Here is a 57671-nt window from a genome sequence, read left to right on the forward strand (position 1 = left end):
CACGATCAGCCAGAATCCATGTTCACGCCTGGCCAGAATTCGTGTTCACGCTTTGCCAGAATGAGCGTTCACGATTAGCCAGAATATGCACCAAATGCTGAAACATCTTCAGCATGGTCAAAAGTACTTGGCGATGCAGAGGCTTTTTTACCTGACCATTAATCCAGTCCATTTCATCGGGTTTAGGCTCCCAGATCGAACCATCCAGATCGTCAAAAGTGGTACGAGACCGCAGCCTTGGATAAGCCGTTTCATGAACTGCAACCATTGATACTTCGTCTTATTATTAATGCTCGGACTGAAAAAGCTCCATTCAGTCAACTTTTCCGCTTATAGGTACACCCCTGTACCGCAAATAGGAATAAAGTGTCGATTTGCAAATACCCAGATGAGAGGCGATCTCATCAACGGTTAATTGCCCTTCTTTATATAGAGTCTCTGCAGCACAAGCGATCTTCTGCGCTCGCTCGGGTAGCCCCTTAGGCCGACCACCTCTGCGACCGCGCAGCCGTGCAGACTCCAGTCCGATGCGGGTGCGTTCCCTGATAATCTCACGTTCAAATTCAGCCAGTGCCGCAAATAGATTAAAGCTTAACCTTCCCTGTGGCGTTGAAGTATCCACGGGGTCATTGAGGCTAATCAGGCCGATGTGCTGATCGATCAGCTCGCTGGCCAGAGAGACAAGATGTTGGAGTGATCGTCCCAGTCGATCCAGTTTATAAATGACCAGCATGTCACCAGGCCGGATTGCTTTCATAAGATCTTCAAGACCAGGACGGTCTGATTTTGCTCCGCTGGCAACATCCTGAAAAATTTTCTGGCAACCAGCTTTTCGCAGCGCATCAATTTGTGAATTCAGATTCTGGTCTGAAGTGCTGATACGGGCGTACCCAATTTTCATGTTGTCGGTCAAAGTCGTCTGCTGTTCTCAACACTACAGAAGAAAAGTAGACGATAAAAAGTTAGACGGCAAAACTACACGGTTTGGCGGGAGATACAGAGTGTGATCGAACCTCCGTGCCACAGTCTGAAAAAACGATCGTTTTATTAAACTTCTACCTGACTGCTTGGTAAAGAAGTCACTTTTTCTTTACAGAATTATGGAGTTTTCGAGTTTTTATGAAGATTTCACCCACTTACAGGCCACGTGCGTACCAAATCCATAATGAAGCCACTCCTCGGAGCAACCGCCGAGGTATCAGGCAACACCTTAGGTTGAAGTTCGCTCGCAGCAAGCCTCGGGCGAGTGAGACCCGAAGTGATTTATTGTGAACATAGCCTCACTGTTCTGTCGGATAGAGAGATGGATTGTTGTGCCTTAATAGATATTCTCACGGGAAGTGCAACTGTACTGAACCACAGCCATAACAGTTTGTTAGGCATCGAACAGATAGGGTCGGTTAAAAGAATCGCCAGCCTAATCTTTCTTTCTCTCTGCCTCAATTCCCCTAAGTGTTTGTGGTAGCCTGACTGACTTGGCAGGCCAGGCTCCCCATCGGGATTTCTGAGGCGAAAAAACATGCCTTGTGGGATTTTTCGTCCATCAACTTTGCTCATTACTACCTCAAAACAGCTCGAGAAAGAATACATTGCGACATGGTCGCCTAAATAGAAGGCAAATTAAGACACTAAGCCACAATATCGAATATTCGAGATGCGATAGCAGGCGCTAGCTTAAAGCCACAACCAGACCATCCTACCGCCCATATAAGATTTTTCTTAAAATCTGATTTTTTTATATACCCTTGGTTCGTTTGAGTATAACCATCAAATCCTCTTCGCCCTCCGCACAAAGGTGCATCTACCAGTGAAGATAATCTTTGAGTGGCAATAGATCGTGTATTTTCTGCACAAGAAATGCTTCTTTTTAAATCTGGATCAATATCCCACTCTAAAAGGGGGACTCCAACCAAACTACTACCATTAATGCAAGGCCTAGCGTAGAGCCCACCAAGTGTTTCGTCTATTAAAATAGGGTGAACTTTCGAGTTCTGAAAAAAGTGGATCTGTATTTCCCGGCTACGTACAGACTCAGGACAGTCAAGCGAAGCGGCCCAAGCTCCGTTGGCAATAACAAAGTGTTTAGCAGTCAAGCTACCGATATTTGTTTTAACTGCCTCAATCTTGCCTGATTTACTTACAAAACCGGATACTTCCGTACCTTCTAATATGTCACTTCCTAGATACTCAATCTTATCAACAAGAGATAAAGATATTTTTAATGGATCGGCATATCCTGCATTTGGTTCATGAACCACAATTACAGATTCAGAATCTTGCCAAGATATATTGGGGTAGAGTTCTGTACACTGATCTTTATTCAGTAGTTCTGAATAGTAAGAATACTTCTGATTTAATATCTGAATAATATGTTCTGTTTCACTTCGAGTTGAGGCATCTCTTACATATAAAGCTCCTGTTTTTACAAAACTATCTTTATATGGAATATTCTTGTTCGTATTAAAAAGGTTATAACTTTCTGCAGCAAACTCTGCCAACTCTATTTCTGGATCAAATACTCGAATTAATCCCCCAGACAGCCCCGTTGCACCTGCACCTGGACGTTTTTTTTCCAGTACTGCAACTTTTTTTCCATTAGTCGCTAGTTTATGAGCGGCTGAGAGACCTATTATTCCGCCGCCTACAATGATTGCATCATAATCCATTATATTCAGTGCTCATACTCAATTACAGAACTCAATTCTTCCCGCTCCCATTTAAGAACTTTGCGATAGTCATCCATCATTTTTTCTCTATCGCTTGCAACTAGAAACAGAGCACCAGCAGAGCTGCCAACCGAAAATGTTGGTCTGACATTTTGCCCTACTTTTGTACGCTTACGTAGTGAATGAAATGAAGTTAGAGATTCAAGCGTTTTCCATGAAGGTTCTTGACTAAGGGTGCCTTCATCATGAAAACGAAGTGAAACTTTCATACAATTGGTGGCTGTAGGCAATTGCCTTGCACTTATGCAAGCTTTTGATTCTTCTGATATAAAATTTAAACATGTCTCAATCACATGATTAGTTCCCTGTACCTGTAGAGGAGCAGATGGATCCATATCTCCATGCATACGTGCATTTACCTCAATTAACTCTGGTCCCTTTTCAGTTAAGATAACCTCCATATGGCATGGACCATTATGTAAACCGAGACAATCAAGTACATTGAAAGCATAAGAAATTATTGGTTCATGATGAGCATTTGATGAAAGAAGTTCCATGCACCGGAGTATAGGGGAACCATTTGTCTCTCGCTCTACCCGCCACAATTCTATCATACGGTGTTTTCCCAAATAACTGACTGTGTTTATTACGTATTCTTCACCTTTGGCACAGGTTTGTATAAGAACTTTTGGCTCATTGACCCCATAGACTGTCGAAGCATGTCGCGCGGAACGGAATGCAGTTTCTAATGCTTCGATGGAATGACACAACACTACACCGTTGACGCCAGTACTGATACGTGGTTTTACAACAAAAGGCATTGAATGATGAGAAGCCCAGCGTCGAAGCTCCTCTAAAGAATCAGTATAAATTTGCTTTAAATTACTCAATTTTGCAGCAGATAAGCAGCGAATCATTTCATACTTATCTTGTCTTGCTTCTGACAATAAAGGATCATTAAAAGCAGGCAAGCCTAAGTGATATGATAGATCGTTTGCTAGATGAACACCGGGGTCAGAACCTGGAATCACACCAACTATATCAAATGGTTGTAGCATCAGTAGGGTATTATCAATGGATTCATGTACTAAACATTGGATATAATTTTCCGGGATATGGCTCTTTAAAAAATATGGGGGGAGATTGATACGACTTTGAATGTGCAAAGAACATATCCCCATTTCTTCAAAACAAGGTGCTAGATAAGCACCTGTTGAATAAGCATCTACTAGCACTACAACTTTTTTTTTAGATACCATCGATAAGTTTTCCTAAAAGTATTTCGACAGATAAAACACCCCAGAATCAGGGAAGAGAGTCGCAACACGTCCACGTTTTATTTTTGGCAACAGAAGGTCAATACCTGCAGCAATACTGCCACTTGAGCCACCGGCTAGTATGCCTTCTTCTCGTGCTAAACGGTGACAAAACTCTAATGACTTGTTATCTGGCACTTGAATCACATCGTCTACGAAAGTACTGTCGAAACTCTCAGCTGGTTTTTTTTTGCCAAGGCCTTCAATGTTTGTACTGAAAGTATCAATAGCAACACTTTGATCGACTACAGATTTATAAATTGAGCCTGATGGCTCCACACCGATAATTTGAATATTTGGATTTCGTTCTTTCAAGAATCTTCCAATACCTGAGATCGTTCCTCCAGAACCAATACCACATATGAAATAATCGATTTTACCAGCAGTTTGTTCCCAGAGTTCGGGAGCAGTATCCATGTAATGAGCTTCACGATTCAACTCAGAACAATATTGATCAAGGTGGAAAGCGTTTGACTCTTCGGCTCTCGTACGAGCGAGAGAATAGTAGCTTTCGAGATTATCTTCAGATACATCCGAGCGACAAGATTGAACATCTGCTCCGTATGCTTGAATCCGATTGATTTTCTCACTGCTGGTAGTATCAGGTACGAATATTTCACAGTCTAGCTGTAAAACTGCACTGGCCATGGCAAGTGCAGCACCAGTATTACCAGATGAGTTTTCAACAATTCTTTGATTCTTCAACTTTTGTTTACTTTCAGCATATCTCAGCATATATCGCACCATCCTATCCTTGATGCTACCGCTGGGGTTCATAAACTCCAGCTTGGCCAAGACCTCAACATCCAAATGATCACTATATAGTCGTGATAGGGCGACAATAGGCGTATTACCTACAGCGTCCATAACTGACTCATATACTTTATTCTTCTCTATGGCTGTTTTTAAACGAGACTGCATGAAATAACTTCCTTAGTATCTTGGTGTTTTTTTGCTAATTCTATTGAAACATCCGCTACCAATTTGAGACCTTTTTGGAATTCTTCGGATTTAATTGTCAAAGGAGGCATTAGCTTGAGTATTTCATTTTGTGCTCCACATGTTTCTGCAATGAGATTATGCTTGAACAATTCCTTTGACGCTTTCTCAGCCAAACCATGTATTCCAAAATGTAGCCCCATCATCATACCTCGCCCAACAACTTTAATATTGTGCTGCTGTGCACTTTCAATACATGATGCAAGTTGCACTCGAGCCTGCTTTTCCCTAATCAGTGTCGTAGAAGTTAGGGAATCATTACTCCAGTACTTTTGAAGAGCTACCGTTGCAGAAACCATTGCTAAATTATTGCCACGGAATGTTCCTATATGCTCTCCAGCAGACCAGCAGTCTTGGGATCTAGAAACTAAATTGACTGAAAACGGAAGACCTAACCCACTTAATGATTTCGACAAGCAAACAATATCTGGCTTAATCCCTAGTGATTCAAATGAGAAAAAGTTTCCAGTTCTGCCACAACCAGCCTGGATATCATCCACTATCAATAGCGCACCAATTTCTTTAGCAAGTTGGGCAACACCTTGTGCCCACTGCTTGCTAATCGCATTCAGTCCACCCTCTCCCTGTACACATTCAATGATAAATGCAGCTGGTAAATCGGAGCCTGCGCCGGGCTTTGTGAGCATCGACTCAATTACATTTAACTGCTCTAATGTTGATAGTTCAAGAAAGTTTTCATAAGGCAAACGCATGATACCCGGTATTGATATACCTGCTAGGCCACGCTTTTCTGGATTAGCGGTCAGAGACAAGGCTCCAAGTGACATGCCATGATAACCTCCAGTGAAACAGGCAATAGTACTTCTTCCTGTGGATTTTCGTGCTAGTTTTATTGCTGCTTCAACGGCATCTGAACCAGTTGGGGCTGTGAATTGAACTTTGTAATCTAGCTGTCTTGGCTGCAGAATTAGAGTTTCGAACGTATGAAGAAAATTTGCTTTGGTTGTACTGTGTAAATCCAGAGAGTGCAATAATCCATCATTCTTCAGATATTTTATAACAGCAGCAATCATATCTGGATCGTTATGGCCGTAGTTCAAAGCTCCTGCTCCAGCGAAAAAATCTAGATATTGTGATCCCTCTGTATCCTCAAGCCAGGCCCCATTTGCAGCAGAGAAAATCACGGGAAAAGAACGACAGTAGCTACGAACTTCAGATTCAAGATTATTAAATATCTTCACAGCTTTCCCTCTTATGAATAGAGTGTAAAATAATTAGGCTTGAAATTATTAATAGAAAACCATTTATTAAGAATGGGCCTTCAATCCATTTTGATCCGGAAAATAATAAAATCACACTGAGTACAAGAGCTTCAGAAAGCTTATTAAGAGATACAAGCTTTGCTAACAACGCCCCCTCTTGCCCCTTTTTTGCATTTCTGTGTGTCAATGAAATTGTCAAAGGAAGACTCCAGCCGAGGCCAATACCGAGCAATATCGAAGAGCAGTAAAAAGCTAGAATTTGCACAGCGATTGCTAAGCTGAAAAATCCAACAGCAGCAATTAAAAAGCTAAGCCCAAGTAGATGCTTTTCAGGAATATAATGTATCAGTTTTGCAGTAAACAATCTTGATATGATTGCCGCTGCACCATATATACCAATAACTATCCCTATTTCATCTGCACCAAGCCCTCGATGGATTGCAAGTATTGGGGTCGCAAGAATAAAACTTGTCACACAGGCAAAGAGAACACCACTGCATAACGAAATGGGAAATTGATTTAAGGTGATTAAATCTAGCCAACTTGAACGAGCTTGGATACCCCTTATCTCAGGAGTTGTTTCGTCCATGTTGAAACGCCAACAAGACCAGAGCAACACCGCAGGTAATGGAATAGTAGTCATAAACGAAATAATAAGGAGCAAAGAGTAGGCTTCTGACTGTCCAAAACTAGCAATCACGACACCAACAGAAATAGGCCCCACCACATTGGTTAGTGCGACTAATTGCGACAACCAAGAGAAGTAGCGAGTTCTCTGATCCTTCCTTACTACTTCACCAACACCTTTTTGAGCAGCAACATTTATAAACAAAGAGCCGATACTTAAAAGGGCAGTATATGCTCCTAACATGATCCAACTTGAAGACATCCAAATACCAATAGTGCTAGCTAAAACCATTGTCCCAGCACCAATGAATAACCCATTCATTGACCCCACGTGATCGATAAATCGACCAACCGTAGAGCCTATAGCTACTTGGATAAGGGCAATGAAAATTCCAAACAGAGCCACTCCATTGAAACCATGCGACTGAATATGGGAATTTAATCCAATTAACACACGCGCAGCGTTATAGCAGACGAATCCAAATGAAAAACACCAAAATAAAGCAAACAGGTATAACCGATCGCCGCGTTGATTATCTTGAATTAAAAGCATTTTTAACCTTCAATAGCTAAACGATAATGAAGCCAGCTAGATTTTTTAATCTTAGGAATACCGTTATACAGCTGTTGGGCTACCTCATTATCAAAGGCTGTAGTCCATTGAATAGCAGGGTAGCCTTCACGACAAGCATGGTCATAGCAGGCTGTGATTAGCTGTCTACCTAAGCCTTTGCCCCGGCTTTCCTTTCTGACATATAAATCATTCATTACCAAGACATCTGCCGCTTGCGTACTAGAATAAAACTGGTAAAGGGTTGCAAAACCAAGACCTCGCCCATTTGAATCAATGATAATGAACTGTTTAGCTGTTGAAGAATTCAATATTGTTTTTTCAAAAAACAATCGGTTTTTTTTTATATCTGGCGTTGCACCGTAAAAACGTTGATACTCTTCTATCAGGGGTAATACAAGGTCAAAATTAGATTTATCAACATAAACCACATCTTTGCAATTATTCATATTAAAACTTCCTTTTTTATTAGGCGTATGGCAATTTTTTACACTTTGGTATTCCAGCACTTGTTTAGAAGTTACAGTACTTTAGGGTTAGGCATTACGCTATTGACTGATAATGTTCCGTAACAGACTCGGGAAAGTCAGACATACGTTTACTTATACTCCTAGCTATTTCTTGTGCCCGGAGAGAGACTAAACTGAATGAGCCAGCATCTCCTAAGCCATGAGATGATTCACAGAGTCCATTGAGATAAAGGTCAGGATATATGTGTTTATTAGAGTATCTAACTCGGTAGTCACGCTTAACTTCCAAGTAATGGTCTGTCCAGCTAAATAAAGGGGCGAGAGGCTCTATAATTTTAGGTAGTCCAGCACGTCCATTTCGACCGATATCCAAAAAACCAGTAGCTAGTATTAGTAGATCAACGTCCAGCTCTTCATCTACACTAGTGTAAAGATCGCGAATATGTAAATTAAGAGAATCGTTCTCTTTGGCTTCTATTATTTCATGATTCCTGATAATTTTCAGTCTACAATTTCCATCAAGGTTATCTTCATACATTCTGATATTAAGATTATTAATCACATCAATATCGGCTGATGAGTAGTTTGTCTGTCTGACCTGATGATCTAGTCTTTCACGCTTCTCCACAGAAAGAGCATGATAGTAATTTATAAACTCCGGAAAATAAACTTCATCACTAAACGGACTAGTGTCTTTTTGCCTATACGAAAAGCTTCGATGAATTGACACTATATTATCAAAGCCTTTGTTCAGTAGGTCTAAAAGGATCTCCACCGCACTTTGTGATGCTCCTAGAACTGCAATTTTTGAGCTTTTATCCAATTCAGAAATGGCTGGAAGATAATTAGTTAAATGTATTGCTTTTGTCGTATCAGCCAGACCTGAAATATTCGGGATATTTAACTTCCTACCAGTCCCCATAACCAGTCGTCGTCCTCGATATACATGGCCAGAAGAAGTTTCGACAACCCATATAGAGCCCTCATCAAGTTCTTCTATATGTATATGACTTGCTTCGATTCCGTAATCAACGTTATTAAATTGATTTGCAACCCAACATACGTAGTCATAGAAGTCTTTTCTAAGAGGATAATGTAAACCTGTATTAAGAAATAAGAAGAACTTCTTATTTACATGCAAATAATTAACGAATGTATATTGGCTACGTGGATTTACTGGCGTTATTAGATCCCGAAGCGGGTTATTTTGTATATCAGCCCCATTCAAAAGCATATTTTCGTGCCATGATGGACCTGTATTTTTTTCGATAAACTTAACTGTTTCATTGTTCCCATTCTCTTCTAGAGCTATTGCAAGCGCTATGTTTGATGGACCAAAACCAATTCCTAAAACATCATAAATCATTCTGAAAATACCTTTAATTCTGGTAGGTCTGATTCACGATGACAAAGTGGAAATTGTTTCCATGCAGCATCACATAAATTATAAATATCTCGAAGAGAGTGGCAATATTTTGGACAAAATGGCTCTAGTAACCAGATAATTATCGAAGGTATATATGGAATCATTTCTAAATTCCCCTCAGAAAGCTGATTATCTAAATACCGTAATATTATTAGAGAAGACCTCGCCATTGCTGATGCACTATAATTTTTCAATGTTATTTCATGAGAAATTAGATTTCTTATATCACTAGGTACTTTAAAAGCAAATGATTTTGAATCACATCTGTGTTTATTAAATGATTGAATTAAACCATTTATTGTTTTAGCTAGAGAACCCAAGCCTTCTTTAAATACAGATTTTACAAAATCAGCTTCCTGATGTTCTGGTCCATATATTGCTAAGTAAAGTCTTATGAGATCAGAATTATATCTCTAGCCAAGTTCCTAGCCCAAATTAGATGCCCTTTGCTAGTTGAGAACTTATTGGCTTCAAGATTGTAAAATTGATTAGTAATAAAAGCTGATGGTAATGGCCAGTCATACCCTGATTCTCTTGCCGCAATAGCTAATGATAGATGTACAAGGGTATAGAAATATGAATTGTCAAAGCCTAGAAACTGAACATAATGATTATCTGGTGAAATATATCCCTTTTCTTTACCGAAAAAATACATGTGACCAGGGTACATCTCACCCCATACATTAATTTGTTGATCTTTCAGATCTATAAATTCTGCATCTATACCTGTCCCTATTTTATAGGACAAAATAAATGGATCCAGTGATTTTGAGAGTAAACTGTCTAAGAGTTTTTCTAAGGCTGGACGGTGATGGGAATTTATTTTTTGAAGATGATCACTAATTTTTTGATGCATTGACTCAATATCGAGTACTAAGCGCTGTTCTTTTCGTATTTCGTATCTGCGGCGATCGATACCTAGAAGATCAACCCCTGAGTTAGGGTGTCCACATGTCTCGCATATGCCACCACAAGTCACATCAAAACAATGAGGACAGTAACCTGTAACAAAAGCTTCTACCGGATAGCTTTTCTCAATTCGGTCATAGAGGACATCAACTTCACAAATAGATATTTGTTTGAATTTGTAAAGGTCAGAAAAAAAATTTTTTACGAACTCTTCATAGCTGCTTTCTTGTTTGCCAAAGCAATCAACATCTATTGAATAAACTTCCAACGTCTTCGCAATTTTGGCTCTTGAGTCACGCAGTAGATCACCTGCATCTACAGAAAGCTTTATTGCTGTCTTTTCAACATAGGACTGATTATCATCAGTACTAACAGAGTAGTAAGTATTAATTCCTCTCTGCTTAAGTAAACGCTTAAAAATGTCAGCACCTAGATATGGTCCTGATAAGTGTCCTAAATGGAGATCTCCGTTTGGAGTCGGGGGTGGTGCGGCTATTAGATACGTCATAATCTTTATTTATTATATTCAAAAAGACAGAAAACAAGTTCTTTCCCCACTAAGAACTGTCAATAGAGACCTCTTAGACAGGCTTGTTAACCACTATGGAAAATAATTTTTTGCTGAACAGGACCTTGATACGCTTGATCGATTGGTTTCTTATGTTGAAACTTAGCATTTCTAGGTGATTTTTTTCAGCATTCCCCTGAAAACAGGATTATATTTTTTCCTCAATAGAATAAGAGGTTTCTTTTGAGTGAATAATAGACTTCATCTTCTCTAGAGATTCAGGCGAATCCCAATAGATAGTAAGAAAAACCAATTCATCTATAGCTGATATATTTTGAAATGAGTGTGTTTCATTACGAGGTATATAAACTACATCACCTTGCCCTAACTCTGCCTTTTCCGATCCAACTAACATTACACCTTGTCCAGAAATAACGATAAATGTTTCTAGTTCATCATGTCTATGAGGATCGGTAGATTCACCGGGTCTGACGGATGCAATTGCAGCACCCCATAATGGATCTACTACCTTATCCCAAGGATATAAACGGCGCAGGTCACAACCATATTCATACTTGGTATTAGCTTTTGTTTTTCTCTGAATATACATCAGTGTTCCATTGCGCATATTATAAAATTTAGTTGCGCAGATCCGATAAATCCTTATATAGAAAGCGACAGTGAACAGCTTCCAATAACCCTAAAGTTCCTTGTAATACATTATAATATATACGTCGATGGTTATGCAACAAAATCTCCCGATTATCTTGGATTTTTAGTGATATTTACTTTTTTATCGCACATTGAGAGATGTATGTAGTGCAGCCAAGCTCTACTATCCATACAGCATCACACTTGTAATGGCCGATCTTTGTAAGTCCACTCAAAGGGTTTTGCCATTTTCTCGTTGAAGAAGCCAACAAACCTGCAATTTTCAAGAAAAGTGTCGCTCAGTTTACGCAGCGAAATCATATTACCGTTGATTATCTGACCGCTCAGAGTTAAGCAACACTTCAGCTGGCAGCTACCAGTTTCTGGTTTCACGACTTCCCCAGTCGTTCAGAGTGTTGCTCTTTCTCCTGACAGTAAACATCGCCAGGTTTCCGTTTCAGAACTTCTCTGATCTTGCTCGGTATGCCTGACTTAAGGCGTCTGGAACTTAATGTTATATGTTTATGGTCCAGGTTGTACCAGTGCACATACTCTCTGGCCGATTTCAGACTGGAGAACTGATTCAGGTACTCTGGATGATATTTCATTGTTCTGAAGCCTGCTCAGAATTCTGCGTACGTGACAGTGAAATATTTTCCCCGCTTCCTATGTCCAGTTTGGCTATTCTGAAGTATCTGGTCAATCAGCGCTTCAACCAATAAAAGTGAGCATTTCAACAAGTTTCCTGACTGGATTTTCTTCTATAACAAGGGTGTGATTCGGGAAAATGACCGTCACGAACAGGACAAAATCATTAAGTGGAATCACCTTGCCACTAACATGCTCATTTTTTATAACGTCGAGGTGATGACCAGAGTATTGAAGAAACTGAAAGAAGAAGGGCACAAGATTACTGAAGATGATTTGAAGCACCTGTCTCCTTACATAGAGAGTGCAAACCGGCTGGGAGATTACCGTCTTGAGTTAGCCAAGCAGGTACGGCTTCTGGATTTTTCTATTTCGGTACTGTGAGCACCCCTTTCAGAATGTCACTGAAATCACTTATTATTTGGCATAATAGTTCTGAAGGCTATGTTCCCCTAAATGGTTGAACTCGCAAACTTCCCAGTATTCGGTTGCATAATCGATCATATGTTAAGGAATCTCTATCCGTAAGTGCTCTACGCCAGCCCAGATAATGTGCCAGATATTTTGTTGCAACCCCATGAAAAATCCCTGAAATCCACCCTTTTAAATGACTGTGATATGAATTCACATGCTGTAAGTGAAAAATACCTTCAACGACTCGTTGACCGGCAGATGTCACTATTTCTTTGAAGATGAAACCCAATTTTCGAGCCAGCTTTTCATGCGCTAGTGTTGCATCAGCACAGACAACGGTTTCTATATCTATTCGCCCATTGACATGAGAACACAGTTCGTCTGCTGTCTCATTTTTCAAAACGCCGTCAACAGTGTGGCACTCCCTGTCTCTGGCAACTACGACTGGAATTTTTCGGCAATCCACTTTTTTATCGTTACCCCGTTTTCGAGCAGGCCTTGGAAGGTTTTTCCTCTGGCCTTTGAATGACTCACGAAAAAAAGTTTCATCAATCTCTGCAATGCCACGGAGTACAGGAGCTTGGTCATACTCAATAGCTTGTAAGAAGCGATGTCGCCAACGAAATGATGTTCTCAATGTGATCCCGCACTCCTTAGCAGCAGGGCGAAGAGTCAACGAATGCGTCATACCTTCAAGATATTGAGACCATTTTTCCGGGTGTCTCAGGCGTGCCAGAGGCGTATTGGAAAAGGAATTGAACATTTTCCAGCAAGACTTGCATCGATAACGTTGTCTTTGGTTACGAATACCCCAGCGCTGTAGCTCTTCAGAATCACAATGAGGGCATTTGGGTGCTTGTGCAAAGCTCTCTTCGATAGAGGTGGCTATATCACAAGAGTAATGCGGTTCTGATAACGCATTAAGAAGAGTATATTTCTGTTGCTTTGTTAATGTCGGTAAGGCATTAAGAACATCTTGAAACTGTTGAGACTGCATAACAGAGCCTCCAGTAAAGGAGATTATGACAGTTTAGGTCCATCAACCACTATGAGCAACTTAGCCAGTTCTGAACATTAAAGGCGGCGAAATGCCTGGATACTATCAATACCGTTTTAATCTTGATCTTCGTGCCAGCGACAAAATCATCAAGAAGACAGCTAAGCTTAACCGCCTGAAATCGTGGACGTTCGAGGACCATATCCATCACTATACCAACTACATCGAACCAGACTTTATTAATACATTAGATTTCGGAATTTGTTGTGAAGAGTATTACTGGCGTATTGGTCAGCGCCGTATGATATTTCCCAAGGATGCAGACGTTCTGAACATGCTGTTACAGGCGAAGTTTTCCCTATCAGCGGTTGAAGGTTTTCGGTTGCCCTATGATCAGTTTATTTTAGCGATCCCGAAGGAATATAAGTTTGCCGGATTGTCTATAACGGGAGTTCTGGTGACGATGTGCCGGAATACTGATGAGATGAATGAGAAAATTGATCCATTCATCAAGGTATGCAGCAAAGGCACCGAGTCGGCACAAACGCCTCCTGATCGCAAGGGAATGCTGACGTTTAATTTTCAGTTTACTCATGATCCGGCAACAACATATTCTCGCATATCTGTGAACTTAGAAGATTTGCCACGTATTCTGTCAGCAAACAGATATCAGGATCTTGCCGACATTCTCCCAGGGTTTGCTTCAAGAGGATATCTTCACACGGAGCGTTGTGATAATGCGGAATTGCAGGCTCATTATGAGTTGCTGAAACTGGTGGTGTCTATGTCAGTGTATGTTATGTACGCACGAAGCAATGATCGCCATGATATTTTGCAGGATGGACTGCCAGGAAAGTTCAGCAATCACCAGTTTGCATCTCTGGGTCATCGTCGTAGCAAACACATGACTTTAGGCAGTATGTCTGGTGTTAGGGAAAATAGAACATCCCCGAACAGTCACTACAGGTCATGGCATTTTCGTCAGCTGGTACATGACAAGTATTATCAGAATGAATATCAGGGCATGGAAAAGGGGAGCCGGATCGTTTTTGTTTCTGATACTTTGGTTTCCAGCAAGGCCAAGCCAGCAACACTGATGGAGTAATTTAGCGGTTTGTGTATCCGAGCAACTGAATCGGCAATTTCTTCATGAAGAACAATGGCTTACCAGAATTTTCTGACGTAAAAGCAATTTTGCAGGCCGAGCCCCGCTTACCAGCTTGTACATTTAGGAATACACCTACGTTATAAGCCAGTAACTTGCGGGCCATTCTTGCTGTCATGCGCCACATATTACGGCAGCCACTGTGCTCAATATCGAAATAATGTGCCAACTGTCCAATGACGGTTTCGATTCTGCGCCTGACCCGCATAATCAGTTTGACGAATTTTTTTGGCCGGTTATCTTTCATGTTTTTTTTCAATGGCGTTTGCAGGTCGATACCAACCGCTTCGCAATCCTCTTTGAAAATCGGCTTAATGTAGCCTTTGTCTCCCAACAACAACCCGGCTATCGTTTCTATCAAATCGTAAGCTGCATCTCTCTCGTCAACGTTCGCAGGTGTCAGGCTCAGTGAAACTGGAATGCCCGTCATTGAAATTAACAGATGCCCCTGAAAACCAAAAAACTTCCTGTCTTTTGAAGCACAGTAGCCATAAGCCACTTCGTCATTAAATATTTTCCGACGTTTTGCCCGAACCCGCTTGCAAACCTCTATGGGGAAACCATCAATCAGGTGAACATTATCCCTGTCAGCGCCCAATATTTGCACCAGATGCTCTGTGATTTTTTGCTTCACAGCCCAGAGGTTCGCCCCCTGTGATGCCAGCTTGGTTCTGGCGGGAATGTTTGGAAAAAAGTGTAGCCAGTGTCGTCGAAAATATTTCCAGATATTTTTGTCCTTGTGATGTCCAAGCCATTCACCCACTATTTCAATGGTAATAACCTCGCTATCACTGAGCTTGGGCTCATAGCCACGAGTACGTATAGGTGTGGGAAAAAGCTTTTGGAATAAATCATCAATCAGACAAAAGACATTAATGATAAACTCTTCTTCAGGCATGACTGTCACCGGCTATTAAGCAATCTGTTTTAGAGGGCAGGTTGGTTAAGGTGTAGTCATGCCTTATGTGATGTCAAAAGTCGGCCTTCGCGTAACTCTTTCAGAGCCTTGGCGCAGGTATCTAGATCCATGGTAGAAAACTTAGGCGGCAAATAGTTCGATGATAGTGGAAATATGGTGGGCTTGTACAGGGACTGCTTCCGGTTTGTTGATTGTTTTCAGGAAGCAGTCAGTAAGTATTTACTATGCCGAATAGTGAGCAATACCATCCATAAACATCTGCACCGAGAGCATCACCAGGATCATCCCCATCAGCCGCTCAATGGCAAATATGCCCCGACTACCCAGTAATTTCATAATTTTACCCGACATCATCAGAATGGCAGCGCTCAATGCCCAGGAGATAAAAACGGCCATGGCCAGTGGCCACTGATTTCCCGGATGCTGGCTGGAGACCAGCATCAGCGTTGCCAGAATGGATGGGCCGGCAATCAGGGGAATCGCCAGGGGAACAATAAATGGTTCACCGTCTGGGGTACTGCCCATGATGCCACCACCCCGGCTGGATGGGAAAATCATGCGAATGGCGATAATAAACAGGATAATTGCACCGGCAATACTCACCGATTCCTGCTTCAAATGCAGTGATAGCAGCAGGTATTTTCCGGCAAAAAGGAAGATCAGAAGAATAACCAGGGCAATCAGCAGCTCTCTGATAAGCACCTTGCTACGCCTCTGTTTAGGAACTCCTTTCAGAACTGAGATAAAGACAGGCATATTGCCCAAAGGATCCATGATCAGGAAAAGCAGTATAACGGTTGAGTAAATGTCCATGTTTGAAAAAGCCAGCTGTGTTTATCAGGGAGCGCTTATAACATATTCACCAGAGGCATAGAAAGGCCTCCGGTGGGATATTCAGTGCATTAAATCAGCCTAAGACTCTTTGGCGGGCAAGGATAGACAGCAAGCGGGAATCGTTGCTCCTGCCATCACCATTGCCGTCAAGATCAATGGTATCTTCCAACTGGAGCCTGGTGTGGTACTCCAGGGCTGCTTCCCTGGATTTTTCTATATCAGCTCTGTCTTTGGCCGCATCGGCTAACTCGGCTTGTCTATAGATAGGGTTGTTTTCCTGGTTCACATTGTAAAGTTGACTCATATTAAATTCCTTGTCTCAGTGCTTGAAAACAGTCATAGCTTGTATTGATAAATTCAGATTAGTTATGACCAGTCTGTGAGTCATTACTACTTAAGTCACAAGGATGATTAAAAAATGCAGGGGGAGTAATTAACGTTATGATTTTTAAGTGGTACTAAGGACTTGATCAAGGGCTGGATGCAGCCCTTCTACTATTTATCAAGAGCCTGACTATCAAGAGCCTGATTTTCAAGATAGTTATCTTTCAGTTTGACATAGTTTCCAGCGGTGTATTGGAAGAAACTACGCTCTGTTTCCGATAGTTCCCGTGTTTTTTTGGCCGGGTTTCCCTTGTAGACAAAACCACTCTCAAGATGCTTGCCCGGGGGAACCAGACAACCGGCTGCGACAATCACCTCTTCTTCCACCACGGCACCATCCAGAATAATGGCACCAATACCAATCAGACACCGGTTATGGATAGTACAACCATGCAAAACCGCTTTATGCCCTACCGTTACATCATCACCAATGGTCAACGGATGGCCAGCGGGGTTGTAATCACTGGCATGGGTAATGTGCAGAACTGAACCATCCTGTATGCTGGTTCTGTCGCCAATACGGATGGAATGCATATCGCCACGAATAACCGCCGTTGGCCATACCGAGCTATCGTTCCCGATCGTGACATCGCCAAGCACAACCGCACTGTCGTCGATATAGACCCTTTCGCCAAGAACTGGCATTTTATGATTGAAGCTTCGGATGGCTTGACTCATTGAGCGGGGCTCCTGTGGTGTTTCTGCCTCAGTGGATGCAAATAATGTCTAGGAGGCTGTCCGAGAATAGACTGCCCTACTGCGGTGGCAGCAAATTGGTCTAAGAAGTCGGAATTTTTTAGTAAATAGAACCACTATTGACTAAAAAATTCCGACTTTTTATCCTCAATTTTCTGCCATCCTCGCTACGGGCGCTATTCTCGGACAGCCTCCTGGTGCATTGACCGGATTCTGCTTGAATTCACCGGATGACGCACCCATCTATTACCAATAATTACCATGAAATTTAAAAAGTATAGAGAGCTGTCTTATGATTAACCCGCTACTGGAATCCAGTGAACTTCCCCCATTTTCCAAAATTCTGCCGGAACATGTAAAACCCGCCATTGAATCCATTATTGCTGATAATGAAAAGGCGCTTGCCGCGTTACTGGCTTCCGGTGCCGCTCTTGGAGGTGCCGCTTTCGGATGGCACTCTTTGCAGGAGCCCCTGGATCAGCTGGATGACCGGTTGGGGCAAGCATGGTCACCGGTTGGTCATATGAACGCGGTCGTCAACAGTGAAGCACTGCGGGAAGCGTACAATGGCTGTTTGCCGCTGCTATCTGAATACTCTACCCGTCTTGGCCAGAACCGTCAGTTGTTTGAGGCTTACCAGTCTCTGGCAGATTCTGAAGCGTTTAAGCAGCTGGACAGCGCTCAGCAGAAAGTGATTAACGATAACCTCAGGGATTTCCGTTTAGCCGGTGTTGCCCTGGAAGATGAGCAGAAATCCCGTTACGGCGAGATCAAAAAACAGCTGTCGGAACTGACCAGCAAATTCTCTGACAATGTTCTGGACGCCACCATGGCCTGGAGCAAGCTGATTACCGATGAATCGGAGCTGGCCGGATTACCCGAGTCTGCCCTGGCCGGGGCAAGGCAGCTGGCCGAGTCAAAAGAGAAGGCGGGCTGGTTGTTGAATCTGGATTTTCCAAGCTACTTTCCGGTGATGACCTATTGCGATAACCGGGAGCTCAGGAAAGAGGTTTACACCGCCTTCTCTACCCGCGCGTCTGACCAGGGGCCAAATGCCGGGGAGTTTGATAACACGGACAACATGAGGCAGATCCTGCAGCTTCGCCATGAACTGGCCCGGTTACTGGGTTTTGAGAACTACGCTGAATACTCCCTGGCCACCAAGATGGCGGAGTCCCCGGATAAAGTCATTGAATTTCTGCAAGACCTGGCCGCCAAAAGCAAGCCTCAGGCGGAGCAGGAGCTGGCGGAACTGAAAGCGTTTGCCAAAGCAGAGTACGGCGTTGAAGATCTTGCAGCCTGGGATGTTGGCTATTATGGCGAGAAACTCCGGCAGCAGCGGTACGCCATTTCCCAGGAAGAACTGCGCCCATGGTTCCCGGCGGAAAAAGCCATTGCCGGAATGTTTGACGTGGTCAATCGACTCTATGGCGTTGAGTTTGCCACCGTGGATAACGTGGATACCTGGCATAAAGATGTGCGCTTTTTCAACATCACCAGAGAAGGAGAGGTGATCGGTCGCTTTTACCTGGACCTTTATGCCAGGGAACATAAGCGTGGTGGTGCCTGGATGGATGTCTGCCGTTCCCGCTGGCAACAGGATGGCAAGTTACAACTGCCGGTGGCCTACCTGACCTGTAACTTCACACCGCCGGTGGGCGATAAACCGGCGCTGTTAACCCACGACGAAGTGGTAACCCTGTTCCATGAGTTTGGTCACGGTCTGCACCACATGCTGACCAAAGTGGATTATGCGGCGATTTCTGGCATCAGTGGCGTTGCCTGGGATGCTGTCGAACTGCCCAGTCAGTTTATGGAGAACTGGTGCTGGGAGAAGGAAGGGCTGGCCATTATCTCCGGTCATTTTGAAACCGGCGAGCCGCTGCCGGAAGCGATGCTGAATAAATTGCTGGCGGCAAAAAACTTCCAGTCTGCCATGATGATGGTCCGGCAGTTGGAGTTTTCACTTTTTGACTTCAAACTGCACAAGGAATATCGCGATAACATTGATGTTCAGTCCGTGCTGGATCAGGTGCGCCAGCAAGTGGCAGTGGTGATGCCGCCATCTTTCAACCGTTTTCAGAACAGTTTCAGCCATATCTTTGCCGGGGGTTATGCTGCGGGCTATTACAGCTATAAATGGGCTGAGGTGTTATCCGCTGACGCGTTTTCACGCTTTGAGGAAGAAGGGATTTTTAACCGGGAAACCGGTGAGTCCTTCCTCCATGAGGTGCTTGAAAAAGGCGGTTCTGCTGAACCTATGGAGCTGTTTGTCAACTTCCGCGGCCGAGCGCCAGAGATTGATGCGTTGCTGCGACACAGCGGTATTCAAACGGCTTAATGGCTTGGGCTTTGCAGTTTTTTGCCCCAACCATGATAAGTTTTGCCGTTAAATGACGGCTATTTGAAATAAATACGCAGCAGAGCGCTTGAGGTGCTTTCTGTTGCGTATAACTGTCACATCAGTCAGGGATTAAGAGCCATGAAAACCAAGCGCTTTATTGCAGGAGCGGTATGCCCTTCCTGCGGCACAATGGATTCAGTTCGAATGTTCCGCAGTGAGACTGAGCGGGATTACCGGGAATGCGTGGAATGCGGCTTCAGCGATGAGATGGAAGTCAATCCGAGGCTGGAGGGGAATTTGCCAGAGGCCCGTATTGCCCGGGAAGAGAGTATTCTGGATGATCATACCGACATTATTCGATTTGTTGATGATCCACCTGTAAAAAAGCCGTGAGGGTGCATTGATGATGGTCTACCTTACTGCGTGAAATAATTGGATTTTGACAACCAACCAGAGCTGCCCGGCAACAACCGGGGGCAAGTTCAGTTTGTATGTTACCACCAGCACCGGTATCCGTGACTCCTGAAGAAGCGCTGTGTTTACAGGCCTCCCGGCAGTGTTTCAATCTTGAGAAGCAATGTTGCACGTTTAGAGGACTTCAGGTCACAAGGTTAGATGTGTTCAGAAGCTTGATGCTGGTATTAGAAGATGCCTCAGTGGGTGCGACTGTAGGAGGAGCTATAGGCTGTGTTACTGGTGGTATTGCCGGGGCTATAGCAGGTGGTATGGCAGGAGCTGTAGTAGGCGGTATGGCTGGTGGTGCAACAAGTGCAGTGGTTGTTCATCCGGGTAATGGAAATACTGCATTAATGCGTGCCATTAACGGTGTTCTGGGAGGTGGCATCGGAGGTGGCGTGGGTTTTTTCCTGGAAAATGACCTGGGAACAGAGCTAGCTGCAAAAGGTGCGATAGATGGTGCCATAGTCGGAGGTCTGGTTGGTTCAACCTTAGGCTTAACTACAGGCGTCATAATTGTAAAAAACAATTTTTTTATCAGGAATAGAGTCGTAGAGAGATCAGACCCTGTAGTTCGGCTATCCAGCACTGAAGAGCTTGATCAAATACAGGCGCCTTACGGAGTTAAAACCCCCATTCACGGTGAATCAGTCCGATCGACAATGATTGTTATGGAGAACGAGGAAATCACTGGAAAAAAGGTATAACGAAAAATACAGATCACATCGCAGAAGTGGTTGCTCAGTTTGTTGATGAACAGTTTCACCATCCCCTATTCTTACCGCTTGTTAGTACTGCGATTACGGATCACCTCTATTATCTTTTATCAAATGTTGTCAGGGTACCGGAACCGTAGACTGGTTATCATTAAGACACTGAAATAAAATTAAAGTTCATCAGGCTGGCTGGTTCAGGCCGAGGCTGTAAATTTAAGCTCAATACCCAGGTTGTTGGAAAGGCAGTTCCAGCGTGACCAGATCCTGATCCACTCCTCAGCACTGCGATCATGGATAAACTCCCTGAATTTCTCTTCATGATAAATCGCTTGCGTGCGCATCATCTGATCCACCGTTTTATCCACAATCACATCCAGGGCATTGGCAAACTTTTCCCCCAATATTGAATGAACAATCAGGTTCGCCCAGGTCATATTCATGGGGATGAGCGTTGATCCGGTTTTTACAAGATATTGGTCGTTTACTTCTTCAATAAGCCGATGGGCAAAATAGGCTTTATCAAGCAATAAATCGAGCCCGGAAACGGGTTGATCCCGGGTTATGGCCGCCATAAAGTTTTCTTCAGCAATATCCAGAAATGGTGAGATAAACCGATGAATACCCACTTGCCGGGAGGCTTCATTAAGCGCTTCCAGAAAATCCGGCACATGGTCAATATAATCCATCGTAAAGATCAGCAATGTCTCACAGGCATTATCATCAGGCAGCTCAATTGTGCGATGTAATTGTTCAATCCGATCACTGATAAGCGTTTGCAGATGTCTGCTTTGCGCTTCCAACTCTTTGACCTTAAGGATTAACTGTCGGATTGCCTGTACATCCATATTGACCCCCTGTGTTCATCCATTCGTGCCAGCAGGAATGACTGGCAATGGCTGTCTGGTAGATGTTTAAAAAACCATAGTACCAACTATAAAACAAGAGACGGTAAATATTCATTTTTCATATATTTCAATATTTTTATAAATAAAAAATAATATAAAAAACACTGCAAAATAAGGGTTTTTCTAAATTTTGGAATCTGTTGTGCAGTCAAAAAAATGGCACACAATATATGCTATGCCAGCTTTTTCCAGAGGCATCTCAGGGGTGCCTGGAATGATAGAAATTTTTTTCAACAGACCGGAACTATCTGTTGTTCAATTGGATCTAATGACCGCGAAATGGTAAGCGATGGAAGTCGTCAATTTTGTCTGACTGAAATCTATGGCCTCAAATTAACTAAAGGGTCTGTAGAGCTATGCCTCCGTTAGCAAATTCCGATGCTCAGCCAATACCTTTACCACCGTCTGAACCAGAAGTCAGCGAAGCTGCTATCGCAACTGCATTCAATAGCAACGTTCAGATAACACCCTCCTGTTCACGCCAGCTACCTGATTCCGGGGAGCGTCCAGAGCTCTCGCTGGATGAACAACAAATTACTGCTGTTGAGCCTGGTGGCGTAAAAACAGAGCTTGGCATATCACCGACGAAGTTTCAGGAAAATGATATATTGCTGATTTACCCACAAGATTTTTCTGACCACTCCAGTGTGGATTTGCACGTAAATCCGGGAAAACTGAAAGATGCCCTTAGATGGCATATTCATGGCATATTGGATGATCGTTATGAAAGTTTTCAGATCGAAGATGAACCCACCCGGGAAGAAGAACAGTCATTAGCAGATTCAATAATAACAAGGTTGCCGGCAGCGTTATATGAGTTCCTTAACAAAGACTGGTCTGGTAGAGACTGGTTTGTCCCCGAGGAGTATCAAGCTCTGGCGAAGTTCCACTTTGCATTCATTTTTTTCAATGAAGACGATCTTTTGAATTACGAGATATGTGAAGAACAAGGTTGGGAATACCCAAGTTACGGGTACGAAAAGTGCGGTGAATTTAAAAAATTTTTGATAAAGGAGTGCTTACCTCTGCTCAAAGGCTGGAGCGAAGACGAAGTGCGGTATATTAAGGAGTGGCTGAACTACGAATTGAAACGTTGTCAGAAATATCCTGACCATGATCGCCTGAAGAGCTACGTCGATTATTGTCATTATGGCCCATTAAAAGCTGATTGTGTGTCAATCTGCGACCGTAGTTACCGCATACATGAAAACCGGGCTGCATATAATCGCATTAAAAACCTTGAGAGCCAGTTGGAAAAATTGTCATAAGACTGCCACTGGTTTGCCGAAAATGGTGTCTTTGAGCCAAACTAGAGGAAATAAGTGCTTATGTATTCATCAGTAAATTTTCCTGTTCAGCCACATTTACCTCTGGTCAAATCAGACAGCCCTCAAGCTATTGCATCTGCTGAGTCGAATGGTAAAGTTCAGGAGATTCCTGCCTCTTTACGCCATCTTCCTGATTCCACAGAGTGCCCAGAGCACCCACTGGATAAACGTCAAATAACTACTCAAACGTCTTGTGTCGTTAAAGCAGGGCCTGAACAATCACCGACAAAGTTTCAGGAAAATGATTTATTACTCGTTTATCCTTGTAATTCTGTGAGAAGAGTCACAACACCCACTCTTGATTTGAAGATCAATCCAGAAGAACTTAAAAACAGGCTTGATTATCACATAACTGGATTTTTGAGAGAACGTTGGATAAGTGGACATAGAAAAGGTCCTGCTACTCAGGAGGAAAAAAAATCACTGGCTGATTCAATATTAGCAAGGTTGCCTGCAGAACTAACTGAGTTCCTGAACAAAGACTGGTCCGATAAAGAGTGGTTTGCTCCCGATGAGTATCAAGCCCTGGCGAGGTTCCACAGCGCAATTATTTTGCTTGAAGATGAAGATTTGGACTACCGGAGTGAAAAAGAGGAAGATGAATTTAACGAATTTTTTAGAAAGGAGTGTTTACCCTTGCGTGCTGGCTGGAGCGAAGACGAAGAAGACGAAATAGAACTAGAACTCATTCAGTATTGGTTGAATGAGGAACTGCAGCGGTGTCAGGATTATCCTGAAGCTGAACGGATGAACGAATACATTAAAACGTGCCATTATGGTATATTCAAAGCCGACTGTGTGACGGTTTGTGATGAATGCATTTACCGTATTACTGAAAACTGGAAACCATACGGACACATTAAAATGCTGATGAGTCAGGGTAAGGGATCGCCGTAACACAGTAAATATCTCAGGTGGTTTATCGATTGAATTTTCATAAGACTCCTTGTCTTATCAAGTAAGGAATTGTCCGAGGGCAAAAAGGCCATCGGTCCTTGCCTCTGGCAATGGTCGGCGATTGCTGGAACTGATGATTAAAGATGGCAAGTCTCTGCTTACTGTTGGATCGACAGAAATAAATTAATTCACCCGTTCGGATAAATCGATAGAATCCGATTATCAAATTAAAGGATATGAATTGCTATGCATCCGTTAGCAAGTTCCACTGTTAAGACCCCTGTACTTATGCCCGAATCAGACAATTGTCCAATTATTGCCACTGGAGGATCCAATGGGTCAGTTTATGAGGCTCCTGCCTGTGCACGCTATATTCCCAATCAACAGGTCTGCGCAGGGAGTCCAGAGCAGTCGGTGGATGAACATCTGATCACTGCTCTAACGTCTTGTACCGTAAAAATAAAGCCAGAACAACCTAAGGTAAAGTTTCAGGAAAATGATTTATTACTTGTTTATCCCTGTAATTCTCACCTCGGACGCGCTCCCGGTCTCGATTTGGAGATCAACCCGGAAAAACTTAAAAACAGTCTTGAATTTAACATATCTGAATTTTTGAGGAAACGATGGATAGACGGAAAGAGAGAAGATAGCCCTACTGAGGATGAAACAAAGTCACTGGCTGATTCAATATTAGCAAAGTTGCCTGCAGAGCTGACTGAGTTCCTGAACAAAGACTGGTCTGGTAAAGAGTTGTTCGCTCCCGAAGAGTATCAGGCACTGGCCCGGTTCCACAGTGCAATGATCCTGGCTAAACATGAGCGTATTAATTATTTGTGGGCATTCGTGAATGACGAAGAGTGTGAAGACGTTAACGACTTTATTGTTAAAAATAATATTCCCCTGAGCATTCTCTGGAGCAAAGACGATGAAGAATTTCACGAATTTTTTAACAAGGAGTGCATGCCCCTGCGTGATGGCTGGAGCCTGGATGAAATAAAGATTATAAGGTATTGGCTGAAAAGGGAGCTGAGTAAACCCGTTAAAACGTGCCACTATGGCATATTAAAAGCCGGTTGTGTAACGGTCTGCGACAACTGTAAATACAGTGTTATGGAAAACTGGGAAATGTATGAGCGCTTCAAAATGTTTATGAGACAGAAGCAGAAATTGTCGTAACACAGCCATTTTTGCAGGTGGCTTAACGTTTGATTTCATAAGATCCCAAAGAGGCAACGGCGAACCCTGTTTATAAAGGGTGATAGAGCCTGGTTAGACTTACTGCTTCTCTGATTTTTGCACAGGGGATTGTCTTTAGTTACAACAGAATGTCTTGGTTATAAATTTTTGTACCATAGAACCTGAATAAAATATTGTTTAATTACAGCCCTTTACAGGCGTGATATGGGAAATGTCAGGAGTCTATTAAACGACATTTATAGTATTTTAAAATTGGCGATTTCATTTTCTTTCAGCATGTTGTTTAATGGTTTTTTAGAACTATACTCTATAACGATTATTGTCAGACTTAGAGTGTTCTGCTTTGAATGATTTGCCATAGGATTTTTATGGCATGAGGTGTTGGATTTGCAGTTATGTGTTTGCTAAGCATTTTGTTTTGGTCTCAATACTGATTGCATATCTGCTCTTGAATAGATGTAGTGGGGTTTTTCAGATCAGATAATTATAAGTAATCTCGCTTCCTCTCAATAAACCATCTGTGGTTTACCTGCGTAAATGACACAAACGGGCTTTATCATGGGGTGGAGACGATGAACGCTGGTAACAACACAAGACCATTGGAAAGGTCAGTATCGTGACACAGGCAACCGGACGAAAAACTGCTCCGTTGGCAGTCGCACCTCTGAGAAGTAAAGCAGCGCAACAAATCTGCACAATAATAATAAGAAGTTTCCGCTGCGATCAGCGGATAGTCAGGGGATGTAAGGGAATAATGATGCAGCAGGCGAAATCTCTCTTTCTTCTTCTTGCGGGGCTGGCTGTAACGGGTAGTAGCCGTGCTGCATGGGAAGTCAATATGACCGAAGGTGTGACGGCGGTCAGCCGGAATATCTACGGACTCCATATGACCATATTGATGATCTGTGTCGTGATCGGCCTGATTGTCTTTGGTGTCATGTTTTATTCCATTTTCAAGCACCGTAAATCCAAGGGCGCAGTAGCTCACCAGTTCCATGAAAGCACACTGGTTGAGATTGTATGGACATCCATTCCTTTTCTGATCCTGGTGCTGATGGCCATTCCGGCGACCAAAACGCTGGTGGAAATCTACAATACTGACGAGGCCGATATTGATATCAAAATTACCGGCTATCAATGGAAGTGGCAGTATGAATATGTCGGAGAAGATGTCTCTTTTTTCAGTAACCTCAGTACACCCCGGGAACAGATCAGAAATGTTCGGGACAAAAACCCCAACTATCTTCTGGAAGTGGATGAGCCGCTGGTGATTCCTGTGGATAAAAAGGTTCGCTTTCTGGTGACCGCTGCTGACGTGATTCACTCTTGGTGGGTGCCTGCCCTGGCAGTCAAGCGTGACGCTATTCCAGGATTTATCAACGAAGCCTGGACCAATATTGAAGTGCCCGGTACTTACCGTGGGCAGTGTGCCGAACTGTGTGGTAAGGATCATGGCTATATGCCCATTGTGGTTGAGGCCAAGTCACAGGAAGACTATGACGCCTGGCTGCAGGCGAAAAAAACCGCAGCGGGCAAAGAGCGTGAGCTGACCGACAAAACATGGACCATGGCGGAATTGATGGACAGAGGTGAGCAGGCCTACACCAAGGCTTGCGCTGTATGTCACCAGCCCAATGGTGCCGGCATGCCGCCGATCTTCCCGGCGCTGAAAGGCAGCCCGATGGCCACTGAAGCGGATCAGATCGGGGCGCATGTCGATATTGTTATGAACGGTAAGAAGGGCTCAGCAATGCAGGCCTTTGCCGGCCAGCTGAGTGAGGTGGACCTTGCTGCCGTGATCACCTATGAGCGGAATGCCTGGGGCAATGACACCGGTGAAATGGTGACCCCTCAAGAGATTGTGGAGTACAAGAAAACTGGCGAATATGTAGAAGATCCGGCCAAGCAGACCATGCCAGATAACCAGCAGGCGAGCCTGTAAGGAGAGTAGATATGACTTCGGTAACAGATACTGCTTCTTCCCTGGATCAGGAGCATCATCACGGGCCTGCCAAAGGATTGATGCGTTGGGTTCTGACCACCAACCACAAAGACATTGGCTCCATGTACCTGTGGTTCAGCTTCATTATGTTTCTGACCGGTGGGGCCATGGCCATGATCATCCGGGCTGAACTGTTCCAGCCCGGACTGCAGATTGTCGAACCGGCTTTTTTCAACCAGATGACCACCATGCACGGTTTGATCATGGTATTCGGTGCCGTTATGCCGGCATTTGTCGGGTTGGCTAACTGGATGATTCCCATGATGATCGGGGCTCCGGATATGGCCATGCCGCGGATGAACAACTGGAGCTTCTGGATTCTGCCCTTTGCTGCCGTGATGCTGGTGAGCACCTTGTTTATGGAAGGTGGTGGCCCCAACTTCGGCTGGACCTTTTATGCGCCACTATCAACAGACTATTCACCGCCTTCAACAACATTTTTCATCTTTGCCATCCACATGCTCGGGATCTCTTCCATCATGGGGGCGATTAATATCATCGCGACCATCCTGAACCTCAGGGCTCCGGGGATGACCATGATGAAAATGCCCATGTTTGTCTGGACCTGGCTGATCACGGCTTATCTGCTGATTGCGGTAATGCCGGTGCTGGCGGGTGCAGTGACCATGATGTTGATGGATATTCATTTCGGTACCAGTTTCTTCAATGCCGGTGGTGGTGGTGATCCGGTACTGTTCCAGCATATTTTCTGGTTTTTCGGGCATCCGGAAGTGTACATCATGATTCTCCCCTCCTTCGGGATTGTCTCTGCCATTATTCCAGCATTTGCCCGTAAGCCCCTGTTTGGCTATACCTCCATGGTGTACGCAACCGCCAGTATCGCCTTTCTGTCGTTTATTGTCTGGGCGCATCACATGTTCACAGTGGGCATCCCGCTGATTGGCGAGCTGTTTTTTATGTACGCCACCATGCTGATTGCGGTACCCACCGGGGTGAAGATATTCAACTGGGTGACCACCATGTTCCGTGGTTCCATGACCTTTGAAACCCCGATGCTCTTCTCCACCGCCTTTGTGGTGCTCTTTACCATTGGTGGTTTCTCAGGACTGATGCTGTCAATTGCCCCTGCTGACTTCCAATATCACGACACCTATTTCGTGGTGGCTCATTTCCACTATGTACTGGTGCCGGGGGCAATTTTTGCCATCTATGCTGCCTGCTACTACTGGCTGCCAAAATGGACTGGCTATATGTATGACGAGACGCTGGCCAAAGTGCACTTCTGGATGTCCTTTATCGGGATGAACCTGACGTTCTTCCCAATGCACTTTGTCGGGCTGGCGGGCATGCCACGCAGGATACCGGACTACGCACTGCAGTTTGCCAACTTCAATGAAATGGCCAGTATTGGTGGTTTTATGTTTGGAACCACGCAGCTCCTGTTCCTGTTTATCGTGATTAAATGCATCAGGGGGGGAGCAAAAGCCGAGGCCAAGCCCTGGGAAGGTTCTGAAGGGTTAGAGTGGAGTGTGCCATCACCAGCCCCCTATCACACCTTCACCACACCACCGGATGTAAAGTAAACGACAGGAGTCTGTATGAGTGAACAGGATAGAGAGCAGCCTGAAGCCATCGAGCATTCAACTCGCCGTACTGTCATTCGCTCCATACTCGTAGCTTGTGGCATGTTCGGTTTTGGTTTTGCCATGGTGCCACTGTACAACGTGTTCTGTCAGGTGACTGGCCTGAACGGCAAGACGGATCCTGACCCATACATGTACAAGGCGGCAGAAGCCAAAGTGGATACCAGCCGCGATATCAAGGTGCAGTTTGTGGCCACGAAGAATGCGGGCATGAGCTGGGACTTTTACCCCAGCACTCCCCAGGTCACGGTGCATCCCGGCGAACCGGGCCTGCTAAACTTTGTTGCGAAAAACCCCACGGGTAAAACAATAGTGGGCCAGGCCATTCCCAGTGTGACGCCGTTTGAAGCCACCAACTTTCTGCATAAGGTCGAGTGTTTTTGTTTTACCACACAGACGTTGCAGCCATGGGAAGAAAAGGTGATGCCACTGCGGATTATCGTCGATCAGGACCTGCCGAAGCATATAAAAAAGCTAACCTTGTCTTATACGCTGTTTGATGTAACCCATTTGAACTGAGTGTTTTGAGCTTTATTTTCTAAAGAAGATTGTTCGGGAGAAAAGGCGTACTCCCTGTCAGATCAGGAGAGGTGAAAGAAAGTACTATGGCTACCGAAGGTACCTACTACGTTCCGGCCCAGAGTAAATGGCCAATCATTGCGTCTATTGGACTTTTTCTGACCCTTCTTGGGGCCGGCATGATGATGAATGACATGAGCGCCGGTGTTAAGGACTCTAGTGCACACTATGTGTTTTACGCCGGTGGCCTGATTATGGCCTGGATGCTGTTTGGCTGGTTCGGCAATGTCATCCAGGAGTCCCGGGCCGGGCTTTACAGTCCACAGATGGACCGGACATTCCGCTGGGGAATGTTCTGGTTTATTTTTTCCGAAGTGATGTTTTTTGCCGCACTGTTTGGCACCCTGTTCTATGTTCGGGTTCTGGCCGTCCCCTGGCTTGCCGGTGAGGGTGAAGGGGCGATGACCCACGAGATGCTCTGGCCAGATTTTACTGCGAGCTGGCCACTGATGGTAAATCCGGACAATGATCTTTTTGTTGGCGCTGCTGATGTTGTGGATCCCTTTCACCTGCCGCTGTTGAACACGCTTCTGTTGGTTGCTTCCAGTATCACACTGACACTGGCCCACCACGCACTGCGCGCTAATGACCGCTACAAGATAAAACTGTGGTTGATCCTGACGCTGGTGCTCGGCACCGCATTCCTGTTTTTCCAGGTTGAAGAGTACATCGAGGCCTATAACGAACTGGGGTTGACCCTCAGTGCTGGTATTTATGGCTCAACCTTCTTCTTGTTGACCGGTTTTCACGGTGCACATGTAACACTGGGAGCCATTATGCTGGCGGTGATGCTTGTGCGGGTTTTTCAGGGACATTTTGAGGCAGATAACCATTTTGCCTTTGAAGCCGCCAGCTGGTACTGGCACTTTGTAGATGTGGTATGGGTTGGACTGTTTATTTTCGTTTATCTGATTTAACGGTTATCGATACAACCAGGGTGCCTGGCTGTGGATATCTCCATGAAGCCAGGCGGCAACAATAACCACCATAATCAAAACAGTGAGACCGATACGAACTTTCAGGGAGTTCAGCAGTTTGGGCGAACTCTTCTTCTCAGTCAGCAGAAAATAAAAGCCGGTACCCAGACTGATAACCACGGCAATAAAAAGAACAATAACGACGAATTTTATCCACATATTCCTGGCTCAAGAAAGTTATCCACAAGGCAAACTCCTGAGATGAACTCAGTATTTTCCGCACTTTCTGGGACACAATAGCATAGAAAGACCGTTCACTTGATGTTTGGATTCAGATTGAAGTTGACCCTGTTAGTGATTGCCACCCTGCCGGTACTGGTGAGTCTGGGCTTCTGGCAGCTATCACGTTACGAGCAAAAGTTGATGCTGGAGCAGGCTTATGAGTCTCGCCATGCTCTTGAGCCGTTGTCACTTTCCCAGGCTCAACGTCACGAAGATCCGTTGTATCTCCCTTTTACGGTGAGCGGCCGGTTTGACCCGGATCGCTACTTTCTTTTGGATAATCAGGTTTTCCAGGGTGAGGCCGGGTATGAGCTGTTCATGCCGTTTCTGACCGATGACGGAGCATGGTTGCTGATTGACCGGGGTTGGATTGTCGCTGGTGATCGGGAACGACTGCCGGAGGTGATGACAGATCCGGAGCATCTGATACTGACCGGCTTTGCGTATAAGCCCTTGGGCAAACCCTTTATGCTGGCGGAAGACATCTGGGAAGAAGGCTGGCCGAAACGCATCCAGGCGTTTGACTCACTGAAAATATCGGAAGCCATGGAGAGCACGACGCCGGATTTTTACATGGTGCTCAGAGCGGGTCAGCCGGGTGCTGAACAGATGCGCCCAATGGTGATTAATCTGAAATCAGAGAAGCACCTGGGCTACGCCTTTCAATGGTTTGCCATGGCACTGGTCCTGCTCTTGCTGTATGGGTTCCAGATGATCCGCTCAGGTAAGAACCATAAGTAGTTAACCAAATGAAATCATATTTTCTGACTAAGTGGACAGTCACTCTGCGGCGTTACAACTACGGTCACATAGCTACGGCTATGCTCCCTACGTTGTGCCTTGCATAGTAACTGCCCACTTAGCCAGAAAATAAGATTCCATTCGGCCAACTACTTAAGAACAAGCATGACGTGTGAGGTGATCATGACCAAGACAACCACGAATAAGAATCGGCTGCAGCTTGCCCTTGTCATTTTGATCCCATCCATGGCCATGGGGTTGGCCTGGATTATGTACTTTACCGGGGCATGGATACCAGAAGGAAGAAGCAATAAAGGCGAGCTTTTACTACCACCCGCCCAGTTTGCCGCACTGCATCTTCAGGACGGTGAAAAGCGTGTAGATGCCGCAGAAACAGAGGGCCTCTGGCGAGTGGTGGTGTTTGGCAGTGCCCGTTGTGAAGAGTCTGATTGTGTCGCCAGCCTGTATAAAACCCGTCAGGTGCATATTGCCCTGGGAAAAGAGTCTGAACGGGTGACCCGGTTTTACATTGCTCCGGAAAAACCGGTGCCCTCCTCAGAACTTGAAACGGAACATCCGGGCATTTACTGGCTGAACGCGGACAAAAACCATGTGCAAACAGCGCTCGGCCTTAAGCACTGGCCAGAGAACCGTATTTTTATCATTGATCCGCTGGGTAATCTGATCATGGGATACCGGGTTGATCAGCCCGGTGGTGATGTGCTGAAAGATCTGCAAAAGCTGCTGAAAGCGTCCAATATCGGTTAATGGGTACTAAATGATTATTGAGTCATTGGTTTTTGTTTAATGTGGTATTTTTTGGTTAAAAAAAGGGTTGGTAATGGGTAGTCAACTCACTGGAGTGGCAATGAAGAAAAAAGGATTTTATCTGGCGCTGATCGCAACGCTGCTGGCAAGCATTGTGGTTGGTGTGGGTGCCTATACCAGGCTGGTGCATGCCGGGCTGGGCTGTCCTGACTGGCCCGGCTGTTATGGTTTTCTGACTGTGCCGGATACTCAGCAGGAGATTGCCCATGCCGAGTCACTCTTTCCGGAGGCCCCGGTTGAAGTTGATAAGGGGTGGGCAGAGATGATCCACCGTTATGTGGCTGGCTCCCTGATGCTCCTGGTGTTGATGATTGTTATTCAGGCATTCAGATACCGGCGTGAGCCGGGCCAGCCGTTCAAGCTGCCCATTCTGATCCTTGCACTGATTACCCTGCAGGCCGCTTTTGGTATGTGGACCGTCACACTAAAACTATGGCCTCAGGTTGTAACTGCTCATTTACTGGGTGGTTTTGCCACCTTCAGTCTGTTGTTTCTCTTAACGTTGAGGTTGTCTGGTGTGCATCGAGAAAAGGTGCCGGATAAGCCGTTCCTGTTTCTGAAGTGGCTGGCAGTATTCAGTCTGGTATTGGTGGTTGGTCAGGTCAGTCTGGGTGGTTGGACCAGCTCTAACTATGCAGCCCTTGCCTGTCCTGATCTGCCAATGTGTCAGGGGCAGTGGCTCCCGCCCATGAATTTTGCAGAGGGATTTGATGTCGGGCAGGACATTGGTCCGAATTATCTGGGTGGGCAGCTGCATGCTGAGGCCAGAACCGCCATACATTTTGCCCACAGAGTAGGAGCAATACTGATAGTAATATTGCTGGCGTTGCAAATGCTTATTGCGCTCAGGGTGTCTTTCAGGGTTGGCGGTTCTGTAGGATCAACGGTTCGAAAACTGATGCTGCTGGTTATGGTTATGTTGACGGTCCAGGTGGCTCTTGGCCTGAGCAATATCATCTGGAGCCTGCCGCTGAGCATTGCCGTAGCCCATAACCTGGGAGGTGCCTTGTTGTTGTTATCACTGGTGGCCTATAACTACTTCTTATTCGGCGGTGCTCTTAAGAAAAGTGGTTTGAACAACAGTTTGCAGGATTTGCAGGAAAGAGAGGGCTGAGCATGAGTCAAAGTAATGTATTACCGGCAGGGAGTGCCCACTGGAAGGATTATCTTGAGCTGACCAAGCCTAAGGTGGTCGCGCTGATGATCTTAACGTCGGTTATTGGTATGTACCTGGCAACACCCGGTTGGGTACCGCTGGATATTCTGTTCTTTGGTAACCTGGGCATTGCTCTGTGTGCCGGTGCCGCAGCAGTGATCAATCATGTCGTTGACCGACAGATCGATACGGTGATGGCGAGAACCCATAATCGTCCGGTGGCCACTGGTCGGGTTGAACCGCTCCAGGCGGTCATTTTTGCCTTTATTATTGGTTCGCTGGGAATGGCCATGCTGTTTGTGCTGGTTAATCCTCTGACCGCCTGGTTAACATTCGCGTCCCTGATGGGCTATGCAGTGGTGTATACGCTGATTCTGAAACGGGCAACACCACAGAATATTGTTATTGGTGGTTTGGCCGGGGCGGCTCCTCCCCTGCTCGGCTGGACTGCCGTGGCCGGACAGTTTGAAGGCCATGGCCTTTTGCTGGTACTGATTATTTTTGCCTGGACGCCCCCTCACTTCTGGGCCCTGGCAATCCATCGCAAGGAGGAGTACGCCAAAGCGGATGTTCCCATGTTGCCAGTTACCCATGGTGAGGCTTACACCAAACTTCATATTCTGCTCTATACCATCATCATGTTTATGGTTACCCTGTTGCCATTCCTGACGGGTATGAGTGGGGTGATCTATCTGGTGGGTGCAACCATTCTGGGAGCACGCTTTTTATACTGGTCCATTGTTCTGCTCCGTGACAGCAGACCTCATGCCGCCATCAAGACCTTCAGGTTTTCAATTACCTATTTGATGCTGTTATTTGTGGTGTTACTGGTGGACCACTATTCATTTTATCTCTGGGTGTAAGGAGTCCCTGTGGACACAGAAAGGAGTAAAGGGGTGAAAAAGACGGTCACTATTTTACTGGCAGCCGTCGCTGTTGTGCTCGGGGTGACGGCGAATAAATTTATCAACAAGCCAGCGTTATCCAAAGAGCAGCTCCAACAAATGGGAGCGGTGGTGTTTGAAACACCCAGGGCTTTCACCATGGAAGGGCTGGTTGACCATAACGGCCAGCCATTTGTCGCAGAAAATCTTAAGGGGCGCTGGAGCCTGGTCTATTTCGGTTTTACCTTCTGCCCTGATATCTGCCCGGCCACGCTTAGTCAGTTAAATAAGCTGGACGCATTGCTCAAGGAGAAGTCACCGAGCCTGGCGAAAGAGATGCAGTACCTGATGGTGACGGTGGACCCACGAAGAGACACCCCTGACAAACTGAAAGGCTATGTGCCCTACTTTAATAAGGACTTCACCGGCATTACCGGAGAAATAGCGGGTGTTTATAACCTGGCGGTTCAGATGAATGTCCCGTTCACCCCGGTGGTTGATCCTGAGGATGAGTTTTATCTGGTGGATCACGGTGCCAATCTGGCCCTGGTTAATCCGCAAGGACACTATCACGGGTTTATACGGCCACCGTTGGAACCCGGTAAGCTCAGGACTGTGTTGTTAAGTATTGACAAGAGTCATTGAGTCTTGACTTTTTTACAATCTTTTTGATGTTAAAGCCAGCGGATGCTGGCTTTGCAAATTAATAGAGAGTTCCAACAAAAAAGTTTTTTCAGGGCAACGGTCTGATCGAAAGTGCGATGGGTCAAGAATCGGTCGGAATCATTTCAAGCTCGATAAATTTACTGATTTCATAAACCAGATCAATGGCTAAATTCGCCAATTGTGTGAAGTTTTCACCTTCCTCAGGCGTTCGTATTTTATGTTTGAAATTATTTTTTTTATTCATATTCATTAAAGGTGTCTTGAAGAAGGCGTGAATATCAAGAAAGGTTTCAATACCGTGTGGCTTTAACAATTCCTCATCAAGCTGGGCCAGGTCGAGAACAGGAATGGTGGTTCTTCTTTGATAATAATCAATCGCTTCCTGGAGATCTTCTTCTGGTGTGTGCGCTTCAATAAAACGCAGATGATAATGTTCCTTTAGCAAATTGATTAATGGTTGTTTGATTTTTTTGATGTAATTAATAATTGCTTTTTTTTGTTGATTGGTTTTACTGTTTGTTTCATCATCCAACGGTTTATAATCAGGAATTTTAGTGGTTAAAGCTTCCAACTGTTTCATGTAGACTACTAATGGGTGATTTGGCAGCCATCGGGCCAGTTCCTTTCTGTACGCAACAGCGTCATGATATTTTGTGATGATGACATCGATAGCAATGTCCGCTAATGTACGCTTGAGAGGAGCATTCAAAGTAGTTATTTTATCTGTTGTCGTACTGCCCTTTAAAATGGTTACCTCAGAATACCGAGTATAAAGTTGATTAGTAATCACTTTGGCAGCCATCGCAAGTGATCCATCCGTTGTTTCTGTAAGCACTTTTGTATTTCTGGCAAATCTTGGTAATTTTTTTTCATCACTGATCATTCCTAAATATACTGCCAATTCCCCTACTTTAGGTTTCACTTGAAATGGTTCTTCGATGACCAGAATTTTTCTGGTTAAAAGTTTCCCTGCCATTTCTTTAATAAACCATGAAGTTAACTCCTCATTTTCTTCTGGCGAAGGTGTTTTTGCAGGACGTTGTTCCACGGAAACACTGGGCTGCTGCGAAGCTGGTTCGGCTTTTTTCAGTGCTTTTTGAGAAGCTACCCCTGAAGTACTAATATCAAGATCTCTTTTTAGTAATATTTGGATATCCGCAGGCAGTATGCCAATTTTTCTAAAGCCGTGCTCAACGCAGACCAGATAATGTTTTCCTTCATCAATATCAACGGATTCAACTGGATCCTGTTCAGTTGAGACAAAATTTTTGGGTGAAATCTGTAACCGGGCAAACGATTGAGCATATTCGCTGTGTTCAGAAATATTTGGAAAATTTATTTTCATAACTTCTCTCGTTACTTCCTGCCTAAATTTTGGTCAGGGTGAAATTCTCATAAAGCTTTAACTCAGTTTACCAGTGCGTAATGTAATTGGCCTGGGGCTTTCACGGTCTTTATTGCTCCAATACAACATAGAGTTTTCAACAGTCTGGATGGCAATGGAACCTGTGCCAAATTTACCAATGCAGAAACCGGAGCCTATGTAGGTCATGGAATGGATCCATTCTTGTGTGAATGTATCCGACAAATTCAGATAGCTAAATGGCTCAACTATTTTTATATCAGTGACTACTGTTGAGGGATAATAGTTCATAGGGATTTTGATATTGTATTTTTCTGATCCACAGTGTAAAAAACGTTCAAACTGATGGCATGTTGGAATCAAATACTCGCTATCTTCGGAAGTCGTACAGTAACGAGCCCCTTGTGAAATCCACTTTACAAATCTTTTTCCCCAGGTGACTGGAGGCTGATATTCACACTCTGTTTCATCCTGATCTTTGACAACAAAAGAAATCTTGTCGTCTTTGTCTTGAAAAAGTGACATTAAGTATTCATCAGCACCGTCACCACAAATTGAGACATCAGTTTTATCCCCAATTTGAAAGATTTGGAGTGTTATTTTGTTGGAAATAGCCGGATTTATTAATGACTGACGTGTCAGAGTAAACGGTTCCTTTATATAAAGCTTGATCGTCTTTGCATGATTTGTTTCCCTGCCTGCAAATGAGCCGCTGCTGTTTTTCTCCATACTGTTGTTCGCTGTTCGTGCAGGGAGAGACATAGTGTTAGCTGTAGAGGATATATTCATCAGGTTTGCCTGACTTTGCCGTGAATTTACACGAAAAGCCTTGAGCAGCAGGCTTTTCGAACAGATTTCTGTATTGTGAACTTGCGGACTCAGGTTTTATTATTACTTTCTTTTTATCAACCGGGTGATTAAAAAAAGTAAAAAGCTGGCCACAACCACTGAAGGGGCAGCAGGCGTGTCCAGAAACCATGAAGCCGCCAGGCCTCCGGACACACCAAGGATGCCAAGCAGCACTGAAACAATCACCATCTGCTCTGGTGTGCGCGCCAGCCGCTGGGCGGTCGCTGCCGGAATAATCATCAGGGAGGTAATCAGCAGAACACCGACTATCTTCATGGCTACGGCGATCACCAGGGCCATTAGCAGGGTTAGTGTCATTCTGAGTTTCCTGACCGGAATGCCCTCCACCTGGGCCAGCTCGGCATGAACAGACATGGACAACAACGGTTTCCAGAGCCATGCCAGCGTCGCCAGAACCAGGGCACCTCCTCCGTAAATCCAGTAAAGGTCCGAGGGGCCGGTTGCCAGCAGGTCACCGAACAGATAGGACATCATATCTACCCGAACATTATCCGCAAAGCTGACGGTGACCAGACCAATGGATAGCGAACTGTGGGCAAGGATTCCCAGCAGGGTGTCGGATGCCACTTGTTGTTTTTCCTGGAAGCTGACCAGGATAGCGGCGATCATCAGTGAACTGGCGATAACGGCCAGGTTGATATTGATATCCAGCATCAGCCCCAGTGAAACCCCCAGCAGAGCAGAGTGAGAGAGGGTATCGCCGAAATAGGCCATGCGCCGCCAGACCACAAAGCAGCCCAGTGGTGCTGCCAGCAGAGCCACGCCATAGCCTGCCAGTAAGGCAGATAAGAGAATATCCGGCATCATTGCTTTCCTTCAGATACAGGGCTTTGTGGCTCAAGAATATGCCCGTCAACGCCATGATGGTGGTCGTGATGGTGAGTATATACCGCCAGTTCGTCTGACGCTCCACCAAACAGGCGAAGGTACGCCGGGTGTTGCTTAACCTGGTGAGGATGGCCGGAGCAGCAGACGTGTTGATTGATGCAAATGACTTTATCGGTGGATGCCATAACCAGATGGAGGTCGTGGGACACCATCAGCACGGCACAGTGCTCCCGGTCTCTGGACGCGTTGCGAATCTCCGTGATCAGCTGGTAAAGCTCCTTTTGTCCGGTGACATCAACCCCCTGCACAGGTTCATCCAGCACCAGAAGGTGTGGTTTATGCAGCAGTGCCCGGGCCAGCAGAACCCTTTGCAGCTCACCACCCGACAGCGATTGCAGGGGAGACTGGAGCACATGGCTGACGCCGGTTCGCCCAAGGGCGTCATGAACGGCGGTTAAACGACAACCGGTCAGCCTCAGGAACCGGTTGACTGTCAGTGGCATGGAGTCATCAATATGAAGTTTTTGCGGCATGTAGCCAATGCGCAGCCCTTTTCTGACGGAGCGCTGGCCGGATGTGGGTTCCTGTAATCCAAGGGCTACCCGTACAAGGGTGGTTTTTCCTGCACCGTTCGGGCCTATCAGGGTAACGATTTCACCGGGATTCACCTGCAGGTTGATCCCGGTCAGTACCTCTCTGTTCTGGAACTTCATCCAGATATTGCTCAACTCTATTAATGGTTGATTCATAATATGTGATTATTCAATTCGTTTTGCAGTTGGTGCATAAACCAGCCAGCTCTATTGAGGCATCCGCAATGATAAAGCCGTGTTCACTGGCACAGTCTTCCAGGGAATGTTCAATGGTCGGGTGTTCAATTTCAATGGTGGTCCGGCATTGGGTACAGATCAGAAAGCAGCTGTTATGTGGCGTATTGGGTCGGCTGCAACCAAGGTAAGCATTAATGGATGTCAGGCGATGTACCAGTCCCTGTTCCTGAAGGAAGTCCAGGGCTCTGTATACGGTAGGGGGCTGAGCCGGTTTTGATTCCCCCTGAGTTAGCTCTGCCAGTATTTCATAGGCTCCGACCGGGCAATGGCTCTGCCAAACCAGTTCCAGCACCCTTTCTCTGAGGGGGGTCAGACGGACACCACGATTATGGCAAATGACACGAGCTTCCGTTAAAGCCTGCTGAATACAGGCTTTATGGTTGTGTTGAATATAAGGTGTATTCGTTTTGCGCATAACAGATGCCATTAATATTTGTTACAATATAACAGTTTTGCGTGAATATTGATATTTGGCTCAGGGAGCCTGGGGAGCTAATGATAGAGCATCGGGCCGTGGCAAGCTTCAAACATCATGTTATGCGCGTTATGTCTCAGAAAACTCAATGAATGGTATCATTTTATGATACCATACTTTTAGTGTCCTCTATGAATGCCAAACACCGAAAAACGCTTATTGCGATTTACTAGGAATCAAACCCCAGGCAGTTAGAGTGGAGAGCCATTGAATCTCTCTTCATAGCTATTGGGGCTGAAGTTATTCAAGGTCGTGGTTCTCGCGTAAGATTTCATAAAGATGGGGAAATTGGAACCTTCCATAGGCCTCACCCTAAAAAAGAGGCAAAGCCTTATCAAGTGAAAGATGCACGGGACTTTCTAAGCAGAATTGGAGTTAAGCCATGAATACAATGACACACAAAGGATATTCAGCCATCCTGGAATATAGTGATGATGACGAATGTTTTGTTGGTCATATTGCGGGCATAAAAGACCGGGTTGGGTTTCATGGTGAGTCAGTAACAGAGCTTAAAAATGCTTTTCAGGAAGCGGTCGAAGATTATCTTGAAACTTGTAACGCTGTTGGCAAAGAACCTCAACAGCCATACTCTGGAAAATTAACGCTTCGTATTCCCCCTGAACTCCATGCCTCAATTGCCACAGCAGCCCAAGTGAGTGGTCAAAGCATTAATCAATGGATTTCAAGTGCACTCAGCCGGGCATCCCGCATATAAATCTGCGCATAGTCGGGTTAGGACTGGTTTTTCTCCAGTCCTCCCTGCAACACCATATATGCGGGTCCGCAGACAGTGGCCTTTCACTCCATCAGCTAATGCTCATGCCCGGCGTATAAAAAATTCCAGATTACCTATGGTGCCCCTGAATTTTACACTAGGAGTTTGAATAAATTGAGATACTTCGATTTAGTAAAATTAAAAATGGCCGAAATTATTCAGAATATTAGATATCAAACCAGTATATTATGAAAATATGTAAAAGTGGCATCACTATATCGTTTATTTTATCTTTAGCTTTGAGTGCTAATTCAATATCGGATGAAAAAAGTGCTTCATATATTTGTATAGGTGATAAAAGTATTGGCTTTAACTGGGAGAATAAAAATTGGGTTGAAACCAGATTTAATACTGATAAATACCTTGTTAAGAAAATAAGTAAGAAAATGTTAGAAAATGATTTTGCTTATTCGGAGTGCCATAATCTGTTAAAAAGTAAAAGTGAAGATCGGATTGACGTGGAGTATGCTTGTTACAATATCAGGACTGTCGGTGAACATTATTATCCTTTCGAAACAGAAGTATGCACTGAATTTTGGACTCCATTAGATATAAACAAAAAATTAACCCAAGTAAATTGTAAATACTTCAGTTTTAGGCCAAATGGCTGGTTTCATAGAGCGTTCACTCACTCAAGTTTAGAAGATAAACCATATAAAGACTCATTGGGTGTATCTGTAGGAAAGTGTGCAAAATTATGAGTATCTATATTTTCTAAAAAGATGGAAAACGCTTAATGAATAAGGGTATAGATCAGCATTAGCTGTCACGAATAAAAGAATTGCTAAATTTAAAAATGGTATTCTTTTAATGCTAGCAATAATCATGGGGTTAAAAATGCAAGATCATTATAAAGTGCTAGGCCTTACACCAGATGTCGAAGATGCAGTAATAAAAGCAGCGTATAGGGCATTATGTAAAAAATATCATCCAGATAAATATTCTGGTGATAAAATGTATGCAACAGAGTTAATGAAGAAAATCAATGTTGCATATGAGACACTTTCACACCCAAAGAAGAGGGAAGAATATGATAACAGCTGGGGGAAAAGTAGTGATTATGAAACAAATACCTTTAAAGATGAATATAATGCCGATGAAGAGATAGAAAATGAATGGAATTTTGCAACAGAGTATTACCCAAACTTACTAGAATTACATAATCATCTATGTAAAATATCTTTGCCATTGGGGTATGCCTTTAAACTGTTAATAATTGATTCAAAAGAGTTTGGAAATCCTAATATTATTGCTGCAAAACTCGAACATCAGTTCCTAGAAAAGTACTTTGGTACAAAAAAGGTTATACAAAATACTGCACTTAAATACATACTAAACGATAACAGAATAGCAGCAAGAGAGCTGAATAAGGCTGTTAAAGTTTTTGGTGAGAGTTTGGATGAACATGTGGTTTTAAATAAAATAAAGAAAAAGTTCCCATTCAGAAACAGTACTAACAAAGCCGATAATAAATATCAAGAAGCACAAAGTTCACCCAACGGAATGAATAAAGGGATAAATACATTTATTATTTCTCTGGGTGTTCTCTTTTTCGTTTTTGTTATATTTGCAGTAGCTGACAAATGAACCTGCAACTAAAACCAAGGCTTAAGGCTTCATCCTACCTCCCTATGCACTGCGGAGAAATCTATAGCAGATGTTAGCTATCAGTGCAATAATTTAAGTGCTTCAATTTAAAATCATTAGATTATTTTGTGCGTACGAGCAGTCTGAAAAGCACTCCAGTTGACATCCCTTTCTCCTCTTTGCCAGTAACGTGCCACAAAAATGAAAACACAGAAAATCCAAAAGTATGACAGTATAAAGTATGATCTAACAATCCATTCATATAATGTCCATAATATAAATGCTTCAAATGCAGCTCCCATTAGAATCCATGGCTTGTAAGCTGCCAGTTTTGCGTGATGTACTACGCCCAGTGTGCCAACAATGTATGAGTTAAAAGCTAATAATGATATAAAAGTATCGTTTGATATCCACAGTAAGGTTAAACTTAGCAGAAAACTAATTAATACATACCCCTCTATAGCTCGATAAACCGGATACCTTAATGTTTTCTGAGCTAGCCGATATCTTTCCCATCGAGAGGTACTTCCTATGAATTGGCTCAATACAATTTCATTATTAATTGATTTCAAGAACTTGCTCCTTTTACTTAAATTGACACAATTAACTAGATATCGACAAAAATTCACAAAAGCTAGATAAGTAATAAGTGATTTTGGCTAATAGCACCTACATTTTTTAATTAAAAACGGCACCACTCTGTTTTCAGGGTGGTGTTATTCTAATTCATCCAGGCAGATTTAACAGGTCATCTGCGTGTTTGATCCTTAATCGAAGCATTTCCTTAAATTCATTTGGATCAAGAAATTGTCGAATCAGGCTACCTTGGTGTTGTTGATCCATCGTTGTTTCCGGATAAATAAACGTAACCAGTCGGGATATCCAGAACCTGAAGGCTGCCAGTTGCAATATTAATGGCCAGGCTTTTTTCTCATCCTCAGTAAAAGGGCGAACCTGTGCATAGGCATCCATCAATACTTTGGTACGCTGATCATCCAGTTCAAGGCTATCGGTAATACACCAGTCGTTTATTGTGACGGCCAAATCATAGATCAGCCAGTCATTACAGGCCTGATAGAAGTCGATCACGGCTGAGATTCTGCCCTGATCAAACAGTACATTATTATGAAACAGGTCGCCATGAATCAGCCCGGTTGGCAGGTTGTCAAACGCAAGCAAAGCATCAGAGATGCTGTGCCATTGCTCAGCCATAAAGTGGGCATCATCTTGGCCAAGTAATGGAATGAGTCTTTTCTGCTGGGCATCAAGCCAGGCAAGTCCCCGCTGGTTCTCCTGATAAAGGGAGGAACCTTGTCCTGCCTTATGGATTTTTGCCAGCATCGCACCAATCTGCTGGCATTGGTCCAGAGAGAGGTTTCCGGCGTCAGGGTGCTGCCCGGCAAAGCATTGCACAATCAGCGCCGGTTTGCCTTTTACCGACTGGAGAGCAACGCCACTCTTATCCCGAATCGGGTTGGGTACAGGCAGGCCGAACGCTTTAAGCTCATCCGTATAGTGGATAAAAAATGGCAGCGTGTCGGCGGGCAGATACTCAAAGAGGGTTAATACAAAGCGCTGGCGACTGCCCTTGTCATCAATATCCAGAAAGTAGTTGGTATTTTCAACGCCACTTTCAATGCCCTGGAAGGACGTTAAGTTACCCAGGTCATAACGAATCAGAAGTTGCTCGATTTCCTGTTGTGTCAAATGGGTATAAACAGACATGAAGTCCCTGTTCCTGGATGATTATATCTATGGTTCTGTTGGTACTTAGTGCCACTCAAAAATGGTCCATGAAGGCACTAGCAGGATACGTTTTGTTGGATCAATGGGGTTGCCTTCGTTATCTGAGGCAATCAGGTAGTAGGGCTTACCTACCTTGGGAATCACCTGAACCGCATAAAGCTGGCCACCGACCCGGTACTCTTTATAAGTCCTGGAATCACCGGCACGAATCACGACCGATGTGTCATCCCTGTTCTCCAACGCTTCAGGGCGCAGGTGTCTGGGAATCTTTTTAATGGCTTCATCAGTAAACACAACCGCTCTCTGGCCCCTATCCGTATGGGTTGTTGGCTGTTCCGGCTTTGAACCTTCCGGACTTTGTGCCGCACAGCCACAAAGAAACAAGGGTAGGAACACCAGACCCAACTGCGCTCTTTTTATCAAGGGTTTCATCAGGAGCCTCATGATAATTGCGGTGGAAACCATTAAACTGCTGGGGAGCATTCTATACCCAGTTACCCAGAATCGTAAGTGAGTCCGTAATCCATGTCAGAACAAGCCAGTACGCCGCCACTCATACTCGTCGACGGCTCATCTTACCTTTATCGTGCCTTTCATGCTTCTGAGCGGGCCAATCTGCGCACGGCTGATGGTCGACCAACGGGCGCTATCCGGGTCATGACAAACATGTTGCGCAGTCTGATGCGTCAATATCAGGATAGCCATGTTGCAGTCATTTTTGACGCCAGGGGGAAAAACTTCCGCCATGACCTGTACAGCGAGTACAAAGCCACCCGGAAACCAATGCCGGACGACTTGCGCTCACAAATAGAACCCATACATCACATTGTTCGTGCGCTTGGCCTGCCTCTGTTAATGATTGAAGGCGTTGAGGCGGATGATGTGATTGGAACGCTGGCCAGACAGGCAACCGAGAAAAAGATCAACACCATCATTTCCACGGGCGATAAGGATATTGCCCAGCTGGTGACTGAGCATGTGTCGCTGATTGATACCATGAATGATGCGTATACCGATCAACAGGGTGTTGAAAGTAAGTTTGGTATTCCTGCCAGCCTGATTATTGACTATTTGGCATTGATGGGCGATAGCAGCGATAACATCCCGGGTATGCCGGGTGTTGGTCAGAAAACAGCATTGGCTCTGCTTAATGGCATCGGCAGTATCGATGAGATTGCCGGGCGGTTGGATGAAGTGGCTGCGCTTGGTTTTCGGGGGAGCAAAAACTTTGCTGAGAAGTTCACCGAGCACAAGGACATTGTGTTGTTGTCCCGGCAGCTGGCCACCATCAAGACCGATGTAGAGCTGCCGGTTGCCATTGAAAGTCTGGAAATGCAGCCCCTTGATAAAGAGCAACTGTTAGCGCTGTTTAAAGAGTACGAATTCAGGACGTTGATTGCCGAGTTGGAGAAAGAAGGCTCTGTTTCCGATGGCAATGAATCTGACGAACAAACATCAGGTACTACCGGTGAGTATTCAGTGGTCACTGAGGAGACCGAGTTTCTTGACTGGATAGCACAGCTGGAATCGGCAGAGCTGTTTGCGTTTGATACCGAAACCACCAGCCTGGATTACATGGTGGCTGAACTGGTGGGAGTTTCATTTGCCATTGAGCCCGGCAAGGCCGCTTATGTGCCCGTTGCCCATGATTATCTGGGAGCACCAGCCCAGCTGGAGAGAAACTGGGTACTGGAAAAACTCAAGCCTTTGCTGGAAGACCCGGCCAAACAGAAAGTAGGTCAGAACTTTAAGTACGACCAGAGCGTGCTGGCCCGATATGACATTCAAATCAAGGGGGCCGCTTTTGATACCATGCTTGAGTCCTACTGTTTGAACTCCATCGCCACCCGGCACAATATGGATGCCCTGGCTGAGCATTACCTGAATCATAAAACCATCAAATATGAGGATATTGCCGGCAAAGGTGCTAAACAACTGACGTTTAACCAGATTGAGCTTGAGAAAGCAGGCCCCTATGCGGCAGAAGATGCGGATATTACGTTACGTCTCCATCTTGCCATCTGGGAGCAGTTGCAGGCTGAGCCTTCGTTGACGGCGGTGTTCCGGGAAGTAGAAATGCCGCTGGTGGATATTCTTTCACGTATTGAGCGCCATGGTGCCCTGGTGGATGGTGTCCTGCTTAAACAACAGAGTCTGGAGATTGGCCAGCGTCTCAAGGAACTGGAGCAAGCAGCCCACGATGTGGCAGGACAGGCATTTAACTTATCATCACCCAAACAGTTGCAGGAGCTTCTGTTTGATAAGCTGCAACTGCCGGTTATCAAGAAAACGCCCAAGGGTCAGCCATCAACTGCTGAAGAGGTCTTGCAGGAGCTTGCCCTGGACTATGAATTGCCCAAGCTGATTCTTGAGCATCGTAGCTTAAGCAAGCTCAAGTCCACCTATACCGAGAAACTTCCGCAGATGATTAATGGGGCGACGGGTCGTATCCATACCTCTTATCATCAGGCAGTCACCGCCACTGGACGACTATCCTCCTCGGATCCTAACCTGCAGAATATTCCCATTCGAACCCCGGAAGGTCGTCGGGTGCGACAGGCATTTATTGCACCGGAAGGTCACCAGCTGGTGGCGGCAGATTACTCCCAGATCGAGCTGCGAATCATGGCACACCTCTCTGGCGATAAAGGCCTGCTGGATGCTTTTGCCCATGGGCTGGATATCCATAAGGCGACAGCGGCTGAAGTATTTGGCGTGGCGCTTGATGAGGTAACGGGTGATCAGCGACGAAGTGCCAAAGCCATTAACTTTGGCCTGATCTACGGCATGTCTTCGTTCGGACTCGCCAAACAGCTGGGGGTATCCAGAAAATCGGCACAGGAATATATCGACCTGTACTTTGCACGTTATCCGGGTGTTTTAAGGTACATGGAAACAACCAAAAACTTCGCCCGGGAAAAGGGGTATGTGGAGACAATATTGGGTCGTCGTCTGTATCTGCCGGAAATCAATGCCAGCAATGGTATGCGCCGTCAGGGGGCTGAACGAACAGCGATCAATGCGCCTATGCAGGGCACTGCCGCAGATATAATCAAGAAGGCAATGATCAGGGTTGATGAGTGGCTGCAAGCGTCGGGGCTTGATGCCCGTGTCATTATGCAGGTCCACGACGAACTGGTGCTTGAAGTTGCCAATGAGAGTGTTGAGGCCGTTGTTGAAGGGATAAAAGTGCAGATGTCCAGTGCTGCCGAGCTCAGTGTTCCACTCTTGGTTGAAGCCGGTATTGGGGATAACTGGGATGAAGCCCATTAGTACACGGTTTCAATGTATTTGATGGGTTCCTTCTATTTGTAAGTTTTTTGTAAACGGTGGAACTTTATTACCATATTGCTTGTCTCATATAGTGAGTCTCAAATGAGTTGCTCCTTGTGTGTTAAGTGTTGTTGATGTTGAAGCGGTATATGTTTCCCCGCATCTATCGTGTAAAGCCAGTGTCCTTTTTCAGGATGCTGGTTTTTTTTAAATTTTTTTTATTTTTCAGGGAACTTTTTGGAATTTTGCTTGTCTGAGTATATGAGGATGAGAAAAAGGCAGTAGTTCGATTCTGATTTCTCGTTGCTCACTGTGTGTTTTGTGTTGACATTAACTTGAGTGGTAGGCTGCTCCCCTGTAGCCGAAGCTATATAGCCAGTATCCTTCCCCCGGATGCTGGCTTTTTTTCTGCCAAATTTTTTATCCAACCGAGTCTAAAGAATGGCCTTTGTTGACCGTTAAATAACCTGTGAGGTGGGCTTGGTTGATTACTTCCATGGGATGCTGAGTCACCCGGATCGCGATAAACCCTTAGCTGTGTACTTTGTCGATGTTGCTGTAACAATAGAGACGTCATGAAACGGTCATCTTCCCCTGATGACCGTTTTTTTTTGCGCCTGTATTTTTCATTTCTTTATCTCTGTCTCAGGTGTCTGCCCCGTTGTTTGGGCGCTTAAACCACAACCTGATTTTGCCGGTGTTTCAGGCAGCAATTTATACTCTGCAAGACACTTGATAACACTTTTCCGATAACGAGGGGCCCTTCCCCCACAACAAACACTTGATTTTTTATCCAGTGGGCAGCGGCGCTCAACTTTCCATACACCATAATTTTGTGGTCCGGGAAGGGGTGATTTTTGTCCGTTACTGTCACTTTGGGTTGTATTGGAGGAACTGACTGTCACCTGGCTTGCGCAACCACCGTCCAGCACCTTTGTTGTTGCTTGCATGATAATCTCTCTATTGACCAGTTACTCCACGAGGCATTCAGCAAATTGGACAAGCCCCTTAGCTTGAAGCAATAAGCGACAGTTCCTGTACCGCTACTGACAGCATGGCAAGGTTTTGCTCTCTGGCGGATTGTATTTCCCGGATTGTCGCTTTCCAGCGATCAATCAGCTCAGCATTTTTTTCCAGCCACCGCTTAAGGCGCTCTTCCGGCTTTCCCTGTGAATGGGTCAGAACATGAATACAATTATCATTGAGGGTTCGATCCAGCTGATCTTTCAGGGAAGATTGTGCCTTGCGTTGCCAGAGGTCGTTAACCGGCAGTTGACGAATACGTTCTCTTAACCAGGGCAGGCACAGATAATCTTCAAGGGCAAAAAAGACAGAGGCCACATCAATAACGGTAAATTGATATTCATTCGCCACACTGACCATAAACAGTACGTAATAAAGATATCGAAGGCTCGCACAGGTTTCCGCCAGCGTTTGCGGCAGCTGTGCTTCCTGAAGCCGGGTAACCCTGCCACCCAGCCAGGCACAATCTTCCTCTCCCAGCAGCTCCGCCAGTTGTCCGCTGACGGCACAGACGCCCGGTTTATAGTTACTGATGAGCGACTCTATATCCATAGGGCAGCCATGATTCTTCAGCAACCAGATGCAGGCTTTTTCGATATGCTGCTGTATTCGAAACAGTTCAACTCTCTGGATATCATCTTTGACATCAAAACCCAGGCTTTCAAATTGATCCCAGATGGATGGAATGGAAAAGATCTCTTTTATCGCCATAAATGCCCGGACACAATTAAGCTCCGACTGTCGGGTTTCCTGATGGATATACTCAATAAACGTTGCTCCCATCCGGTTGCCAACCTCGTTGCTGAGATGGGTCGCCAGTATTTCAGTTTTTAATGGATGATGTTTGATCTGATCAGGGAACTGGTTGCGCAGCTGTGATGGAAAATAGTCCAGCAGTTTTGCCGCCAGTATCGGGTCATCAGCCACATTGGCCGAGACCAGGGATTCAAACAGCTCCAGCTTGGTATGGGACAAAAGAATGGCTATTTCTGGCCGGGTAAGGCCTTCACCGGCTTTCACCCTGGCTTTAATTTCTGTATCCGATGGCAGGCCATCCTGAGCCCGGTTAAGACGCCCTTTTTGTTCGAGATTTCTGATCAGAAAGCGATGGTCATTAAACAGCAGAACATTCTGTTGCAGGCTCAGGCTTAGCCTCTGGCTCTGTAAAAAATTATGCCTGAGAACCAGCCTGGCGATCTCATCGGTCATACTGGCCAGCAGACTATTACGCTGCTTTATGGTTATGTCACCATCATCCACCATCTGATTGAGCAGAATCTTGATGTTGACTTCATGGTCTGAGCTGTTGACCCCCCCTGAGTTGTCTATGGCGTCGGTGTTGATCAGGCCCCCCCTGCTGGAGAATTCAATTCTTGCCAACTGAGTCAGGCCCAGGTTTCCGCCCTCCCCTACCGCACTGGTATTCAGTTCACTGGCACTGATCCTGACATTATCATTGGACCGGTCCCCGACATCGGCATTGCTTTCACTGCAGGCTCTTATGTAAGTGCCAATCCCGCCATTCCACAACAGATCCGCTGGTGCTTTCAGAATTGTCTGGATAAGTTCCGCAGGCGACAGAATGGTTTTATCCGTTGCCAGTGCGGTTCTGGCCTGCTTGCTCAAAAGAATGCTTTTCAGCTGGCGACTGAATACGCCACCACCTTCTGATAGTTTGCTGCGGTCGTAATCGTCCCAGGAGGACCGGGGTAAATTAAACAGGCGCTGACGCTCATTGAAACTGACTGAAATATCCGGATCAGGATCAATAAAGATATGCTGGTGGTTAAAGGCGGCGATCAGACGAATATGGTTGGAAAGTAGCATGCCATTGCCAAATACATCACCGGACATATCACCAATACCGATGACCGTAAAATCCCGGGTCTGAGTATCGATTTCACGCTCTTTGAAGATCCTTTTTACCGACTCCCAGGCACCCCGGGCAGTGATCCCCATTTTTTTATGGTCATAGCCCTGGCTGCCACCAGAGGCAAACGCATCCCGCAGCCAGAACCCATAGGATTGGGATACATCGTTGGCGATATCGGAAAAGCTGGCGGTGCCTTTGTCCGCTGCCACCACAAGGTAAGGGTCGTCATCATCGTAGCGTATGACGTTTTCAGGAGGGATGATGTTTCCGCCCTGCAGGTTATCGGTCAGATCCAGAAGTCCGGAGATAAATGCTCGATAACATACAATCCCTTCCGCCTGTATTTCTTCCCTGGAGCCATTGGCCGGGAGATTTTTGGTGACAAAGCCCCCCTTGGCCCCGTGGGGAACAATAATGGCATTTTTGATCATCTGGGCTTTGACCAGCCCCAGAATCTCGGTGCGGAAATCCTCCATCCGGTCTGACCATCGTAATCCTCCCCTGGCAATCTTCCCACAGCGCATATGGATGCCTTCAAAGCGAGGCGAGTAGACAAATATTTCAAACATGGGCCTTGGCTGAGGTGAGGTTGGAATCTTTTCCGGTTGCAGTTTGAACGACAGATAACCTTTTGGCTCCCCCTGTTTCTGATAGGCGCTGGTTCTCAACATGGCCTCGATAACACTGAGAAAGTGACGCAGGATCCGGTCTTCATCAAGGTTGGCGACACTGTCCAGCAATTGGTAAATCCTGTTAGAGCAGGCATTGGCCATGTTAAGGCGATCACCACGGAAATCCGGATAAAAACGGATGCTGAACAGGTCTACGATTTCACGCACCACCGATGGGTTACTGTTCAGCACTTTCTGCATATAGCTCTGGCTGAAGGGCACTGGCAGTTGCATCAGGTATTTGGACAGAGCCCTGATGAGCACAACCTGCTCACAGTTCAAACCGGCTGAAACCACCAGGCCGTTGAAACCGTCATTCTCCATATCCCCCTTCCAGGTGCGATTAAACACCTCCCGGAACTGCTCCCGCAGATGGGTATCTTCAAGGTTGGTCTGGTTTGAGTTGTCAACGTCCGGCGGGTTTATTTTGGCTGTCAGAGCGTTATCATGGCCATCAGGCTCGATACTGAAATCAAGCACCCAGGCATTTTCCTGACGGTAGGGGCTGATGGCGTAAGGCCTTGCGCTGCGAACCCGGACGCCCATTTGCTCAAGAATGGGAAGTACATCTGAGAGTGCCAGGAGAGGCCCTTTACCCAGCACCCGGAAGTGCCACCGATAATGGTCGGTAACCGGACGGTAGAGACTGGTTTTTATCTGATGACTGTCTTTTATCGATTCCAGACGTTGAATGTCTGCTACTGCCTGTCGGGGGGTAACATCCTCCCGGTACGCGGCGGGAAATGCCTGCAGATAACATTGTGCCAGCCGGTTACCCGAAGCCTCGCCAAATGCCTCTTTTAACGCCTGTTGCAGGTAATCTGTCCAGTTCAGCATCGCTTCGTGAATCATGGCTTCCAGCCGTTCAACATCGATATCCTGCTGGCTGGCATGACGACAATGCACGGTAAATTGCAATTGCGCCATTGGGTTTTCCGATAGCTGAACATTGAAATCAATACTGTTGCCACTCAACTCACTGAGCAGGATCTGTTGCATCTGTAAGCGAAGTTCTGTGTTGAAATTATCTCTGGATACGTAAATAAGCACCGTAATAAAGCGGTCATAGGGGTCGGGACGAAGGAATACTTTCAACTGCCGCAATTCATGGCAGTCAAGAATCCCGTTAATGACGGTCTTAAGTTGTTTAAAACTTGCCTGCAGGAGCTCGTCCCTTGGATAGTTATGAATAATGTGGCGAAGGGCATTACCCCGATGGCTGTTTATCGGGCAACTGTTGCTTTTTAAAAGCCTGGCCACTTTCTTTCGTATCAGCGGGATGTCATCCAGCGGGACGTTGTAGGCGGTTGACGAAAACAGTCCGAAAAAACGCCATTCCCCGGTGACTACACCGGCATCGTTAAATTGTTTTATCCCGATATAGTCCAGGTGTGCGGGTCGATGAACCGTTGAGCGGCTGATGGATTTGGTGATAACCAGTAACTCAGGTGCCTGAATTTGTGAGGCAATATAGGGGGACAGCTCTTGCTCTACCGGATGCTGATGGGGGCCCTCCCGAAATGTCCCCAGACCGGTTTTGCTGTTGGCGCGTAGTCTTAGTGTGTTTGACCCATGGATGATCTCGTAATAGCGAAAGCCGATGAACAGAAAATTGTCTTTTTTCAGCCACTTCATAAAAGCAAGCGCTTCTTTCTGTTCAACATCCGGTAATGGCACAGGGTGGCTTTGACACCATTGAATGGCGTCATCCAGCCTGGTTTGCATTGCCTCCCAGTCAGAAACCACTTTATGAACATCCGCAACGATATCCCGGATACCGGCAGCGACTTTTTCTAAATCCAGTTGTTCCGGTTGGCGGTCTATTTCAACCCGAATAACGGCCTCGGTTATTTCTGCCTGTAGCGTGCTGATGCCTTGCAGCTGACCTGTGCTGTCTCTTTCTAATCGAAGGGTGGGGTGATTCAGGCTGTAAACTTTTATTTTCTGACGATCAAGCTCCATCAACACAGAAGACACCAGAAAGGGCATATCATCCGTGATAATTTCAACAATGCTGTGTGTGGAGTGCCAGTGGTGGGTTTCCGGTTCCGGGTTGTAGACGCGGATCTTGATTTGTTCCGGCTGCCGGGCCTGTAGAAACTGCCACAGGCAGAGGAGTGCGCCATAGCAGTCATCGGTATTGATCCGGGTCAGGTCTTTGCTGGCAACTCCCCGGTAATAGGCATCAGCAAGCGCCTGTATTTGCTCATATTCTTTGGTTGACATGCGCTTTGCCAGAAGCGATTGAACCTGATTAACGATGATGGCTCGAAAATCGGTAAAGCGGTCCATGATATTCCTCTGTCACTGGAATTGAGTACGGCAAACTGTCCCACCTGATTTGCCGGGTTATAAGTAGTTAACCAAATGAAATCATATATTTCTGACTAAGTTGTCAGTCACTCTGCGCCGTTGCAACTCCGGTCACATAGCTACGGCTATGCTCCCTACGTTGCGCCTTGCATAGCAACTGCCCACTTAGCCAGAAATATACGATTCAATTTGGCCAACTACTTACCATAACTGTCAATGCTTATGGGCCAGAATAAATTGATCACAACGATCTACTATCATTGGTTTTCCGCAGTGACAACTTTTGGGTGACATCGATCAATACCGCTGTATAAAGTTGCGTTTGCTCTATTGGCAATGAGCCGATTAAACAGTGTCTGGTTGCGTTAACAATGTCAGCCTGGCTTTGCTGACAGCCTTCTTGTTGAGCTTTTCTGTCAAGCTGCTCGTCAAGCCTCTCGTCAAGATAGTCGAGAAATAGCTAAAATGCCTTGGGATTGCTGATTTTGCGGGGGCTAAGCATAATCCGTAGTCCTGATGGAATTTGCAAGCGGCGTCCAATTCTGGTATAAAGCCCGATCTTTGTATGAGGGTAGCTGCTGATGAGTCTTGAAGGTCTCTTGACTCTGTAACCATGGGCAGATCTGCCCGAAGCAGACACTGGAATTCAGTTAAGTTTTCCGGCCTCATGGCTGGTGATTTTGGTTTAAGAGACGGTTTGAGAGGCCATCCACATGTCCAAGGTTTGTCAGGTTACCGGCAAGCGCCCGGTTACCGGGAACAATGTTTCCCACGCTCAGAATAAAACCCGTCGTCGCTTCGTGCCTAACCTGCACCACAAGCGCTTCTGGGTTGAAAGTGAAAAGCGCTTTGTGCGCCTGCGTGTTTCTGCAAAAGGCATGCGTATTATCGACAAGAAAGGCATTGATGCCGTTCTGGCTGATCTGCGCGCCAGCGGTCAATCTTTTTAAGTCGAGATAGCTAACTTAGCAGGAGCATAAATCATGGCTAAAGGTATTCGTGAGAAAATCAAGCTGGTTTCCAGCGCAGGCACTGGTCATTACTACACCACCACCAAGAACAAGCGTAATACGCCTGACAAGCTGGTGTTCAAGAAGTATGACCCGGTTGTTCGCAAGCACGTTGAGTACAAGGAATACAAGATCAAGTAAATCTTGTTTGCTTTGCTCTGGTCCGTATCAGGCAAACTGATACGGACCGCCACTCACTTCTGTTGCGCTTTCCCCCCTCTGTTAATATTCCTGCTCAGGATCAAAACCTGCCATCCCCTGCTTTGCACTTAGTAACTGTGTGCTCTCACTACTGTTGCATTGTGGTTGCACTGTTATAATGCGCGCCATTCAAGAACATCAGCTGTAGGTCATGATGAAACCGGAACTCCTTTCGCCAGCCGGAACACTGAAGAATATGCACTTTGCTTTTGCTTATGGTGCAGATGCTGTTTATGCTGGCCAGCCCCGCTATAGTCTGAGAGTCCGCAATAACGACTTTAAACTGGATAATCTGAAAAAAGGCATCGATGAGGCTCACGCCCTGGGCAAAAAACTGTATCTGGCCAGTAATATTGCGGCCCATAACAGTAAGGTGAAAACCTATCTCCGGGATATGGAGCCGGTTATTGCCATGGGGCCTGATGCACTGATCATGTCCGATCCGGGTTTGATTATGATGGTGCGTGAAACCTGGCCGGATATGCCAGTCCACCTCTCGGTTCAGGCGAACGCAGTGAACTTTGCCACGGTAAAATTCTGGGCCAGGCAGGGGGTTGAGCGGATTATTCTGTCCCGTGAGTTATCCCTGGAGGAGATTCAGGAGATCCGGGAAGAGTGCCCTGATACCGAGATTGAGGTCTTTGTTCATGGTTCGCTCTGTATCGCTTACTCGGGCCGCTGTCTGCTCTCCGGTTATATCAACAAAAGAGACCCAAACCAGGGAACCTGCACCAATGCCTGTCGCTGGCAGTATCAGGCCCATGAGGCGAAAGAGACTGAGAGCGGTGATGTGATTCCGGTCAGTAGCAGCCCGGAAATGGTTACTCCAACCCTGGGGACTGGCGAAACATCTGACTCTATTTTCCTGTTGCAGGAAAGGGGGCGTCCGGACCAGTATATGCCTGCTTTTGAAGATGAGCATGGCACTTATATTATGAACTCCCGGGATCTCAGGGCTGTCCAGCATGTTCGTCGCTTGACGGAGATGGGCATTCACTCCCTCAAGATCGAAGGGCGCACCAAGTCTTTTTATTATGTTGCCAGAACCGCCCAGGTATACCGTCAAGCCATTGATGATGCCGTAGCGGGGAATCCATTTGATATGGGCATGATGGACACTCTGGAAAATCTGGCCAACAGAGGTTATACCGAAGGCTTTTATCGTCGCCATGTGCACGATGAGTATCAGAATTATGAAACCGGTAACTCACGGGAAAGCAAGCAGCAGTTTGTCGGTGAAATTGTTGAGTTTGACGATCAGCAGCTGACGGTGGATGTGAAAAACCGCTTTGAGTTGGGGGATACCCTGGAGCTGATGACCCCCAAAGGCAACTATGTGTTTAATCTGGAGCATTTGGAAAATCGCCGTGGTGAACGTATTGATGTAGCTCCCGGATCGGGCCACCTGGTAAAAATACCAAAGCCTGACGGTGTGTTGCCAAATGCCCACTCACTGCTGGTGCGTAATCTGCCCTAATCCGGTGATACTCTGAGTCGATAAGATCGTTATGGATCTTACGACCTTTACCAGTATTTTTTCCAGCTCTGCCTATAAGCCGTTAAGCCAGCATCGACAGGTGATCCTGGATGCCCTGGTGCTATTGAACAGGCAGTTGCAGAGCCGGTTAACTGCCGATGACCAGTGGCATGAACGGGCGAAATGGCTTGTTGATTTTCTGCCCGCCGTGGAAAAACTGGAGCAGGAAATTCTGGCCAGGCTCAACCAGCCAACATTGACCGCGCAGCCCAAGGGGCTGGTGCTCTCCCTCTTACAGACTCAGAATAACCTGGCACACCTGATCTGCCGACTGGCTGAGCGATTAACGTACCGACCTCCCAGGCTTACCGAAGACTTGCAGCGTTCTGTTGAACAGTTGAATCAACACTTTGCCAGCGTTGTTTATAGCTTGAAGTCGGGCGTTGCAAAACAGGACCGCCTGGGCATCGCAGGATTTAGAAAACAACAATCCCGGGCTTTGCTGGAGGTTAATCAGGAAGTAAAGATGGCTGTGGATGAACTGCGGAATATGATTTCAGCCTGCAAAGGTGAAGTCTTCCAACATGAAGGCGAGTTGGACCCACTTGATATGGCCCTTTTACTACTGTCCCTTGAAGATATGGATGACCTGACGCTCTGGATTCGCTCAATGGTCATCCACATGCAACAGCTGTAACTGATCAATGTCGGTGAGATGAGAAGCGGGATTTTTACAGAATCCTGACTTTACTTGATAATGCACTCTGCCCGCTTTTTCTGAGTTTTTTCCAGGTACTCCTGAAAGTCTTTTGGTAGTCTTCCAGTGGTTGAGCCTTCCCAGTACACAGTTTGTCCGGCTGGATTTTCATATTGAAAGGTATGCTTTGCGACAGTTCGTCGGCGTTTGCCCGTTTTGCCCGGGTCGTTAATGTTGTCCAGATCTGAGAGCGTAATACCAAGTTCCGCCATTTCTTTGTGTATAGCGACAATGTCTTTCATCTTTTTCTGTCGTTTTGCATCCTCTTTAACCCTGGATTGCAATTTTTCCTTATGTACCCCTTTCAGGCGGTCCAGAATTTTTTCCAGCTCCTGAACACTGACATCTTTGAATAGCGAGCGAATCCGGGATTTACTACCTAGCCGATGATGTAACTCATCCAGTAATTTCATTGTATACCCTCAATCTACTGGAGCCTTTGACCGTATGAGGCAATAAATAATGCATCAACACGGACATTAAGAAAGTCGACAAATATCTGTAACGCAAGACTGGAACGGTTACCTGTCAGTTACGCAGGTATGGGGTAATTCACAGAATGGTTCTGCTTATTACTCGTTCGATATGAATAAAAGTAATGTATTTTGTTTGATTGGCAAGAAAATGGTGAGTTTGACCCTTATAAAATGCTGCTCTTCATTTTACTGGTTACCCCTGTTAACAGTCGGTTACTGCCCTCTATTTATCAAGTTATAAGGCACATGTTTTATTCAGATACATTGGAGGGATCCTGTTTACCCGTCGATAACAGACGCTATAGCCCCGTATTTTCTGCTCATGGCGATTGGGGGTTACCGGTTGGCCTGGATAAGTGACTAAATATGCTCGGACGCGTAGTTCTTCCAACAGCACTGCTGCTATTGACTTACGGCTTTTGGGTTAGCTCAGAGCTTCAGGTGATCACGGCAGGTGTGGTTATTTTTCTGCTGGGCATGGTTTATCTGGAAAAAGGGTTTAAGGTCTTTACGGGGGGGCTGCTTGAGGCGTTCCTGCAGAAAACCACTGACAGTCTCTGGAAAAGTCTGGCCTTTGGTATCACCACGACCGCAGTCCTGCAGTCCAGTTCGCTGGTTTCCGTCATTGTTATTTCATTTCTCAGTGCCGGCCTGATTGGCCTGGCTGCCGGCGTTGGCATCATTTTTGGGGCAAATTTGGGCAGTACTGTCGGTGCATGGTTAGTTGCCTTGTATGGTATGAAGTTAAAGCTGATTTCCTATGCCATGCCATTACTCGTTTTCGGTTTGATTTTGAGGAGCCAGCGGGAGAAAACATTCAGCGGCTTCGGCTGTATTTTGCTGGGTATAGGCTTTCTCTTTCTTGGTATTCATTACATGAAAGAGGGTTTTGAAGCATTCCAGACTGTGATTGATTTCAGCAGCTTCTCAATGGAAGGAATGCAGGGCATTCTGGTCTTCACACTCTTTGGTGTTCTGGCCACCATCATCATGCAGTCCACCAATGCGGTATTGGTGCTCACCTTTTCAGCCCTGGCAGCGGGGCAGTTGACTTACGATAATGCGTTAGCACTGGCTATCGGTTCAAATATCGGTACAACCATAACGGCAGTGCTGGGAGCGATGGGGGCAAATGCAGCAGGGAAGCGATTGGCTGTGGCACATATTACGTTTAATGTGGCCACCGCTGCTCTGGCTA

57 protein-coding genes (1 of these 57 running past the window's edge) are annotated in these 57671 nt (G+C 45.5%); 27 read left to right on the forward strand and 30 right to left on the reverse strand.

Annotated elements, in window-relative coordinates; translation table 11 throughout:
* Positions 1 to 22: 22 nt before the first annotated feature.
* The 13 genes from ACO6VE_RS14590 to ACO6VE_RS14650 all read right to left on the reverse strand — a co-directional run bounded on the left by ACO6VE_RS14590 (position 23) and on the right by ACO6VE_RS14650 (position 11974).
* The gene (locus ACO6VE_RS14590; RefSeq protein WP_422461979.1) at positions 23 to 268 is read right to left on the reverse strand and encodes a hypothetical protein; all 246 of its coding nucleotides are present in this window, start codon (positions 266 to 268) and stop codon (positions 23 to 25) included.
* Between the two features lie 45 nt (positions 269 to 313).
* Entirely contained in the window at positions 314 to 913 is a 600-nt protein-coding gene (locus ACO6VE_RS14595) for a recombinase family protein (protein ID WP_422461981.1), read from the reverse strand.
* A gap of 715 nt (positions 914 to 1628) precedes the next feature.
* Positions 1629 to 2666, reverse strand: coding sequence for an NAD(P)/FAD-dependent oxidoreductase (locus ACO6VE_RS14600; protein WP_422461983.1), 1038 nt, complete (start codon positions 2664 to 2666; stop codon positions 1629 to 1631).
* A gap of 5 nt (positions 2667 to 2671) precedes the next feature.
* Positions 2672 to 3925: an ATP-grasp domain-containing protein gene (locus ACO6VE_RS14605; protein WP_422461985.1), complete on the reverse strand. Its 1254-nt coding sequence runs from the start codon at positions 3923 to 3925 to the stop codon at positions 2672 to 2674.
* Positions 3926 to 3937: 12 nt separating this feature from the next.
* Positions 3938 to 4903 carry a PLP-dependent cysteine synthase family protein gene (locus ACO6VE_RS14610; RefSeq protein ID WP_422461987.1) on the reverse strand — a complete coding sequence of 322 codons (966 nt, stop codon included), beginning with the start codon at positions 4901 to 4903 and terminating at the stop codon, positions 3938 to 3940.
* On the reverse strand, positions 4888 to 6183 hold the full coding sequence (locus ACO6VE_RS14615) for a diaminobutyrate--2-oxoglutarate transaminase (protein ID WP_422461989.1): 1296 nt from the start codon (positions 6181 to 6183) through the stop codon (positions 4888 to 4890). The genes ACO6VE_RS14610 and ACO6VE_RS14615 overlap by 16 nt, the downstream gene beginning before the upstream one ends.
* Positions 6170 to 7384: an MFS transporter gene (locus tag ACO6VE_RS14620; protein ID WP_422461991.1), complete on the reverse strand. Its 1215-nt coding sequence runs from the start codon at positions 7382 to 7384 to the stop codon at positions 6170 to 6172. Before ACO6VE_RS14620 ends, ACO6VE_RS14615 begins: the two co-directional genes overlap by 14 nt.
* A gap of 2 nt (positions 7385 to 7386) precedes the next feature.
* Positions 7387 to 7851 carry a GNAT family N-acetyltransferase gene (locus ACO6VE_RS14625; RefSeq protein ID WP_422461993.1) on the reverse strand — a complete coding sequence of 155 codons (465 nt, stop codon included), beginning with the start codon at positions 7849 to 7851 and terminating at the stop codon, positions 7387 to 7389.
* Between the two features lie 94 nt (positions 7852 to 7945).
* Positions 7946 to 9238, reverse strand: coding sequence for a SidA/IucD/PvdA family monooxygenase (locus tag ACO6VE_RS14630; RefSeq protein ID WP_422461995.1), 1293 nt, complete (start codon positions 9236 to 9238; stop codon positions 7946 to 7948).
* Complete coding sequence (locus ACO6VE_RS14635) at positions 9235 to 9618, reverse strand: hypothetical protein (RefSeq protein ID WP_422461997.1); 384 nt, start codon at positions 9616 to 9618, stop codon at positions 9235 to 9237. Before ACO6VE_RS14635 ends, ACO6VE_RS14630 begins: the two co-directional genes overlap by 4 nt.
* Positions 9619 to 9689: 71 nt before the next feature.
* On the reverse strand, positions 9690 to 10715 hold the full coding sequence (locus tag ACO6VE_RS14640; RefSeq protein WP_422461999.1) for a class I tRNA ligase family protein: 1026 nt from the start codon (positions 10713 to 10715) through the stop codon (positions 9690 to 9692).
* A 208-nt stretch (positions 10716 to 10923) separates the two neighbouring features.
* The gene (locus ACO6VE_RS14645) at positions 10924 to 11325 is read right to left on the reverse strand and encodes a cupin domain-containing protein (RefSeq protein ID WP_422462001.1); all 402 of its coding nucleotides are present in this window, start codon (positions 11323 to 11325) and stop codon (positions 10924 to 10926) included.
* Between the two features lie 430 nt (positions 11326 to 11755).
* Positions 11756 to 11974: a hypothetical protein gene (locus ACO6VE_RS14650; RefSeq protein WP_422462003.1), complete on the reverse strand. Its 219-nt coding sequence runs from the start codon at positions 11972 to 11974 to the stop codon at positions 11756 to 11758.
* 94 nt (positions 11975 to 12068) lie between these two features.
* On the opposite strand from ACO6VE_RS14650, the gene ACO6VE_RS14655 reads away from it, so the two are divergent.
* On the forward strand, positions 12069 to 12398 hold the full coding sequence (locus tag ACO6VE_RS14655) for a Tn3 family transposase (RefSeq protein ID WP_422462049.1): 330 nt from the start codon (positions 12069 to 12071) through the stop codon (positions 12396 to 12398).
* A gap of 58 nt (positions 12399 to 12456) precedes the next feature.
* On the opposite strand, the gene ACO6VE_RS14660 is transcribed toward ACO6VE_RS14655, so the two are convergent.
* Positions 12457 to 13425 carry an IS1595 family transposase gene (locus ACO6VE_RS14660; protein ID WP_422462005.1) on the reverse strand — a complete coding sequence of 323 codons (969 nt, stop codon included), beginning with the start codon at positions 13423 to 13425 and terminating at the stop codon, positions 12457 to 12459.
* A 91-nt stretch (positions 13426 to 13516) separates the two neighbouring features.
* Here ACO6VE_RS14660 and ACO6VE_RS14665 point away from each other — a divergent pair, with 91 nt between their 5' ends.
* Entirely contained in the window at positions 13517 to 14530 is a 1014-nt protein-coding gene (locus tag ACO6VE_RS14665; RefSeq protein ID WP_422462007.1) for a hypothetical protein, read from the forward strand.
* Position 14531: 1 nt separating this feature from the next.
* On the opposite strand, the gene ACO6VE_RS14670 is transcribed toward ACO6VE_RS14665, so the two are convergent.
* The 4 genes from ACO6VE_RS14670 to ACO6VE_RS14685 all read right to left on the reverse strand — a co-directional run bounded on the left by ACO6VE_RS14670 (position 14532) and on the right by ACO6VE_RS14685 (position 17405).
* Entirely contained in the window at positions 14532 to 15488 is a 957-nt protein-coding gene (locus tag ACO6VE_RS14670) for an IS982 family transposase (protein WP_422462009.1), read from the reverse strand.
* A gap of 243 nt (positions 15489 to 15731) precedes the next feature.
* Positions 15732 to 16322, reverse strand: a complete 591-nt coding sequence (locus ACO6VE_RS14675; protein ID WP_422462011.1) for a YhgN family NAAT transporter — start codon at positions 16320 to 16322, stop codon at positions 15732 to 15734.
* A 94-nt stretch (positions 16323 to 16416) separates the two neighbouring features.
* Positions 16417 to 16647 carry a hypothetical protein gene (locus tag ACO6VE_RS14680; RefSeq protein ID WP_422444392.1) on the reverse strand — a complete coding sequence of 77 codons (231 nt, stop codon included), beginning with the start codon at positions 16645 to 16647 and terminating at the stop codon, positions 16417 to 16419.
* Between the two features lie 191 nt (positions 16648 to 16838).
* Positions 16839 to 17405 carry a gamma carbonic anhydrase family protein gene (locus ACO6VE_RS14685; protein WP_422444390.1) on the reverse strand — a complete coding sequence of 189 codons (567 nt, stop codon included), beginning with the start codon at positions 17403 to 17405 and terminating at the stop codon, positions 16839 to 16841.
* A 310-nt stretch (positions 17406 to 17715) separates the two neighbouring features.
* On the opposite strand from ACO6VE_RS14685, the gene prlC reads away from it, so the two are divergent.
* The 3 genes from prlC to ACO6VE_RS14700 all read left to right on the forward strand — a co-directional run bounded on the left by prlC (position 17716) and on the right by ACO6VE_RS14700 (position 20930).
* The gene (gene prlC, locus ACO6VE_RS14690) at positions 17716 to 19764 is read left to right on the forward strand and encodes an oligopeptidase A (protein WP_422462013.1); all 2049 of its coding nucleotides are present in this window, start codon (positions 17716 to 17718) and stop codon (positions 19762 to 19764) included.
* A gap of 141 nt (positions 19765 to 19905) precedes the next feature.
* Positions 19906 to 20160 carry a YheV family putative zinc ribbon protein gene (locus ACO6VE_RS14695; protein ID WP_422444386.1) on the forward strand — a complete coding sequence of 85 codons (255 nt, stop codon included), beginning with the start codon at positions 19906 to 19908 and terminating at the stop codon, positions 20158 to 20160.
* Between the two features lie 239 nt (positions 20161 to 20399).
* Positions 20400 to 20930, forward strand: coding sequence for a hypothetical protein (locus ACO6VE_RS14700; RefSeq protein ID WP_422462015.1), 531 nt, complete (start codon positions 20400 to 20402; stop codon positions 20928 to 20930).
* A 203-nt stretch (positions 20931 to 21133) separates the two neighbouring features.
* Here the strand turns inward: ACO6VE_RS14700 and ACO6VE_RS14705 are convergent, their stop codons facing one another.
* Positions 21134 to 21784 carry a hypothetical protein gene (locus tag ACO6VE_RS14705; protein WP_422462017.1) on the reverse strand — a complete coding sequence of 217 codons (651 nt, stop codon included), beginning with the start codon at positions 21782 to 21784 and terminating at the stop codon, positions 21134 to 21136.
* A gap of 416 nt (positions 21785 to 22200) precedes the next feature.
* Here ACO6VE_RS14705 and ACO6VE_RS14710 point away from each other — a divergent pair, with 416 nt between their 5' ends.
* The 7 genes from ACO6VE_RS14710 (at position 22201) to ACO6VE_RS14740 (ending at position 30368) form a co-directional block, all read left to right on the forward strand.
* Positions 22201 to 23112, forward strand: a complete 912-nt coding sequence (locus ACO6VE_RS14710; RefSeq protein WP_422462019.1) for a hypothetical protein — start codon at positions 22201 to 22203, stop codon at positions 23110 to 23112.
* Positions 23113 to 23172: 60 nt separating this feature from the next.
* Positions 23173 to 24069: a hypothetical protein gene (locus tag ACO6VE_RS14715; RefSeq protein WP_422462021.1), complete on the forward strand. Its 897-nt coding sequence runs from the start codon at positions 23173 to 23175 to the stop codon at positions 24067 to 24069.
* Positions 24070 to 24315: 246 nt separating this feature from the next.
* On the forward strand, positions 24316 to 25245 hold the full coding sequence (locus tag ACO6VE_RS14720) for a hypothetical protein (protein WP_422462023.1): 930 nt from the start codon (positions 24316 to 24318) through the stop codon (positions 25243 to 25245).
* A gap of 775 nt (positions 25246 to 26020) precedes the next feature.
* Positions 26021 to 27208 (forward strand): cytochrome c oxidase subunit II, encoded by a 1188-nt coding sequence (coxB, locus tag ACO6VE_RS14725; protein WP_422462025.1) that lies wholly within the window; start codon positions 26021 to 26023, stop codon positions 27206 to 27208.
* Positions 27209 to 27219: 11 nt separating this feature from the next.
* Positions 27220 to 28812: a cytochrome c oxidase subunit I gene (gene ctaD, locus ACO6VE_RS14730; RefSeq protein ID WP_422444374.1), complete on the forward strand. Its 1593-nt coding sequence runs from the start codon at positions 27220 to 27222 to the stop codon at positions 28810 to 28812.
* A 15-nt stretch (positions 28813 to 28827) separates the two neighbouring features.
* Positions 28828 to 29391 (forward strand): cytochrome c oxidase assembly protein, encoded by a 564-nt coding sequence (locus tag ACO6VE_RS14735; RefSeq protein ID WP_101745352.1) that lies wholly within the window; start codon positions 28828 to 28830, stop codon positions 29389 to 29391.
* Between the two features lie 86 nt (positions 29392 to 29477).
* Positions 29478 to 30368 carry a cytochrome c oxidase subunit 3 gene (locus ACO6VE_RS14740; RefSeq protein WP_422444372.1) on the forward strand — a complete coding sequence of 297 codons (891 nt, stop codon included), beginning with the start codon at positions 29478 to 29480 and terminating at the stop codon, positions 30366 to 30368.
* Between the two features lie 3 nt (positions 30369 to 30371).
* On the opposite strand, the gene ACO6VE_RS14745 is transcribed toward ACO6VE_RS14740, so the two are convergent.
* A complete protein-coding gene (locus tag ACO6VE_RS14745; protein ID WP_422444370.1) occupies positions 30372 to 30587 on the reverse strand; it encodes a DUF2909 domain-containing protein in 216 nt (71 codons plus the stop codon).
* Between the two features lie 117 nt (positions 30588 to 30704).
* Here ACO6VE_RS14745 and ACO6VE_RS14750 point away from each other — a divergent pair, with 117 nt between their 5' ends.
* The 5 genes from ACO6VE_RS14750 (at position 30705) to ACO6VE_RS14770 (ending at position 34904) form a co-directional block, all read left to right on the forward strand.
* Positions 30705 to 31391 carry an SURF1 family protein gene (locus ACO6VE_RS14750; RefSeq protein ID WP_422444368.1) on the forward strand — a complete coding sequence of 229 codons (687 nt, stop codon included), beginning with the start codon at positions 30705 to 30707 and terminating at the stop codon, positions 31389 to 31391.
* Between the two features lie 183 nt (positions 31392 to 31574).
* The gene (locus ACO6VE_RS14755) at positions 31575 to 32159 is read left to right on the forward strand and encodes a hypothetical protein (protein ID WP_422444366.1); all 585 of its coding nucleotides are present in this window, start codon (positions 31575 to 31577) and stop codon (positions 32157 to 32159) included.
* Positions 32160 to 32259: 100 nt separating this feature from the next.
* A complete protein-coding gene (locus ACO6VE_RS14760; protein WP_422462027.1) occupies positions 32260 to 33333 on the forward strand; it encodes a COX15/CtaA family protein in 1074 nt (357 codons plus the stop codon).
* 2 nt (positions 33334 to 33335) lie between these two features.
* Positions 33336 to 34238: a heme o synthase gene (gene cyoE / locus ACO6VE_RS14765; protein WP_209275838.1), complete on the forward strand. Its 903-nt coding sequence runs from the start codon at positions 33336 to 33338 to the stop codon at positions 34236 to 34238.
* Between the two features lie 9 nt (positions 34239 to 34247).
* Positions 34248 to 34904, forward strand: coding sequence for an SCO family protein (locus ACO6VE_RS14770; protein WP_422444361.1), 657 nt, complete (start codon positions 34248 to 34250; stop codon positions 34902 to 34904).
* A gap of 121 nt (positions 34905 to 35025) precedes the next feature.
* Here the strand turns inward: ACO6VE_RS14770 and ACO6VE_RS14775 are convergent, their stop codons facing one another.
* The 5 genes from ACO6VE_RS14775 to ACO6VE_RS14795 form a co-directional block, all read right to left on the reverse strand.
* Positions 35026 to 36270: a hypothetical protein gene (locus tag ACO6VE_RS14775; protein WP_422462029.1), complete on the reverse strand. Its 1245-nt coding sequence runs from the start codon at positions 36268 to 36270 to the stop codon at positions 35026 to 35028.
* Between the two features lie 57 nt (positions 36271 to 36327).
* Positions 36328 to 37077 (reverse strand): hypothetical protein, encoded by a 750-nt coding sequence (locus tag ACO6VE_RS14780; RefSeq protein WP_422444357.1) that lies wholly within the window; start codon positions 37075 to 37077, stop codon positions 36328 to 36330.
* Positions 37078 to 37179: 102 nt separating this feature from the next.
* A complete protein-coding gene (znuB, locus tag ACO6VE_RS14785) occupies positions 37180 to 37962 on the reverse strand; it encodes a zinc ABC transporter permease subunit ZnuB (protein WP_422444738.1) in 783 nt (260 codons plus the stop codon).
* Positions 37962 to 38735 (reverse strand): zinc ABC transporter ATP-binding protein ZnuC, encoded by a 774-nt coding sequence (znuC, locus tag ACO6VE_RS14790; protein ID WP_422444355.1) that lies wholly within the window; start codon positions 38733 to 38735, stop codon positions 37962 to 37964. Before znuC ends, znuB begins: the two co-directional genes overlap by 1 nt.
* A 13-nt stretch (positions 38736 to 38748) precedes the next feature.
* Positions 38749 to 39231: a Fur family transcriptional regulator gene (locus ACO6VE_RS14795; RefSeq protein WP_422444353.1), complete on the reverse strand. Its 483-nt coding sequence runs from the start codon at positions 39229 to 39231 to the stop codon at positions 38749 to 38751.
* A 266-nt stretch (positions 39232 to 39497) separates the two neighbouring features.
* On the opposite strand from ACO6VE_RS14795, the gene ACO6VE_RS14800 reads away from it, so the two are divergent.
* The 4 genes from ACO6VE_RS14800 (at position 39498) to ACO6VE_RS14815 (ending at position 41653) form a co-directional block, all read left to right on the forward strand.
* Positions 39498 to 39677, forward strand: a complete 180-nt coding sequence (locus ACO6VE_RS14800) for a type II toxin-antitoxin system HicA family toxin (protein ID WP_422462051.1) — start codon at positions 39498 to 39500, stop codon at positions 39675 to 39677.
* On the forward strand, positions 39674 to 40006 hold the full coding sequence (locus ACO6VE_RS14805) for a type II toxin-antitoxin system HicB family antitoxin (RefSeq protein ID WP_422462031.1): 333 nt from the start codon (positions 39674 to 39676) through the stop codon (positions 40004 to 40006). The genes ACO6VE_RS14800 and ACO6VE_RS14805 overlap by 4 nt, the downstream gene beginning before the upstream one ends.
* A gap of 248 nt (positions 40007 to 40254) precedes the next feature.
* A complete protein-coding gene (locus ACO6VE_RS14810; protein ID WP_422462033.1) occupies positions 40255 to 40767 on the forward strand; it encodes a hypothetical protein in 513 nt (170 codons plus the stop codon).
* A 109-nt stretch (positions 40768 to 40876) separates the two neighbouring features.
* Entirely contained in the window at positions 40877 to 41653 is a 777-nt protein-coding gene (locus ACO6VE_RS14815; RefSeq protein WP_422462035.1) for a J domain-containing protein, read from the forward strand.
* A gap of 116 nt (positions 41654 to 41769) precedes the next feature.
* Here ACO6VE_RS14815 and ACO6VE_RS14820 read toward each other — a convergent pair whose 3' ends face one another.
* The 3 genes from ACO6VE_RS14820 to ACO6VE_RS14830 form a co-directional block, all read right to left on the reverse strand.
* A complete protein-coding gene (locus ACO6VE_RS14820; protein WP_422462037.1) occupies positions 41770 to 42225 on the reverse strand; it encodes a hypothetical protein in 456 nt (151 codons plus the stop codon).
* Between the two features lie 154 nt (positions 42226 to 42379).
* Complete coding sequence (locus ACO6VE_RS14825; RefSeq protein ID WP_422462039.1) at positions 42380 to 43378, reverse strand: homoserine kinase; 999 nt, start codon at positions 43376 to 43378, stop codon at positions 42380 to 42382.
* 45 nt (positions 43379 to 43423) lie between these two features.
* Positions 43424 to 43831 carry a DUF2782 domain-containing protein gene (locus tag ACO6VE_RS14830; RefSeq protein WP_422462041.1) on the reverse strand — a complete coding sequence of 136 codons (408 nt, stop codon included), beginning with the start codon at positions 43829 to 43831 and terminating at the stop codon, positions 43424 to 43426.
* Between the two features lie 93 nt (positions 43832 to 43924).
* Between ACO6VE_RS14830 and polA the strand changes: the two genes are divergently transcribed.
* Positions 43925 to 46672, forward strand: coding sequence for a DNA polymerase I (gene polA / locus ACO6VE_RS14835; RefSeq protein ID WP_422462043.1), 2748 nt, complete (start codon positions 43925 to 43927; stop codon positions 46670 to 46672).
* 1008 nt (positions 46673 to 47680) lie between these two features.
* Here polA and ACO6VE_RS14840 read toward each other — a convergent pair.
* Positions 47681 to 52531: an NAD-glutamate dehydrogenase gene (locus ACO6VE_RS14840; protein WP_422462045.1), complete on the reverse strand. Its 4851-nt coding sequence runs from the start codon at positions 52529 to 52531 to the stop codon at positions 47681 to 47683.
* A 734-nt stretch (positions 52532 to 53265) separates the two neighbouring features.
* Between ACO6VE_RS14840 and rpmB the strand changes: the two genes are divergently transcribed.
* The 4 genes from rpmB to ACO6VE_RS14860 all read left to right on the forward strand — a co-directional run bounded on the left by rpmB (position 53266) and on the right by ACO6VE_RS14860 (position 55937).
* On the forward strand, positions 53266 to 53502 hold the full coding sequence (gene rpmB, locus ACO6VE_RS14845) for a 50S ribosomal protein L28 (protein WP_101745336.1): 237 nt from the start codon (positions 53266 to 53268) through the stop codon (positions 53500 to 53502).
* Between the two features lie 33 nt (positions 53503 to 53535).
* On the forward strand, positions 53536 to 53703 hold the full coding sequence (gene rpmG / locus ACO6VE_RS14850; RefSeq protein ID WP_034834535.1) for a 50S ribosomal protein L33: 168 nt from the start codon (positions 53536 to 53538) through the stop codon (positions 53701 to 53703).
* A 211-nt stretch (positions 53704 to 53914) separates the two neighbouring features.
* A complete protein-coding gene (yegQ, locus tag ACO6VE_RS14855; RefSeq protein ID WP_422444337.1) occupies positions 53915 to 55240 on the forward strand; it encodes a tRNA 5-hydroxyuridine modification protein YegQ in 1326 nt (441 codons plus the stop codon).
* 31 nt (positions 55241 to 55271) lie between these two features.
* Complete coding sequence (locus ACO6VE_RS14860) at positions 55272 to 55937, forward strand: hypothetical protein (protein WP_422444335.1); 666 nt, start codon at positions 55272 to 55274, stop codon at positions 55935 to 55937.
* Between the two features lie 50 nt (positions 55938 to 55987).
* Here ACO6VE_RS14860 and ACO6VE_RS14865 read toward each other — a convergent pair whose 3' ends face one another.
* Positions 55988 to 56410 (reverse strand): H-NS family nucleoid-associated regulatory protein, encoded by a 423-nt coding sequence (locus ACO6VE_RS14865; RefSeq protein ID WP_101745333.1) that lies wholly within the window; start codon positions 56408 to 56410, stop codon positions 55988 to 55990.
* 429 nt (positions 56411 to 56839) lie between these two features.
* Between ACO6VE_RS14865 and ACO6VE_RS14870 the strand changes: the two genes are divergently transcribed.
* On the forward strand, positions 56840 to 57671 hold the start of the coding sequence (locus ACO6VE_RS14870) for a Na/Pi cotransporter family protein (protein ID WP_422444332.1). Its footprint extends 1013 nt past the window's final position; 832 of the gene's 1845 nt are visible here — the first part of the coding sequence; it begins with the start codon at positions 56840 to 56842; its stop codon lies beyond the right edge, outside the window.

Origin of the sequence: Endozoicomonas sp. ALB115 (genome assembly GCF_049310245.1) — a bacterium.
In the GTDB taxonomy this organism is placed as follows: Bacteria; Pseudomonadota; Gammaproteobacteria; order Pseudomonadales; family Endozoicomonadaceae; genus Endozoicomonas.

Coding starts and splice junctions, on each gene's coding strand:
- ACO6VE_RS14590 (WP_422461979.1), bottom strand. CDS start 268: ATGGTTGCAGTTCATGAAACGGCTTATCCAAGGCTGCGGTCTCGTACC.
- ACO6VE_RS14600 (WP_422461983.1), bottom strand. CDS start 2,666: ATGGATTATGATGCAATCATTGTAGGCGGCGGAATAATAGGTCTCTCA.
- ACO6VE_RS14605 (WP_422461985.1), bottom strand. CDS start 3,925: ATGGTATCTAAAAAAAAAGTTGTAGTGCTAGTAGATGCTTATTCAACA.
- ACO6VE_RS14610 (WP_422461987.1), bottom strand. CDS start 4,903: ATGCAGTCTCGTTTAAAAACAGCCATAGAGAAGAATAAAGTATATGAG.
- ACO6VE_RS14620 (WP_422461991.1), bottom strand. CDS start 7,384: ATGCTTTTAATTCAAGATAATCAACGCGGCGATCGGTTATACCTGTTT.
- ACO6VE_RS14625 (WP_422461993.1), bottom strand. CDS start 7,851: ATGAATAATTGCAAAGATGTGGTTTATGTTGATAAATCTAATTTTGAC.
- ACO6VE_RS14630 (WP_422461995.1), bottom strand. CDS start 9,238: ATGATTTATGATGTTTTAGGAATTGGTTTTGGTCCATCAAACATAGCG.
- ACO6VE_RS14640 (WP_422461999.1), bottom strand. CDS start 10,715: ATGACGTATCTAATAGCCGCACCACCCCCGACTCCAAACGGAGATCTC.
- ACO6VE_RS14645 (WP_422462001.1), bottom strand. CDS start 11,325: ATGTATATTCAGAGAAAAACAAAAGCTAATACCAAGTATGAATATGGT.
- ACO6VE_RS14650 (WP_422462003.1), bottom strand. CDS start 11,974: ATGAAATATCATCCAGAGTACCTGAATCAGTTCTCCAGTCTGAAATCG.
- ACO6VE_RS14660 (WP_422462005.1), bottom strand. CDS start 13,425: ATGCAGTCTCAACAGTTTCAAGATGTTCTTAATGCCTTACCGACATTA.
- ACO6VE_RS14665 (WP_422462007.1), top strand. CDS start 13,517: ATGCCTGGATACTATCAATACCGTTTTAATCTTGATCTTCGTGCCAGC.
- ACO6VE_RS14670 (WP_422462009.1), bottom strand. CDS start 15,488: ATGCCTGAAGAAGAGTTTATCATTAATGTCTTTTGTCTGATTGATGAT.
- ACO6VE_RS14675 (WP_422462011.1), bottom strand. CDS start 16,322: ATGGACATTTACTCAACCGTTATACTGCTTTTCCTGATCATGGATCCT.
- ACO6VE_RS14680 (WP_422444392.1), bottom strand. CDS start 16,647: ATGAGTCAACTTTACAATGTGAACCAGGAAAACAACCCTATCTATAGA.
- ACO6VE_RS14685 (WP_422444390.1), bottom strand. CDS start 17,405: ATGAGTCAAGCCATCCGAAGCTTCAATCATAAAATGCCAGTTCTTGGC.
- prlC (WP_422462013.1), top strand. CDS start 17,716: ATGATTAACCCGCTACTGGAATCCAGTGAACTTCCCCCATTTTCCAAA.
- ACO6VE_RS14695 (WP_422444386.1), top strand. CDS start 19,906: ATGAAAACCAAGCGCTTTATTGCAGGAGCGGTATGCCCTTCCTGCGGC.
- ACO6VE_RS14700 (WP_422462015.1), top strand. CDS start 20,400: ATGCTGGTATTAGAAGATGCCTCAGTGGGTGCGACTGTAGGAGGAGCT.
- ACO6VE_RS14705 (WP_422462017.1), bottom strand. CDS start 21,784: ATGGATGTACAGGCAATCCGACAGTTAATCCTTAAGGTCAAAGAGTTG.
- ACO6VE_RS14710 (WP_422462019.1), top strand. CDS start 22,201: ATGCCTCCGTTAGCAAATTCCGATGCTCAGCCAATACCTTTACCACCG.
- ACO6VE_RS14715 (WP_422462021.1), top strand. CDS start 23,173: ATGTATTCATCAGTAAATTTTCCTGTTCAGCCACATTTACCTCTGGTC.
- ACO6VE_RS14720 (WP_422462023.1), top strand. CDS start 24,316: ATGCATCCGTTAGCAAGTTCCACTGTTAAGACCCCTGTACTTATGCCC.
- coxB (WP_422462025.1), top strand. CDS start 26,021: ATGATGCAGCAGGCGAAATCTCTCTTTCTTCTTCTTGCGGGGCTGGCT.
- ctaD (WP_422444374.1), top strand. CDS start 27,220: ATGACTTCGGTAACAGATACTGCTTCTTCCCTGGATCAGGAGCATCAT.
- ACO6VE_RS14735 (WP_101745352.1), top strand. CDS start 28,828: ATGAGTGAACAGGATAGAGAGCAGCCTGAAGCCATCGAGCATTCAACT.
- ACO6VE_RS14740 (WP_422444372.1), top strand. CDS start 29,478: ATGGCTACCGAAGGTACCTACTACGTTCCGGCCCAGAGTAAATGGCCA.
- ACO6VE_RS14745 (WP_422444370.1), bottom strand. CDS start 30,587: ATGTGGATAAAATTCGTCGTTATTGTTCTTTTTATTGCCGTGGTTATC.
- ACO6VE_RS14755 (WP_422444366.1), top strand. CDS start 31,575: ATGACCAAGACAACCACGAATAAGAATCGGCTGCAGCTTGCCCTTGTC.
- ACO6VE_RS14760 (WP_422462027.1), top strand. CDS start 32,260: ATGAAGAAAAAAGGATTTTATCTGGCGCTGATCGCAACGCTGCTGGCA.
- cyoE (WP_209275838.1), top strand. CDS start 33,336: ATGAGTCAAAGTAATGTATTACCGGCAGGGAGTGCCCACTGGAAGGAT.
- ACO6VE_RS14775 (WP_422462029.1), bottom strand. CDS start 36,270: ATGAAAATAAATTTTCCAAATATTTCTGAACACAGCGAATATGCTCAA.
- ACO6VE_RS14780 (WP_422444357.1), bottom strand. CDS start 37,077: ATGAATATATCCTCTACAGCTAACACTATGTCTCTCCCTGCACGAACA.
- znuB (WP_422444738.1), bottom strand. CDS start 37,962: ATGCCGGATATTCTCTTATCTGCCTTACTGGCAGGCTATGGCGTGGCT.
- znuC (WP_422444355.1), bottom strand. CDS start 38,735: ATGAATCAACCATTAATAGAGTTGAGCAATATCTGGATGAAGTTCCAG.
- ACO6VE_RS14795 (WP_422444353.1), bottom strand. CDS start 39,231: ATGCGCAAAACGAATACACCTTATATTCAACACAACCATAAAGCCTGT.
- ACO6VE_RS14805 (WP_422462031.1), top strand. CDS start 39,674: ATGAATACAATGACACACAAAGGATATTCAGCCATCCTGGAATATAGT.
- ACO6VE_RS14810 (WP_422462033.1), top strand. CDS start 40,255: ATGAAAATATGTAAAAGTGGCATCACTATATCGTTTATTTTATCTTTA.
- ACO6VE_RS14815 (WP_422462035.1), top strand. CDS start 40,877: ATGCTAGCAATAATCATGGGGTTAAAAATGCAAGATCATTATAAAGTG.
- ACO6VE_RS14825 (WP_422462039.1), bottom strand. CDS start 43,378: ATGTCTGTTTATACCCATTTGACACAACAGGAAATCGAGCAACTTCTG.
- ACO6VE_RS14830 (WP_422462041.1), bottom strand. CDS start 43,831: ATGAAACCCTTGATAAAAAGAGCGCAGTTGGGTCTGGTGTTCCTACCC.
- polA (WP_422462043.1), top strand. CDS start 43,925: ATGTCAGAACAAGCCAGTACGCCGCCACTCATACTCGTCGACGGCTCA.
- ACO6VE_RS14840 (WP_422462045.1), bottom strand. CDS start 52,531: ATGGACCGCTTTACCGATTTTCGAGCCATCATCGTTAATCAGGTTCAA.
- rpmB (WP_101745336.1), top strand. CDS start 53,266: ATGTCCAAGGTTTGTCAGGTTACCGGCAAGCGCCCGGTTACCGGGAAC.
- rpmG (WP_034834535.1), top strand. CDS start 53,536: ATGGCTAAAGGTATTCGTGAGAAAATCAAGCTGGTTTCCAGCGCAGGC.
- yegQ (WP_422444337.1), top strand. CDS start 53,915: ATGATGAAACCGGAACTCCTTTCGCCAGCCGGAACACTGAAGAATATG.
- ACO6VE_RS14860 (WP_422444335.1), top strand. CDS start 55,272: ATGGATCTTACGACCTTTACCAGTATTTTTTCCAGCTCTGCCTATAAG.
- ACO6VE_RS14865 (WP_101745333.1), bottom strand. CDS start 56,410: ATGAAATTACTGGATGAGTTACATCATCGGCTAGGTAGTAAATCCCGG.